This window comes from Arenibacter echinorum (assembly GCF_003259375.1).
Classification (GTDB): domain Bacteria; phylum Bacteroidota; class Bacteroidia; order Flavobacteriales; family Flavobacteriaceae; genus Arenibacter; species Arenibacter echinorum.
Window position 1 is genome coordinate 230,686 of the sequence record NZ_QLLN01000007.1, and the last position, 57,671, is coordinate 288,356.

Below are 57,671 nucleotides of genomic sequence, written 5' to 3' on the forward strand. Positions count from 1 at the left end.
TATCGGCATCCTTAAAGGCATAGTCTCCTATACCTCCATCTTCTGGACCCAATCCCAACTCATCGGCCAAAATAGCCAAATTGGTTCTTGCAATGGAGTCTTTTACCCATTCTACAAATTGACGATATTCACTATTCGTAATTTCGGTATCATCCATGTAGAAAGATCGAACAGTTACAGTCTTTGTCGGGGCGTTTAGTACCTTAGCCTGATCTTCCTCACTCTTACCCATGATGAATGCTCCTCTAGGAATCAATTCCATACCATAGGGTTTTTCAGGATACCACTTTTTTCCTTGAGCTCCGACCAGCTCTCCTTTTGTTTTGGACCCGCAACTTGAGAGTAAAAAAACAAATGCTATAGATGACAACAATAGCTTCTTCATACGTTAGGTTAAATTTCGATTATGATTATAAATGCAAACACAAGTATTATTCTCTAAAACTTATTTTTAAATAATTTATTGTATAAAAATTGTTTTTATACCCTAAATTTATTATTTCAATTAAACCCTTTTTTGTAGGCTTTAAACCACCGCTCAGGAATATTTTGATTACATGCATCCAGATAATCCAATTCAGTGCATGGTAATAACGCGGGTGAATTTGTTTTAGTATGTGAAGTTAAAATTGAAGGTACCTCTACCCACCATCTTTCGCTGAGATGGCTTTTATAAAAAACGAGGGACTCATCCTCGGTAGGTACGGTATACTTGGTGAAGTCGTTACTATTACTATTGGGAGTCTCTTGGATCCTAAAGTTTAGGCCCTCAATAAAATACCAAATTATTTGGGCAACAAGTTGAAAGGATTGATTGCTATTTTCGCATTCGTAAATTCCAAAAACGGATACATTGTCGCTAATTCCGGCATATCTTGCTATGGCACAGATTTCCCTTCCGTTAAAACCGTTGGGAGAAAAATTTCTGGAATACCCTATATCTGCCGCACGTATGGCCCGTGCATCCAAACTAACCACATGTGCATTCCGCAGCACTGGCTCTGCCAAGGTTATATTGGAAATTAATTCGCCCAACCTATAGGAATCAAAAAAAAGTCGCTCCATTAAATCCAATTCTTCTTGAGAATTGAAATAGCTTTGATAGCCAATATTGGAGAAATTAAATAGATTGTTGGGCTTTTCGGTAATTATTTTACTCATATAGGAATGGGAAGAAATAAGTTCTTCGTCCATCCCAAAGTCGAACCTACTGTCTATGGACACTAGATTAACCATATTTTTAAGACCGTCAAAAGCCCTATATGTAGGATAGGTAATGTCTTGGGTTGCACCAATAACAATAGGGATAATATTTTCTTCCAGCAGGCCGGCAACTATTTCCTTGACGACAAAATAGGTGTCCTCTACGGTCTCCCCTTCCTCAATATCGCCTAAATCTATGATGGAGGAATTCCAGTTTCCCATCATTAAATTATACAACTGTAGTCTAATTTCGGAAATATCCAGGCGCTCCGGTTTTTTCTCAAAAGCATTTCTAGATTCATTGACCCCTAGTATAGCAACACTTACATTTGCCAGCACCGGAAGACCATGCCGAGCAGTGTGCATATATATGTGTTTTCCCAATGCTTGGGCCGGAAGTAATTCGCAATGGGCCAATACCCTATCACTTACGGGTACTAAAAAATCGAATGCCATATTATTTTTTAGCCTTAGGTTTTGCTTTTGTTTTTTTCTTAGGTGTCTTTTTTTCTATTAATTCCTGGGCCTCCTTAAGGGAAATCTTGGTGGCATCCACATCTTTGGAAACCTCTACCTTAACCTTGCCCTTAATAATGGTATGCCTTCCCCATCTCGCTTTTTCTATTCTAATACCTTCTTCTGGCCACTCTTGGACCAATTTATCGATCTCTTTTTGTTTTTTGGCTTCTATAATCTCTTCAATATCCTGTTTTGAAAGGCTATCAAAATCATATTTCTTACTAACATTGATAAACATTCCGCCCCATTTAATAAATGGACCAAATCTTCCGACCCCTTTGGTAACCTCCTTATTCTCATAAGTTGCAATAGGGGCATCTGCCTTTTGTTTTTCCTTGATTAGTTCTACTGCCCTATCCATGTCTATCTCCATGGCATTTTCATCCTTGCCCAACGAAACAAACTTTTTACCAAACCTTATATAAGGACCAAAGCGGCCTACATTGGCCTCTACATCTTCACCTTCATAAACCCCCAGCTTTCTTGGCAATTTAAACAGGTCCATAGCTTCTTCGTAGCTGATGGTATTTAAGGACTGGTCCGGTAACAGACTGGCAAACGACGGTTTTTCCTCGTCATCTACGGTTCCTACCTGTACCATAGGCCCAAAACGGCCCAATCTAACCGAAACCTGTTTTCCCGTCTTGGGATCTGTTCCCAAAACACGTTCACCACTGGCCCTATCCGCATTTTCCTCCACATCCAAGACCTTGGGATGAAAATCCCCATAAAAATCCTTCAATACTTTTTGCCAATCCTCATCACCCGATGCAATCTCATCAAAATCCTCTTCCACTTTAGCGGTAAAATTATAATCCAAAATTGTTTCAAAATGTCCTACCAAAAAGTCGGTTACTATTATTCCTATATCCGTAGGCACCATTTTCCCTTTATCAGAACCCACATTTTCCTTTAAATCCTTAGTGGTCAATTTATCGGATTTCAACAGTAGTTGTACATAATTTCTTTCGGTGCCCTCAATAGTACCCTTTTCTACATAACCTCTATTCTGAATAGTGGAAATTGTAGGTGCATAGGTAGAAGGTCTTCCAATTCCAAGCTCTTCCAGTTTTTTAACCAAAGAGGCTTCAGTATATCTATAGGGTGCCCTGGAAAAACGTTCTGTTGCCGTTATATAATTATTTAGGAGTTTTTCACCTTCCTTCATAGCCGGAAGCATTCCCTCCTGCTCTTCATTTATATCCTCCTCATCGGTTCCTTCCAAATAGACCTTCAGGAAACCATCAAATTTAATTACCTCCCCGTTGGCCGTAAATTCTTCCTTGTGGGTATTGGCTTTTATTTTAACATTGGTACGCTCCAATTCCGCATCACTCATTTGTGAGGCCAGGGTACGTTTCCATATAAGCTCGTATAATTTGGATTGATCCCTTTCCAAGGAGGGAGACTGATTGGTCATTTCCGTAGGGCGGATAGCCTCATGTGCTTCCTGTGCTCCTTTGGATTTTCCTGTAAAATTCCGGACCTTACTGTATTCCTTGCCGTAATTACTTATAATAGCATCCTTTGCAGCATCTATAGCATCTTGGGAAAGGTTTACGCTATCCGTTCTCATATATGTTATTAACCCCGCCTCGTATAGGCGTTGTGCCACCTGCATAGTCCTTGAAACCGAAAAATACAATTTTCTGGAGGCTTCCTGTTGCAGTGTTGAAGTTGTAAATGGTGCTGCGGGCGATTTTTTGGCCGGTTTCTTATCCAGATTGGCGACCGAAAAATTTGCTCCAATATTTTCCTTTAAGAACGCTTCCGCCTCTTTCTGGCTGGAATAGGTCTTATTTAACTTGGCCGTAAAAATACTTCCCTCATTGGTTTTAAACTCGGCAGATATCCTAAAAGCCGCTTCTGGATTAAAAGCCTCTATTTCCCGTTCTCTTTCTACAATTAATCTCACCGCAACGGATTGAACCCTACCGGCAGATAATCCCGGTTTAATTTTTTTCCACAAGACGGGAGAAAGTTCGTAACCCACCAATCTATCCAAAATTCGTCTTGCCTGTTGGGCGTTCACCAAATCGTAATTAATTTCCCTAGGATTTTCAATGGCTTTTTGAATGGCAGATTTGGTAATGGAGTTAAAAACTATCCGCTTCGTTTTATTCTTGTCCAATTTCAACTCCTCTGCCAAATGCCAAGAAATTGCCTCCCCTTCACGGTCTTCATCACTCGCAAGCCATATGGTATCCGCTTTGTCCGCCAAATCCTTAAGCTTTTTCACAAGGGCCTTTTTGTCCTTGTCTACAATATATTTTGGGGCGAAATTATTATCCACATCCACTCCCAATTCTTTGGAAGGTAAATCGGCAATATGTCCAAAACTGGACTCTACCTTATAATCCTTTCCTAAAAATTTTTCAATTGTTTTTGCTTTAGCCGGGGACTCTACGATTACTAAATTCTTTGCCATTAACTAGTTTTTGGTGACACAAAAGTATATCAATTTTTTTATTTAATGGATTTTCATTTGTGCCACCATAAAAAAACACCCCTATTTTAAGGGGTGTTTTAATATATTTCGAAGAAATTAATTAAGCTTAAATGTGCTGATCAGCTTAATTTTATTCTCCAGATATTCATATTGATATAGAACTTTCTCCCCGATCATCAATAAATTATCCTCCATGGGAATAACATCAAAAGTATCTATATCCTTAAAATGGTTAAGCTGTACCAAATCCTGAACATTGGTCTTATCATAGACCTTAAGTCCTGAAGCCCCGTCGCACACAAATAGCTTTTCATCCTTAACTCCCAGGCCATAAGGACCGTCCATGGGATAGGTCTTAACCAATTCAGGATTGGTGATATCCGAAATGTCCACAATAAAAAGTCCACTCTCCGTAGCACCGCACATATTTCCGCCCCTTAGAGTTACAAAAGCATAATCTCCATCAACCACAACTGGGTCACAGGCTGTACCGTGTTCAAATTCAGAAATCAAGCTAGGGGTAGCCGGAGAAGAAATATCATAAATATACATCCCCCTCATACTGCCTAAAAATAATTGGTCTCCCCTGTTAAAAATAGTTTCAATATCGAATCCGGCATATACGTCATCCAGATCCTTGGGGTTTTCCAGATCTTCAATGTTGAATACATTTATATTATGACTGTCCACAGCGTATAAATAATCATTTACGATCTTAAAGCGTGCCAAGGAACCACCCTGCCCTATTGGAGCGGAATTCTGGGCGGCATTCGAAAGCATTACATCAAACTCACGTGAAAAATCCACCTGCACTTCTTCTATCAACCTTCTCTCCTTTACGGTTTCCCATCCGATCACAATATCATTTTCATAATCTATATCCTGCCACTCATAAATATCTACCTCAAAAGGGAAAATTACATTGTCCCTCAGAACATTTTCCAAGCGGTTTACCGTTTTAATCTTATTGATATCCGATATATCCAATACTATCAAATCCGTAATACTATCAGCATATAGGTAATTTCCCTTTACAGAAACATCTACGTTGCCCGGTATTTTAATAAAGGCTATTTTTTTGGGAGTTGTGGGGTCAGAATTATCAATGACATGAACCCCTTTATATTTCTCATTGACGAATATAAAATCGCCATAGACATATATTTTTCCGGATTCATCCATAGGGATAGGGGCTATGACATCTATCGCCATTTTAAAATCGGCCTTGCTCATCTTTAAAGGTTTCGCTACCAAATACTCCGCATATTTACCGTCATCCTCATCATTACAGGAAACAAACCCAAGGGCAGTCAACACAAACAAAAGTAGAATTGTCCTTCTCATACTAATATAATTTTACGGGGTCACCTTTAGAAAGATGCCCCTTAACCCAAAAAGTTGCGTTGATTTTTGATAAATATTTAACTGTCAATATGTCATATTTAGCCATATAATACTATCTTTGCACACTCTTAAAGATGAGGTTGAATGCATAATAAAATGGAGAAGATTATAGATGAATCTGTTCAAGGAACTGCCATTACCCTTGCGGTAAAAGAAAACGGTACTAGAAAACTATACATAGAAAGCTATGGCTGTGCCATGAATTTTTCGGATAGTGAAATTGTCGCATCCATACTGTCCAACGAAGGCTTTAGTACTACTCCGAATTTGGAAGATGCCGACTTGGTGTTGGTCAACACCTGTTCTATTCGGGAAAAAGCAGAACTTACCATTCGCAAGAGATTGGAAAAATTTAATGCAGTAAAAAGGCACAGACCACATATGAAGGTGGGGGTTCTTGGATGCATGGCCGAGAGGCTAAAAACCAAATTATTGGAAGAGGAGAAAATTGTGGATATGGTAGTAGGCCCGGACGCCTACAAGGACTTGCCCAATCTTATCCAAGAGGTGGACGATGGCAGAAATGCAGTAAACGTAATCCTATCCAAAGAAGAAACCTATGGAGATATATCGCCGGTACGACTCAATACCAACGGCGTTACCGCCTTTGTATCCATTACCCGAGGTTGTGACAATATGTGTACCTTTTGCGTAGTGCCCTTTACACGGGGACGGGAACGAAGCAGGGATCCACAATCCATACTGGAAGAAGTAAACGACCTTGCCGATAAAGGATTTAAGGAAATTACCCTCTTAGGGCAAAATGTGGACAGTTACCTGTGGTATGGGGGCGGATTAAAAAAAGGATTCGACAAAGCGTCGGAAATGCAAAAAGCCACAGCTGTAAGTTTCTCGAATCTATTGGAGATGGTGGCTTTGGCTCAACCCAAAATACGTATCCGGTTTTCCACTTCCAATCCGCAGGATATGACATTGGATGCGGTTAGGGTCGTAGCAAAATATTCAAACATCTGTAATTATATTCATTTACCAGTGCAAAGTGGCAGCAACAGGATCCTAAAGGAAATGAACAGATTGCACACCAGGGAAGAATACCTGGAACTAGTAAAGAATATAAAAGAAATAATCCCAGATTGCACCGTCTCACAGGACATGATCACAGGATTTCCAACCGAAACAGAAGAAGATCATCAGGATACCCTTTCCTTAATGGAAGAGATTAAGTATGATTATGGATATATGTATGCCTATTCCGAAAGGCCCGGGACGGCTGCAGCCAGAAACATGGTGGATGACGTAGCGCAAGAGGTCAAAAACAGAAGACTTACGGAAATCATTGCCCTTCAAAGGGAACACAGCCATTTTAGGAGCAAGCAACAGCTTGGAAAAACTGTCGAAGTTCTCATCGAGGGATCCTCCAAAAAATCCGATTTGGATTGGATGGGAAGGAACTCCCAAAGTTTTGTAGTGGTATTCCCAAAGGAAAATTATAAAATAGGCGATTTTGTGAATGTCGAAATTACCGATTGCACCTCCGGTACCCTAATAGGAATGCCGTTGGGGCTATCCAACAACAATTAAATAATGGAATCGATTCAATCAATAAAACAGCGCTTTGAAATCATTGGCAATGATGTAAAACTTAATCGTGCCATTGAAAAGGCCATTCAGGTGGCACCTACGGACATCTCTGTATTGGTTACGGGGGAAAGCGGCGTTGGTAAAGAGGCCATTCCAAAAATTATACATTCCCTTTCCCATAGAAAACATGCCAAGTACATTGCAGTCAACTGTGGTGCCATACCGGAAGGCACCATCGATAGTGAACTATTTGGTCACGAAAAAGGGGCTTTTACGGGAGCAACAGCTACCAGGAGTGGGTATTTTGAGGTAGCCGATGGCGGTACCATTTTTTTGGATGAGGTTGGGGAACTTCCCCTTACCACCCAAGTACGTCTTTTGAGGGTTTTGGAAAATGGGGAATTTTTAAAAGTAGGATCTTCCCAGGTCCAAAAAACAGATGTCAGAATAGTGGCCGCTACCAATGTTAACATGTTCGAGGCCATAAAAAAGGAAAAATTCAGGGAAGACCTGTATTATCGCCTAAGCACTGTAGAAATCAACATTCCCCCATTAAGGGAACGTAAAGAGGACATCCATCTATTATTTCGGAAATTTGCATCGGATTTTGGGCAGAAATATAAAATGCCTACGATTCGCTTGGATGACGATGCCGTGCAACTACTTTTAAAGTACAGATGGCCGGGAAACATTCGTCAGTTGAGGAATATTGCGGAACAGGTTTCAGTATTGGAGGAAAGTAGGCTTATTACCTTGGCCACCTTAAATGGTTACCTCCCAAATTCAAGTAATAGCAACCTGCCCGCCATAGTGGGAAAAGAAAAAAAAGAGGGGGACTTTAGTACGGAAAGGGAGATATTGTACAAGGTGCTTTTTGATATGAAAGGCGACCTGAACGATTTAAAGAAATTAACATTGGAGTTGCTTAAACACAACGACAGTGAGAAAGTACAGGAAGAAAACGAAAATCTTATCCGTAAGATCTATGGGGATGACGAGGAGGAATATACGGAACAAGAGGAAAGTCCCAGTAAAATTCTACAACTTCCCGAGCCGTATTCAGAAAAACCGATTGTTAAAACTCCCCCAGTAGATAAGTATGATTTTGCAGAGGAAATACAAGAGGAAGAAACCCTATCTTTACAGGATAAGGAAATAGAGCTCATAAAAAAATCCTTGGAACGAAATAAGGGCAAAAGAAAAGCAGCCTCAGCAGAATTGGGCATCTCGGAACGCACCCTTTATCGTAAAATAAAACAGTACGACCTTTAACAGTAAGCAGTAAGCAGTAAGCAGTAAGCAGTAAGCAGTAAGCAGTAAGCAAAAAAAAATAAAAAAAGAGAATACAGAAAAAAACGAATGAATGTTTAAAGCAAAAAATCTTATAATTCTACTGGTATTAACAACCTGCATTTATGGTTGTGGTATTTACAACTTTACCGGGGGCGATGTGGGAACGGCAAAAACCTTTCAGGTCAATTATTTTCAGAACTACGCTTCCCAGAATCCCGGATCTACCTTTGAACCGGGAATGGATAGGGATTTTACACTGTCCCTACAGGACCTGATATTGAACCAGACCAGTTTGGATCTTGTTAAATCCAACGGGGATTTATTGTATGAAGGCGAGATTGTGGAATACCGAATATCCCCAATGTCGGCCACCTCGCAGCAGAACGCAGCACAAAACAGACTGAGCATTGGCGTTAACGTAAGGTTCTTTAACAACACCAAAGAGGATGTGGACTTTGAACAGCGATTTTCCTTCTTCTATGATTATCCGGCCAATTCCCAATTGGCAAGTGTTAAGGATGAGGCCCATCAGGTTATATTTGAACGTATTACCCAGGACATTTTTAATAAATCATTGGCAGATTGGTAATTTATGAACGTACAGGACTTTACATATTTATTACAAAACCCGGATGAAGTAGTTTCCCCTGTGCAGACCAATCAACTGGAAGATGTACTGGCCGAGTACCCATATTTCCAGGCAGCCAGGGCCATGCACCTAAAAGGCCTTAAAAACCTCAACAGTTTTAAATACAACAATGCCCTTAAATTAACCGCGGCATACACGGCGGACAGGGATATTCTTTTCGATTTTATCACCTCCATAGATTTTTTACAAAATACTATCGCCGATTCTATTTTAGGGAAATCCACCACTTTAAATGATACGCCAACAATTTCAGAGGAGATCGTTTCCGAATTTAAAAAAGAAAGTGCCCTGATCGAAGAATCGGAAGACGAACCCTTGCCCAGGACGGTAAAGGATGCCGATGACATTTTGGACCCCTCACTTTTTTCCTCGAAAGACCCGAAAATAGACAAATCTATTTCGGAGAATAAAAAAAAAGCTGAAGAGACACTGGAAATCGGGAAACCATTGAATTTTACCAAAAAAGAGAAGTATTCATTCGGGGAATGGCTCCAATTAACTTCTAAAAAGACCCACAAACCGAAGTCAGAATCTGAAACTACGAAGAAGATAGTACATAATAAGCAGCCGAAATCAACCCCAAAAGAAGACAGGCTAAAAAAGAAAAAATTTGATCAGATCGACAAATTTATTGAAACAAACCCCAAAATTGTACCCAAAGAAAACACGGTAAAAGTAACCATCAAGGACTCCCTGACTTTTGATAAAAATGAATTGATGACGGCCACTTTGGCCAAAGTATATTTGGAACAAAAGAAGTATAAAAAGGCTATACAGGCCTACAAAATTTTAAGTTTGAAATATCCAGAAAAAAGTAGTTTCTTTGCAGACCGAATTAAAGCGGTAGAAAAGATACAACAAGAAAATAATTAAATAATGAATACAACGTTTACAATATTCTTGGTACTGATCATCCTAGTTTGCATCCTATTGATGCTCGTAATTATGGTGCAAAACCCTAAAGGTGGCGGATTGTCTTCTTCCTTTGGCGGAAGCGGCAACCAAGTTGTAGGAGGTGTAAAGAAAACAGGGGACTTTTTGGATAAGAGCACCTGGACATTGGCAACTATATTGGTTGTCCTAATTTTGCTTTCCAATGTAGCATTAAAGGGAAGTTTCAGTGATTCCGATTCAAAATTGCTTAACGGCGACCCTATTGAAACAACTGCACCGGATGCTTTGCCCGAAACACCTATCTCTACACCTGCCACTAACGGTACAAATAGTGCCGACAGTGTTCAATAACAGCAGAAAACACATTTAAAATATTAAAAATGCCAGCTTAAGTGACAAGCTGGCATTTTTATTTAACAAAGTGTCAGTTTTAAGGCAATGGCATAATTTCTGCCTATTAAAATCAAACTTAAAAACATAAAATCTAAATAATATGGCTAAAGTTAGCATTAAACCATTAGCAGATAGAGTTCTAATAGAACCTATGGCTGCCGAAACAAAGACTGCATCTGGTCTTTACATCCCTGATACCGCAAAGGAAAAACCACAAAAAGGCAAGGTAGTTGCCGTTGGCCCTGGTACAAAAGATGAAAAAGTGACCGTTAAAGTTGGAGATACGGTGCTATACGGCAAGTATGCTGGTACTGAGTTGAAGCTTGAAGGTACCGAATATCTTATGATGCGCGAAAGCGACATTTTGGCAATTATATAATATTGCTATTTTCCCACAATACAGGGAAAATTCCAAACAACAAACTAAAGAGTATAACTAATTTCATTCCGTTTTATCTGGAATGATAAATTAAATAAAAAAATGGCAAAAGATATAAAATTTGATATCGATGCAAGGGACGGCCTAAAAAGAGGTGTCGATGCATTGGCAAACGCAGTAAAAGTAACTTTAGGACCTAAAGGTAGAAACGTAATCATCAGTAAATCATTTGGTGCTCCAACTATTACCAAAGATGGTGTAACCGTAGCCAAAGAAATTGAATTAGCGGACGCTCTTGAGAATATGGGTGCCCAAATGGTAAAGGAAGTTGCTTCCAAAACCAATGATTTGGCAGGTGATGGTACCACTACTGCTACCGTTCTTGCTCAAGCTATCGTAAAAGAAGGCTTAAAGAACGTTGCTGCAGGCGCCAATCCAATGGATCTTAAAAGAGGTATTGACAAAGCTGTAACAGCGATTGTTGCGGAATTGGCCAAACAAACCAAAAAAGTAGGCGATTCTTCTGAAAAAATCAAACAAGTTGCCGCTATTTCATCCAATAACGACGAAACTATAGGTGAACTTATAGCCCAGGCTTTTGGAAAAGTAGGTAAAGAAGGCGTTATCACTGTAGAAGAAGCCAAAGGGACAGAAACTTACGTTGATGTTGTAGAAGGTATGCAATTCGACAGAGGATATCTTTCTCCGTATTTCGTTACCGATTCAGAAAAAATGACCGCCGATCTAGAAAATCCTTACATATTATTATATGATAAGAAGATTTCTTCTATGAAGGATTTGTTACCTGTATTGGAGCCAGTAGCACAATCAGGAAAGCCTCTTTTGATCATTGCAGAAGATGTTGACGGTGAAGCTTTGGCTACGTTAGTAGTAAACAAACTAAGGGGATCTTTAAAAATTGCTGCTGTTAAAGCTCCAGGATTTGGAGACAGAAGAAAGGCAATGTTGGAAGATATTGCAATCCTAACTGGTGGTACCGTAATAGCTGAAGAAAGAGGCTTTACTATGGAAAATGCTACTTTGGATATGCTTGGTACTTGTGAGAAAATCACGATTGACAAGGATAATACAACCATTGTAAACGGTTCAGGTGCACCAAAAACTATTAAGACAAGGGTAAACCAAATTAAATCCCAAATAGAATCTACCACTTCGGATTACGACAAGGAAAAATTACAGGAACGTTTGGCTAAATTAGCCGGTGGTGTTGCTGTTCTATACATTGGTGCTGCTTCCGAAGTAGAAATGAAAGAGAAAAAAGATAGAGTTGATGATGCCCTTCATGCTACAAGAGCAGCTGTTGAAGAAGGTATTGTTGCCGGTGGAGGTGTTGCTTTGTTAAGAGCAAAATCTGTTCTTGCGAAAGTAAAGGCTGAAAACGCTGATGAAGAAACAGGGGTTCAAATCGTTGCCAGAGCTGTAGAATCTCCATTGAGAACTATTGTTGAAAATGCTGGTGGAGAAGGATCTGTAGTAGTTGCCAAAGTATTGGACGGTAAGGGAGATTTTGGTTATGATGCTAAATCAGAAACCTATGTTGATATGATTAAAGCCGGAATTATTGATCCTACGAAAGTGACCAGAATTGCATTGGAAAATGCAGCTTCTGTAGCCGGAATGATCTTGACTACTGAATGTGCCTTGACCGACATTAAAGAGGAAGCTCCTGCTGGCGGCGGACATGGCCACGGTGGCGGTATGCCAGGAATGATGTAAGTTTTAAAATTTACAACAATAAAAAAACCGCATTTGGAATTCCAAATGCGGTTTTTTGTTTTTAATAGGGTCTTAAAAAACTGTTTTTTTAATGATGCTGCCCATCATCGGTATTATCCTCTCGATACTTGCAGCAAGGGTGCACACTTTGATAATCCTCTTCCGTAGCCTTTAATTCCTTAGTGTCATGACCCACCCCTACTATGGCGGTTTTTATTTCCATCGAATTTGTTTTCCGTTCATCAATGATCAACGATAATTGATGGGACGGAATATCCCATAATGCATATTTAACCCCTTTTACAGCTAATGCCGCCTCCTCTATTCTCTCTTTGCACATGGCACATTTGCCATTGACCTCGAAACTCATTTTCTTATTTTTCTCTTGGCCGTAGCCAACTGCCGTTAAAAAGACAAACACGGCTCCTAAAACTAAATTTTTCATTGCTATACTCTTTAAGTTGAATAATTGTTTTTATATAAAACTATAATTTATATCTAAATCCTGCATAAAACATCCTGCCCATTATAGGCGCATACACCATGGTGGTATCAAAATTGGTACCAAAAGGGTCTTCGGCACCTACCACAGGGTTATCCTGCATAAAATTAGTCAAATTTTCCCCTCCCACATATATTTCAAAATTATTGTTGAACACTTTGGTGAGCTGTGCGTTCATTAAACTGTAGGATGGCGAATGCTCCCCGGAACTATTGGCGGTATATGGCAAACGCTGTCTTCCCAAGGTATGCACCGTATAATCCATGCGCCATTGGGACCCGTATTCCTTAGGAACAGTAGTATATCCCAGATTGGCAAAAAATCGATGTTGGGCCTGCAACGGTTTTTGAAGGGTGCCGCTTAAGTAATCGGTTTCTACATCATAAAATTTGTAAGCCGTCCTTAACTCAAAATTCTTTAAAGCATTATAATTTATTTCAAATTGAAAGCTTTTGGCCAAACTCTTTCCCTCCAGGTTATAAAATGACACTTCCAAAGGGTTCTCCCAATCCACCACCACTTGATTTTTAAAATTGGTAACGTAATAATCCAATGTTATGTTACCCGTTTTACCGAACAAATTAAATCCCTGTATATAACTTGCACCATAATTCCAGGCATCTTCGGGATTCAACCCGTAAATACTGCTATTATCCCCTAGAACCCTTATCTGTCTAGAGGAGGCAAATAATTGTTGGTTTTCTGCAAAGATGTTGGCGGCCCGTTTTCCACGGCCAAAAGACCCCCTGAAACTCCCTCTTTCCCATGGCATATAGCGCACATGCAATCTGGGTGTAACAAAAGTCCCCAAATTATTGTGGCTGTCCACTCTTATGCCAGCAGTTAAACTCCATTCCTTTAAATTGTCATAACTATACTCAAAAAAAGCTCCAATGGATTTGTCTACCCTAGAAAAATCCTGGGTATTCACCATTTCCCCATAACCATCATAGGCAAAGGTAATGCCTGTTTTAAATTTGCTCTTGGTATCCCCAATTATTGAATTGAACAGCAGGTTGGAATAAATACTTTCGTGATCAATATTATATTCATTAAAGCCAAAATAAGAATCCTGTTTGTGGATATTGTAGGCCGTTTGAAAACCAAGACTCTGAAAAGGTAGCTCCGGAAATACATAACCCAATTTTAAAGAAGTATCAAACCTTCTGGTATTTATTTCGCCCCCCCATGAATTAGTAGTGAATTTATCGGTAATAGGATCAAAATTTGTCTGCCCCACCTGTTTTTCATCATTTAGAAAACGAAGGTTGATAAAACTTACCCAACCCGTAATTGGGTTTTGGTATTGCCACCTGTTCAAAACGTTTATTTGATTGCCCAAGGGAGCATCCAGAAACCCGTCCCCATTACCATCTTCCTTGGCATCCCTACGGTTGGTATGGAGATAAAGCCCTGTACTCCATTTATCCGTCAACTTCTTATTCAAATGGGTATTTAACTCCAACCTGCCATTCAAATTGGCATACCCATTAACAAATAGGGCCTTATCCGTTAGAGGTTTTACCAATTCCGTATTTATCTGACCTGAAATACTTTCGTAGCCATTTACCACACTACCCGCACCTTTTGTAATCTGTATACTTTCCACCCAAGTTCCAGGGGTGAAGGTAAGTCCATAGGCCTGGGAGGCACCCCGTACCATAGGGATGTTCTCTTGGGTTATCAATAGATAAGGACTGGTGAGTCCCAACATCTGTATTTGCTTTGTACCGGTCAAGGCATCCGAAAAGTTGACATCTATGGCAGGATTGGTTTCAAAGCTCTCAGAGAGATTACAACAGGCCGCTTTTAGTAATTCGGCACTATTTATGGTGACCACGTTCTGTGGGCTAAAATAGGATTTCTGTACGGCATCCCGCTTCTTTTGAACCACTACCTCGTTCAACGCATTAGAGGGTTTTAACCAGTGACTTACAGTTCTAGGGGTATCAATTAACAAGGTGTCCGACTCAAACCCCACATAACTGATGACAAGTTGGTTATACTCCTTTTTAAAAGGAATTACAAAGCTTCCGTCCGTCTTGGTAATGGTCCCCGTTTGGGAATTTAACCAATATACATTGGCTCCAGCAAGCCCTAAATGTTTATTTTCAGGGTTACTTTCCATAACCATTCCCTCAATATTGTTTTGGGCAAAGGTGGTAAGTGGCATCCATAATAAGATACAAATAATAAAATTCTTCACTTGATATTTCTTTAATATTAGTATAATGATCAAATCAAAAAACCATCGGACTCTCCAATTTCATAAAATGGAAAACCGAGGCTATTACCAATAAAAAAATCAAATGAGAAAAACTTGGTCCAAGATATGGATATCTTTGACCAGTATGGGAGGTGGATAATCGGCATGGGGAACATAGCGCTGCTCCCTTGGCTGAAATAAATTTAAATAATAAGAAGTAAAGGCCACCAGAAAATGCTGCTGTCCAAAACTAAGGTCATCATAGGAAATACTTAATTGGTCCTGTCCCTGAACCGAAATAATTTCATCACTGCAGCAACTATTGAAATCCTTAATCAGGTCTGTAGTATCATTTAACAAAGGTATTTCCATACCACAGGTTTCCGCTTCATGAAAGAAAGCAATATCGATCACGGAGCCAAAGCAAAAATGCTTCTCCACGGTCCAGGAAACTGTAGAGACCAGCATAAAAAATGCCATCAACAGGGCCAGTATTTTATTGATCATTACTTTCATCAAGGCAAAAATAATCAAAAGTTATAACTCTATATTTTCCTTCTACAACATTAACTAAAATTTAGGGCAAAAATTGTCCAAATCAATAACAGATTGGAAGTTTAAAGAGCTGAAGGTCCAAAGGATTTGGAAATAGCCCTATTTTTGCAAAAAATTATTACATGCTTAGCACATTAAGACCAAAAGTTTCGGCAATTACAAACAATCCCGAAAAAAGTAAGATCGAAAAAATGCAGGCCATTTGCGAATTGCTAAAAGAGAATGTCCCCCATTACGATTGGGTAGGTTTCTATTTCAGAAACGGGGATAAAGAAGAGCTTAAATTGGGTCCGTATGCCGGAGCACCTACAGACCACACCATAATTCCTTTTGGCAAAGGAATTTGTGGGCAGGTAGCGGTCTCCAACCAAAACTTCGTAGTTCCCGATGTAATGGCCCAGGACAACTATATAGCATGCAGTATAACCGTTAAGGCAGAAATAGTAATCCCGCTATTTTTAAATGGCGTAAATATTGGTCAAATCGACATAGATTCCAACACTCCGGACCCATTTTCCAAAGAGGATGAGTACTTTTTGGAATACGTAAACCAGGAGGTGTCCAAAATTCTTTAAAACTTTAGGGCGATTGTTAATAAACGTGCTGATTTTTAAGCACAAAAAAATTACTTTTGTGTCCTTATAATCCATAACAACAATCACAACAAAATGAGTACCACTAAAAAAGCTTCCTCAGCCTTAATATCTGTTTTTCATAAAGATGGCCTAGAGCCATTGGTAAAAAAGTTTAATGAATTGGGAATTACCATCTATTCTACAGGCGGGACCGAAACATTCATTAAGGATTTAGGAATTGATGTAGTACCTGTGGAGGACGTTACCAGTTATCCGTCCATATTGGGTGGTAGGGTTAAAACATTGCACCCTAAGGTATTTGGTGGTATTTTGAACCGTCAGGACAATAAAAGTGATCAGGAACAATTGAAGGAATTTGAAATTCCCCAATTGGATATTGTAATTGTAGACCTTTATCCTTTTGAAAAGACTGTTGCCAGTGGAGCTTCGGAACAGGATATTATTGAGAAAATAGACATAGGCGGTATCTCCTTAATACGTGCGGCCGCCAAGAATTACAAGGATACGCTTTGTGTTTCCTCTATGAACGATTATGATGAAGTTCTGGAAATGATTACCACAGGAAATGGCAGCACTACTTTGGAAGACCGTAGACGTTTTGCTACAAAATCTTTCAATGTATCATCCCATTACGATTCTGCCATCTTTAACTATTTCAACAAGAATCATGAAGAGGCTTCGTTTAAATTAAGCGAAACCAACGGACAAGTGTTGCGCTATGGTGAAAATCCCCATCAAAAAGGATTTTTCTTTGGTGATTTCGATGCGATGTTCAACAAACTTCACGGAAAGGAACTTTCCTATAACAATTTGTTGGATGTGGATGCCGCGGTTAACCTTATACAAGAATTTAAGGACGATGCCCCCACCTTCGCCATATTAAAACATAATAATGCCTGTGGTCTTGCAACCAGGCCTACAATTCATCAGGCCTATGTTGATGCCTTGGCAGGGGATCCTGTTTCTGCTTTTGGCGGAATATTGATCAGCAATGTTGAAATAGACAAACCTACGGCCGAAGAAATACACAATCTATTTTGCGAAGTGGTAATTGCCCCTAGCTACACCCCAGTGGCCCTGGACATCTTAAAAGGCAAGAAAAATAGAATCATTCTGGTACAGAATGAAGTTGACCTTCCGAAAACGACGGTCAGAACTTGTTTAAACGGAGTTTTAGTTCAGGAAAAAGATGAAAAGACCGATAAAATTTCCGACCTTACCAATGCTACCAATAAAAAACCTACAGATAGGGAACTGGAAGATTTGATCTTTGCTTCAAAATTGTGTAAACACACCAAAAGTAACACCATTGTTCTTGCTAAAAACAAACAGTTGTGCGCCAGTGGAACAGGCCAAACTTCTCGTGTAGATGCCCTAAACCAAGCTATCCACAAAGCACAGTCCTTCAATTTTGATCTAAATGGAGCTGTATTGGCCAGTGATGCCTTCTTTCCATTTCCAGATTGTGTAGAAATTGCGCATAAAAGTGGAGTAACCAGCGTTATACAGCCTGGAGGTTCCATCAAGGATCAACTTAGCATCGATTATTGTAATGAAAATGGAATTGCAATGGTAATGACCGGCACACGTCATTTTAAACATTAATTTTATTACTTTTAACGATCAAACTGACATTTAAACCGAAATATAACAACATATAATGGGATTCTTTGATTTCTTAACCGAGGAGATTGCAATAGACTTAGGTACTGCCAACACCCTCATCATTCACAACGACAAAGTGGTGGTAGACAGTCCATCTATTGTAGCTAGGGACAGAATAAGTGGAAAAATAATTGCCGTTGGCAAGGAAGCCAATATGATGCAAGGAAAGACCCATGAAAATATAAAGACCATACGTCCATTGAAGGACGGGGTTATTGCAGATTTTGATGCCTCTGAAAAGATGATCAATATGTTCATCAAGAACATACCTGCGTTAAAGAAAAAGTGGTTTCCACCGGCATTGAGAATGGTGATCTGTATCCCTTCGGGAATTACAGAGGTTGAAATGCGTGCCGTTAAGGAGTCCGCTGAGCGTGTTAACGGAAAAGAGGTCTATCTTATTCATGAGCCAATGGCAGCTGCTATTGGTATCGGCTTGGATATAATGCAACCCAAAGGGAACATGATCGTTGATATAGGGGGTGGTACAACCGAAATTGCAGTAATTGCCTTGGGCGGAATTGTTTGCGACAAATCGGTCAAGATTGCAGGAGACGTTTTCACAAACGACATTATTTATTACATGCGTACGCAACACAACCTTTATGTTGGGGAGAGTACCGCAGAGAATATAAAGATTACCATTGGATCCGCTACAGAAGATTTACAGACCCCTCCGGACGAAATGTCCGTTCAAGGTAGAGATCTACTAACGGGTAAACCAAAACAAGTATCCATTTCCTACCGAGAAATAGCCAAGGCCTTGGATAAATCCATTCTAAGGGTAGAGGATGCCGTTATGGAAACCCTTTCACAAACACCTCCCGAACTGGCAGCGGATATCTATAATACAGGTATTTATTTAGCTGGTGGTGGATCCATGTTAAGGGGACTTGACAGACGTTTGTCCCAAAAAACAGATTTGCCGGTATATATAGCGGAAGATCCACTAAGGGCAGTTGTAAGGGGTACCGGTATTGCTTTAAAAAACTTGGAGCGATATAAGAGTATTTTAATTAAATAGTTTATTTAATACTCTACGACAATCGGCAATACCGTTTTAATAGGTTTCAAATAGCTAACAGGCCTTAATTCCTTACTGGGTATTTGCCCAATTAAGGTTTTACAAAACAATTTAAGTGAATGCGGCAGATTATCAACTTTATATTAAGATATAAAAATTTCTTGCTCTATCTTTTCCTGTTGATTATATCTTTGGCGCTTACCGTACAATCCCATTCCTATCACCGTTCCAAATACTTTAATTCCTCGAACTGGCTAACAGGAAATATCTATGAGACCACGAGCAATATAACCACCTATTTTGGTCTAGGTGAGGAAAATAAAAAATTAGTAGAGGAAAATAAACGATTGCGGAACCTTCTTTTTAACCAAAAAAAGGAAGATTCCATGCAATTGGACACGACCAATATTACTTACAGGGTATTAGCTTCCCAAGTAATCAAGAACAGTTATAGCCTGCCTAGAAACTATATTACGATCAAGAAAGGAAGTGCAGATGGTATAAAACCCGATATGGGAGTTATAACTGCCAATGGGATCCTTGGAATAGTAGAAAATACATCCAAAAATTTTGCAACGGTACAGAGTATTCTGAATACCAAATCCAGGATCAACGCAAAAATCAAGAACACCAACCATTACGGTTCATTGGTTTGGGACACAAAGGACTATAACACCGTACAACTGGCCGACGTTGAAAGATTGGTACCTATAAAAATTGGTGACACCATAGTTACGGGTGCCAGTTCCAGCATCTTTCCTGAAAATATTCCTATAGGGATCATCAAGAATTTTGATCTGAACAATTCCCAAAGCTCATATAGTATAGACATTAAGCTCTTTAACAACATGGCCGCAGTTAGGAGCATTTACATCATAGAAAACGTACAACGGGAGGAAATAATAGAATTAGAAGCCAAGACCAATAATGATTCGCAATAGCTACTTTATTAACATAATTAGATTTGTACTATTAATTTTGGTGCAGGTATTGGTTTTTAATAAGCTCAATTTTTTTGGATATATAAATCCAATGGTGTATATTTTATTTCTCTATTGGTATCCCATTAAGGAAAAAAGACAATTGTTTCTACTGTTAAGTTTTCTCCTTGGTTTCTTAATAGATTTATTTTCGGACACCGTTGCCATTCATGCAGCAGCCACCGTTACCATTGCCTATTTAAGACCAACCATAATGCGCTTTTGCTTTGGGGTGAATTATGAATTTCAAAATTTTAAACTAACCAACACCACTAGGGCACAACAAATTACATTTTTAACGTTATTAATTATAATACACCATTTAGTTTTCTTTACCCTAGAAATTTTCAGTTTTGAAAATACACTGTTAATTTTGCAGAAAGTTTTAACTATCAGTATAGCCACCTTAATACTGTGCTTATTATTAAGTTCCCTTTTTAGTGTAAAAAAAGAATGAGAAAAATCCTATTATCCTCCATTATATTATTGGTCGGAATAACATTTATCGGCAGATTGTCCTATCTACAGATATTTAGTTTTTCCCCGAATCAAATATTGGAAGATCCGGCTATAAAAGCAGTTTATGATTATCCGGAAAGGGGTTATATATATGATAGAAATGGGGAACTTCTGGTAGCAAACCAACCTGCCTATGACGTTATGGTTATTCCAAGGGAGGTAAAACCATTGGACACCCTTGAATTTTGCAACCTATTGGGAATTGACAAAGAAAGGTTTGTGTCCCAACTAAAGAAAGCCAGGGTCTATTCCCCTAGACTTCCCTCTGTTTTGGTACCTCAGCTATCCAAAGAGGACTACGGAAGGCTTCAGGAAAAAATGCGCAGATTTGAAGGTTTCTATATTCAAAAAAGATCACTCCGATACTACGATACCAACAGTGGCGCCAACGTTTTGGGATACATCAGCGAAGTTAACGAATGGGATCTAGAAAGAAACCCATCCTACGCTGCGGGAGAATTAAAGGGAACTACCGGTATTGAAAAAGAATACGAGACCATTCTAAGAGGTCGAAAAGGCGTAAAACATATCCAAAAAGACCGATTTAACAGGGATATTGGCCCATATAAGTCTGGATCCTTGGACACTCTTCCAGAACAGGGGAAACAAATAACCGTCACCATAGATAAAATTCTTCAGGAATACGGGGAAAAGTTGATGACTGGAAAACATGGGGGAATAGTAGCTTTAGAACCGGCCTCCGGTGAGATATTGGCCTTAATTTCCGGTCCAACCTATGACCCAGCCCTATTAGTGGGTAGGGAAAGATCAAGGAATTACAGCAAATTACATTATGATACCATTTCAAAGCCCACCTTTGACCGTTCCATCTTGGCCTCTCAATCCCCTGGATCGCCATTTAAGACCATAAACGCCCTTGTTGCACTTCAAGAAGGTGCCATTACGCCCGAAACTACTTTTCATTGCTACAACGGTTTCTATGTTGGCAAAAGGAAAAGAGGCTGCCATTGCGGAGGAGGGACACGAAATTTAAATTCTGGTATATACCTATCCTGCAATGCCTATTTTGCTGGGGTTTTTCGCAAAATATATGACCAATTTCCAACTTCTGCAGAAGGTATGGATGCATGGGAAAAACATGTAAAAAGTTTTGGTCTAGGAACTTTTTTGGGATATGACCTACCCACTGGAAGACCGGGACGAATACCCAACAAGGAATATTACAACCGAATTTATGGGGAAAACAGATGGTCCTCATCTACCATAATATCCAATTCCATAGGCCAGGGAGAAGTAGAGGTTACCCCTATTCAACTGGCCAACATGACCGCTGCCATTGCCAACAGAGGACATTACTTTACACCACATGTACTTAAAAAAATTGGAGCTGATGATATCAGTATCCCGGAATTCACTGAAGCCAAACATACCACTATTGATAAAAAATATTTTGAACCGGTTGTACAGGGAATGGCCGAAGTATACAAAAAAGGTACGGCTGCAAGGCTTCAAATAGAGGGAATTGAAATTGCCGGTAAAACAGGAACGGTAGAAAACTTCACAAGAATCAATGGGGAACGTACCCAACTCACGGACAACTCTGTTTTTGTTGCCTTTGCACCCGTGGACAATCCAAAAATAGCCATTGCCGTGTACATTGAGAACGGATACTTTGGATCACGTTTTGCCGGTCACATTGCCTCCCTAATGATTGAAAAATATTTAAAAGGCGAAATAACCCGGGTCGACTTGGAAAAAAGAATGCTAGAAAAAACATTGGAAGCAGAATATGCCAAGCCTTATAGCGGAGAACCCTTTAAAATAAATGAGCGTGTCTGGTAAAAGTGTCCTTAAGCGCCTGGATTGGTTTAGCGTTCTAATTTACATTTCCCTAGTTTTTATCGGTTGGATAAATATTTATTCCAGCACCTTTACAGACGACAACCCGTCCATATTCAATTTTTCCTCATTACATGGAAAACAATTATTTTTTATAGGAACAAGTGCCGTATCCATTATTATTATCCTGGCTCTGGAAGCCAATTTCTACGAACGATTTTCCAGTCTGTTTTACATTATATCCATAGTATTGCTCTTGGGTCTTTTTATATTTGGCAAGACCATTGCTGGGGCGACCTCTTGGTACGACCTCGGTTTTTTTAACCTACAACCCTCAGAATTTGCCAAAGTTGCCACCGCACTTGCCCTGGCAAAATATTTAAGTGATATACAGACAGATATAAAGCGGCAGAAGGACCAAATGATTGCCATTTTAATTATATTGATTCCCGCATTCCTGATCATTCCCCAGCCAGATCCAGGAAGTGCCCTAGTCTTCTTTGCCTTAATCTTTGTAATTTTTAGGGAAGGTCTTCCCCTATACTATCTTGGAATAGGGTTTATGGTAATTCTAATATTTATTTTAACCTTGATGTTCGGTACTATTTGGGTAGGCATAATCCTTGGGCTATTATTGGCCTTGTTCCTCTTGTTAAAAAAGCCTTCTTTCAAGGTACCTATAATACCGGTTATCCTGATTTATGTGGCTATTGTTCTATTCTCCCTTTCGGTCAATTTTGTTTTTAATTCCGTTTTTGAACAAAGGCATAGGGATCGTTTCAGTCTTTGGCTTCGATTGGAAAAGGACCCCAAGAAATTGGAAGAGATCCGTAAGGACATAGGCTACAATACCTATCAATCTGAAAAAGCCATTGAATCGGGCGGATTATCCGGTAAAGGATTTTTGGAAGGAACACGCACCAAAGGCGATTTTGTCCCCGAACAACATACAGATTACATATTTAGCACCGTTGGCGAGGAATGGGGATTTATGGGTACCGCTACAGTTGTCATTCTTTTTACCACCTTGCTATTACGGCTGGTCTACTTATCCGAGCGCCAAAAAAACGACTTTAGCCGTATGTACGGTTATGGGGTCATCTCCATATTGTTTGTACATTATTTCATAAATATAGGTATGGTTACAGGAGTTCTGCCCACCATTGGAATACCACTGCCCTTTTTTAGTTATGGAGGTTCAGGTTTATTGTTTTTTACGGCATTATTGTTCATTTTCCTTAAATTGGATGCCAATAGACTAAATGAACTGACTTAAAATTTCCAACCGCCAGTACTTATGTTGGCTTCCAAAAAATCTTCTTGATTATCTGGCAAATTAGGAAAGAAATCGATTCCCGTCATTTTTTCAAGGGAATCCACAGGGACCACGAATTGATTTAATTTTCTGGTATCTTCCTTGTTGGGAAAAAGAAATCCTATAATCTTTAGATTATCCCCCTGCCCTTTAGCCACGATTTTATAAAAGTATTTTGGAACGGCCACATCCTCCTCGCCTATACTAGGCAAGCCTCCTTCCAAAACTCCCGCAGTGACAACAAATAATGGTCCGTCCTTTCTGGCCCAATATCTAATCTGTTGCTCCAACCTATTCCAGACTCCTGCGTTAAAAACCCTATCCTGTGGAGTAATATTGCTTGTATAAAAAGTTTCATTATAGGCGTTTTTAGAGAATCTACGATCCCCTGCCGGACACAAATGGCCCCTATCATATCCAGAACCTTTATAGTTCCTCCAATCTGCCGATTTACTGCTCACCATAGGATCCTCAATAAAAAGTGGTCTTTTCCTATCATCATTGGTTAAATGGGATTTCTCCAAAACATAGGCCACCCACTCTGCCTGTTCATAAGCTTCGTTATAGGATAGGGCAAAATGGGCGTGCTGCACTATTTCACCAGTGGTGGAACTAGGCCATAACCATTGAGGAATTTCTGTCCTTCGCCCCTCCCCTTCAGGTAAGGAATAAGAGGCAGGAGTATAAAAATTCTCGAATATCCAAAATAGGACCACACAAACCAACAACAGGGTAGTATAAATTATCCTATTTTTCCTATATTTATTCATAGTGTAAATATAGATTAAAACTACCATTTGGGAATTTCCTTAGGTGTAAGTATTGGTCTTTTTGTACGACCAATTTCTAGTACAAAAATGTTGATGGCAAAATCTTTTTTAACACTCCCTATGCCGCCAAAGACATATATTTTATACAATACCGATTACTACATAAATAATAAAAAAGAAAGGAAAATATACATGCTGACTTGGAAAGATATTATTAATTACAGTGTTAAGGGAAACCCACTACCCGATAAAAGAGTGGAAAAAACAGAAGAGGAATGGCGAGAACTACTAACTCCCGAACAATTTAGGATTACAAGAAACAAGGGTACCGAAGCACCACATAGCGGTGCGCTATGTAGTAGCCATGAGGCGGGGAAATACAGTTGTATATGTTGCGAAACCCCCTTATTCGATTCGACCATAAAATTTAATTCGGGCACCGGCTGGCCAAGTTTTACACAGCCCATAAATGAAAACGCCATTAAGTACCACAAGGACACTTCTTTTGGTATGGTAAGGGTAGAAGTAATGTGCAATACCTGTGATGCCCATTTGGGACATGTGTTTCCGGACGGACCAGAACCCAGTGGCTTGCGTTATTGTATTAATTCAGAATCTATGAAAATAGTTAAAGAAAGGGTATCAGATGAGCAGTAAAAAAATAGAAACAGCTACCGTAGGAGGTGGATGCTTTTGGTGTGTAGAAGCCATTTTCCAAGAAGTCAATGGTGTACAAAAGGTAATTTCAGGATATACTGGTGGAAATGCTCCGGGCAAGCCAACTTATAGGGAGGTTTGTTCCGGTCTAACAGGACATGCGGAAGTGGTACAAATAACATATGACGCCAATATCATCTCCTATGAGGACATTTTGGTCATTTTTATGACCACCCATGACCCTACCACCTTAAATAGACAGGGAGCAGATGTAGGTACACAATATCGATCTGTAGTATACTATCACAATGACACCCAAAAAGAAATTGCCGGGTTGGTCCTTAAGGAAGTTGCACCATATTACGAGCAAGCCATTGTTACGGAAATAAGTCCTTTGGAAACCTTTTATGAAGCAGAGGAATATCACCAGGATTATTATAGAAACAATCAGTCTCAAGGCTACTGCAGCGCCGTTATTTCCCCAAAACTAAGCAAGCTGAGGAAAATGCATGCAGATAAAATTAAAAAAACAAAAGTTTAGGAAAACCTAACTCTTGTAATTGGCTGGTTTGGGAATAATTACAAGGGCATCCTACAAAGCAGATAACTTAAGGCTTATATTTAATTTTGGCATATTCCGTATTTATCCGAAACAAGTGGTAATAAAAACCAATTCCGACTTATTTGGAAATATAGCCCATCAAACTTTACAGGGAGTAAATAATTCGCAACAACATAAATACATTTAATTTGACAGTACAGCACGAAAAAGATAACAGTAGATTTACCATGGCTATTAATGGCGAAATTGCCATAGTGGAATACCAGTTGAGGGATGATAAAATGTATTTGACCTATTCGGAGGTACCTATAAAACTTAGGGGAAAAGGATATGGTAAGGAACTAGTGGAAGGCACCTTTGAACAATTGACAAAAGAGGGGTATAAGGCGGTTGCCGTGTGCTCCTACATAAAGGCTGTTGCCAGGAGAAGTGAAAAATGGAACTCGATAATTGAATAAACACCCTATGAACCTCAATATTAAGGACACCTTTAATACTGAACTCCCCGCCGACCCTGTCCATGAAAATACCAGAAGACAGGTCATGCAGGCGTGTTTCTCTTTTGTTGCACCAAAATCAACCTCAAAACCGAGCATAATCCATACCTCGAATGAATTGGCCAAGGATCTGGGGCTAACTGAAGACGATCTCAAGTCCGAGGAGTTCAAAAATATTTTTAGTGGAAACTCGGTACTACCGGGCACCAATCCCTATGCCATGTGCTACGGAGGTCACCAATTTGGTAACTGGGCAGGACAACTGGGAGATGGCCGTGCCATTAATTTATTTGAAGTTACCCACAATAATAAAAAATGGGCGCTACAACTTAAGGGTGCCGGGGAAACTCCCTATTCCAGAACTGCCGATGGACTGGCGGTATTGCGTTCCTCTATCAGGGAATACTTGTGCAGTGAAGCCATGTACCACTTGAGAGTGCCTACTACCAGAGCTCTTTCCCTAGCGCTCACAGGAGACCAGGTACTAAGGGATGTGCTGTACAATGGCAACCCTGAATACGAAAAGGGAGCCGTGGTGTGCAGGGTGGCACCCACTTTTTTACGCTTTGGAAATTTTGAAATTTTTTCTGCAAGACAGGATAAAAAAAATTTAAAAACACTCTCGGATTATACTATAAAGCATTTCTTTCCCCATATAAAAGAAGGTACAAAGGAAGCTTATCTACAATTTTTCAGGGAGGTCACAAACAATACCCTTGATATGATCATACACTGGCAACGGGTAGGCTTTGTACACGGGGTAATGAATACCGATAATATGTCCATTCTTGGTCTCACTATAGATTACGGCCCCTATGGATGGCTTGAGGGTTACGAAGAAGGTTGGACCCCCAATACCACAGACCGACAGTATAAACGCTATAGATATGGGAATCAAATAAACATTGGCCTTTGGAATCTTTATCAATTGGCAAATGCCCTCTTCCCTTTAATAGAAGATACCAAAGCGCTTGAAGACATATTAATGGAATACCGTAATAATTATTCCACAAAATATCTCTCGATGATGAAATCTAAAATTGGTCTTTTCAAATCCGACGAAAATGACTCAGAGCTTTTGGGCAGATTGGAAGACAACTTACAATTGACCGAAACGGACATGACCATATTTTTTAGAAATATAAGCCGCATTCCCAAGGATAGTCCTACAAATGAAGACTTTTTGGATCCAGTAATGGATGCATTTTACGCAGGAGAAGAAGTGAAGGGAGATATCCTGGAAAAATGGAAGTTATGGTTTACCGATTATAAAAATAGATTGCAAAAAGAAAGTATAAGCGACAGGCAGAGAGCGGAAAAAATGAACGATGTAAACCCAAAATATGTTCTGAGAAATTACATGGCACAATTGGCCATAGATGATGCAGATAAAGGGGGTTACTCCTTATTGGATGAATTTTTTCAATTATTAAAAAATCCGTATCAAGAACAAACGCAGGCTGAAAAATGGTTTGCGAAGAGACCGGAATGGGCCAGGCACAAAGTAGGTTGTTCCATGCTCTCCTGTAGTTCATAGACCAGGAGCACCATTAACTCAAAGGCAAATGCTATTAGAAAAAATAAAAGGAATCCCATTGGGTTACTCTAGCGCGCTATTCCTTGGCAAAAAATATGCCCTTACCCGAACCGATTTTAATGAAGGAAGGAGCACCAAAGTATATGCAGAGGAACTGGGCGGCAAGGATTTCATCAGTTTTAACTTTTATATTTCGAAAAAGGGGGAGAAATTAAAACCTTGTGAAATGCCGGCCGAAAAAGTGATCGATTTTTTATACAATTACCACTTATTGCAATCAGAATAACAATAGGGTAATTCATAAAAAAACCTGCTCATAGAGCAGGTTTTAATTTATTATGATTATATACCATTAACCTTTTACACTGGCCAATTTAGAATTCTTTATGTTACTCAATTTAAGATCCTGCAATACATTAACAGCTTCCTCAACATAAACATCCTTGGCCAAATCCTTATGCCAACGGTTACGCTTTTCCCTTAATACGGAATCTTGGACAAACAACTCTTTTTCATATTGTAAAGATTCAAAGGTTAGGTGCGAATCGTAATCCGAAATGGTTTTAAAATACTTGGCCTTTTCCTTATCCAATTCCAATCCCTTCTTATATTCATCATATTTCAAAGAAACAACAGTTTCATCCTGCGCTTTTTTGATCCATTGCGCATTTTCCTCAATCAACTTTATTTGATTGTTCTGGTCCATTCTTTTAGTGCTGTTGGCAATAGTGGACTCATAGTCAATATAACCATCCCAAGGAGTGTACTCCGCAGGGGAAATCTTATCCCAGGTCAAAGGATTTTCCTGATCCCTTTCCCCTAGATCTATATAACTATAGCGATCTGGAACAACAACATCGCTCTTAACCCCTTCCAATTGGGTAGATCCCCCGTTTATTCTGTAGAATTTTTGGGTAGTAAGTTTTATAGCTCCAAGATCTCCGTGCTCATTACCTCTTACAATATTCTCCAAGGGGATTACATTTTGAACCGTTCCCTTACCGAAGGTTTGTTTGCTACCGATAACCACTCCTCTTTTATAATCTTGAATGGCCGCTGCCAAAATTTCGGATGCAGAAGCCGATAATTCATTTACCAAAATCACCAAAGGTCCATCCCATTGAATACGTTCGTCCTTATCATTATACACTTCCGGTTTTTTATCGGTTGACCTTACCTGTACAATTGGCCCGTCCTTAATAAATAACCCAGCCATTTCAACAACTGTTTTAAGGGATCCGCCACCATTATCACGTAGGTCCAGGATTAGTCCCTCGGCTCCGGCCTGTTTTAATCTTTCCACTTCTTGGGCCACGTCCGTTGCGGCGTTTCTTTCATTATAATCCTCAAAATCCACATAAAACTTGGGTAGATTGATAAGTCCATATTTTTGGTTGCCCTTTATTATGGCCGCAGATTTGGCATAGGACTCTTCCAATTCCACCACATCACGGGTAAGGGAGATTACCACTAGGGAACCGTCCACTTTTCTAACCGTCAAATCCACGATAGTACCTTTGGGGCCTTTTATAAACTTAATGGCATCATCCAAACGCATGCCCACAATATCCACCGGTGCTTCCCCATTTTGACCAACTTTTAGTATCTCATCACCAACTTCCAATTGCTGATCTCTCCATACAGGTCCGCCAGATATAATTTCGACTATTTTGGTCTGATCTTTTTTCTTTTGAAGTCGGGCACCAATACCTTCAAATTTACCAGACATACTAGTATCAAATTTTTCTTTGTCGTCCGGAGCAAAATAGAAGGTGTGTGGGTCAAATACTTCAACTATGGTATTTAGATATTGTACAAACCAATCCTTGCGCTCCAAGTCATCCACAAAATCGAAATAATCATCCAAGGTATTTTTGGTAGATTCCCTTGCAGCCTTTTCAGCCTGGGCTGGAGTTAATGGTCCGTCAGCACTGTTTTCCTCTTCAAAAACCACAGGCTCATCCCCGTCAGTTCCCGCCTTGGCAGTTTCCTTGTTCAAATTCAATTTGGAATCGTAAGTACCCAAAGTGGCATATTTTAACTGCTTTCTCCAACGCTCTTTCAAATCTTTGCGAGAGTCCACATATCCTTGGCCATCGTAATTAATTTCAATGTTTTCGTCTACCGAGTAATCAAAAGGTTCATCCAAAACCTCTTTATAAATTTCTTTGGCGTCCCCCATTCGTTTCAATAGGCGCTCGTAAACCATGTCGAAAAAAGTTATATCGGTATTCTTTATCTGATCATCCAACTGAAACTTAAATTTTTCAAATTCCTGAATGTCGCTTTCCAAGAAATATCTTTTAGTGGGATCCAAAATATCCAAAAAGCCTTCAAAAACATTAACGGAAAAATCATCATCAATATCTTTTGGCTGGTAATGGCCGCGTTCCAATACATAGGTAATAAGGTCCAACAACAATTTGTCCTTGTCATCTGTTTCAAATGATTTGTTGGTAAAACTGCATGAAGCTACCGCAACAAGCATTACAATCAATGCGTAGGCTAAATTTCTTTTCATCTAATTTTTTTTATTGTTTTCCACATTTGGAGCAATTTTGCAAACAGAAACAACCCCTCCATTTTCTAATTTTACAATCATCTAAAATTAATCAAACCACGTCTGCAATCCAAGTTTTGCCTTTTAAAAGTGGTTCAATATGCCAATTACTCTAAGATAACGAAAAAATCGTGCCATATTATACCGATATGCCATTAATCTTTTGTTAATATCTCAAATGCCTAGGACACTGACAAAGGTTGGAAGTATATTGTCTTTTCCATAAATTCAATGTAAAATTTCAGTACATACCCTTCTTAATACAAAAAGCGATAATAGATTAAAAACGTATTTTTGCAGCATAAATTATATACCATGGCGAAACCTTTGATCCTTGTCACCAATGACGACGGAATTACAGCTCCCGGCCTAAGGGCGTTGATTCGATTTATGATGGAATTGGGGGAGGTAGTCGTAGTGGCTCCAGACAGCCCACAATCTGGAATGGGGCACGCCATAACCATAGACAACACCCTATATATAAAAAAGATTAAAGTAGATTTGGAAAACGGTGCAAATGAAGAATACAGTTGTAGCGGAACTCCGGCCGACTGTGTTAAACTTGGCCTACAGGAACTTTTGGGTAGAAAACCCGATCTATGTGTAAGCGGTATAAACCATGGATCAAATTCCTCTATCAATGTTATTTACTCCGGTACTATGAGTGCCGCTATTGAAGCTGGCATTGAAGGTATACCGGCCATTGGTTTTTCCCTGTGTGATTATTCCTGGAACGCCAACTTTGAGGCCAGCAAGGAGGCCATTCAAAAAATAGTCCGGGAGGCCTTAAGAAATGGTATTCCCAATGGAGTTGTGCTCAACGTTAATATTCCCAAAACCGACAATAAGGCACCCAAGGGTATAAAAATTTGCAGGCAGGCCCGAGCCAACTGGAAAGAGAAATTTGACAAAAGAACCAACCCTAGTGGAAAGGAATATTACTGGCTTACCGGCGAGTTTGAACTATTGGACAAGGGAGAGGATACGGACGAATACGCTCTATCCCAAGATTATGTATCAGTTGTCCCCACGCAATTTGACCTAACGGCACACCATGCCATTCAACATATTAACAATTGGAAACTAAATGATTAAAAAAGAAATATTAATAGGATTAATAGTTGGTCTTATTGCCAATACCATTGGAACTTTATTGTATATATTGATCTTCTCGGACTTCGGCATTGTGGAAACCTACCAGGCCGCAGTTCAACAGGAACATATAGGCAGTTTATTGGCGCTAGGGGCCATTTTAAACTTGGTTGCCTTTTTTGGTTTTTTAAAAATTCGTAGGGACTATAGGGCAAGGGGTGTTATGATCGCCACCCTTTTGACCGCTATGCTAATATTGTATTATAAAGTTTTTTAGCATCGGGCTTGGGGCTATTTATCTCAGTACTAATGAACCACAGAAACTAAACGGATGAAATACTATATCATCGCTGGCGAGGCATCGGGCGACCTACATGGGTCCAACCTCATAAAAGCCCTTAAAAAACAGGATTCGGATGCTGACATTCGTTGTTGGGGCGGCGATTTAATGAAAGCCGCAGGAGGCGACTTGGTAAAGCATTACAAGGAAATGGCCTTTATGGGCTTCCTAGAGGTGATATCAAATATCAATCAAATTTTCAAAAATATCGCCTTCTGTAAGGAGGATATCAGCGATTTTAATCCTGATGTAATTGTCTTTATAGATTATTCCGGCTTTAATCTTAGAATTGCCTCTTGGGCAAAAAAGAACAAATTTAGGACCAATTATTATATTTCTCCGCAAATATGGGCCTCTCGGGAGGGCAGAATACATAAGATAAAAAGGGATATTGATGCCATGCACGTAATTCTTCCTTTTGAAAAGGAATTTTATGAAAAAAAACACCACTATCCCGTTAATTTTGTTGGCCATCCCCTTATAGACGCTATTGGGGACATTCCCAGGACCAGCGATAAAAAATTTAGGGTAGAGAACAATTTGGATTTACAAAAACCCATTATTGCCCTTTTACCGGGAAGCAGAAAACAGGAGGTTCAAAAAATGCTCACCCTTATGTTATCGGTTACAAAATCTTTCCCCAAATTTCAATTTGTAATTGCAGGGGCACCTAGTTTGGACCTGGAGTTTTACCAGCCCTTTCTAAAATCGTCCCAAGTAAGTCTTATTTCCAACAAGACCTATGATTTATTAAGCCTATCCTATGCCGCCCTAGTGACCAGCGGGACCGCCACCTTGGAAACGGCCCTTTTTAAGATACCCCAAGTGGTCTGTTACCGTGCCAATTGGATATCCTATCAAATTGCTAAACGGATTGTTACCCTTAAGTTTATTTCCCTAGTGAATCTTATAATGGATAAAGAGGTAGTAAAAGAACTTATCCAAGGTGACTTGAATACCAAAAACCTAACCAAAGAGCTCGATAAAATTTTGAACGGGCCCGAAAGAAAGAAGCAGTTTGAAGCATATTACGAATTGGAAAAAAAACTAGGAGGCAAGGGTGCTAGTGAAAAGGCAGCATCCCTAATCGTGGAAAGCGCCAAAACTGCTCAATAAAAATTTCATGAATCCCAATTTTGGCGCTTATTGCTTAACTTTAGTACATAATTCTAAGCGGAAATCCATTGTTTGAATCACTTTTAGGTTCTCGTTTGAACAATAACTACTGCACAAATACGTTGTTGAAACAAAGACACTATTGGCGATTTATCCTGAAAAATTGATAAGGGTTTTCCCAAAAAAATGACGGATTTTAAATTAATTATTTAAATTTGATATCCAAGAGCACTAACTTTTACTTGGATGATTCAAAGATTTCTTTCTTTATTTCTAATTATTTTACTAGTTGGCTGCGGTGCGGCCAAGAAAAAAACTGTCTCTCGCGAAGAAAGAAAAATAACCGTAGAAGCTTCCGAAAAACCAACTGAAATAAAAGGTGAAACTCCTTTAGGCGGGGAATCCATAAACAAACCAGCGACCAAGATAACCGAACAAATCATTAATACCGCCCTAACTTTTTCAGGCACCCGCTATAAGTTTGGAGGCACTACCAACAAAGGTATGGATTGCTCCGGATTGTTGTTTGTTGCCTTTGGAGAGCATGATATTCAATTGCCACGAGCCTCTTATCAAATGGCGGAGGAAGCGCAAAAAATAAATATAAAGGAGGTTAGCAAGGGCGATCTACTTTTTTTTGGGACCTCCAGAAGAAAAAACAACATAAACCATGTAGGCCTGGTAGTCCAGGTAGACGGGAATGAAATAAAATTCATTCATTCCACCTCATCCCGAGGTGTTATAGTTTCCTCTTTGCAGGAGGGTTATTGGAACTATGCCTTTATAAAGGCTGCCCGGATCCTGTAGGATGCGTTTGCTACAGTTTACAGCCGTTAAGCTTACTTTATGCCTAATCGGTGGAATTTTAATTGGATATTACCTGCATCCGTCCCTTCCACTATCTTTTTCCATAACGATAGCTTCATTACTCCTATTGGGAGTTGTATTTGTCTATTACCGTAAACTTCCCACATTCCTTTTTGCACTTTTCACGGGACTTTTGACCATAGCCATTGGTATATTCAGCATAGTCCTAAGTGAGTCGCACAATCTTGGTCGGCATTATAGCCAACAGAATCTTGACATAAATAGGGGCTATACCTTAAAAATTCGCGAAGTATTAAAGGCCAATGGCTTTTCGGATAGGTACGTGGCCCACGTTAAGAGTATGGACAGCTTAAAGGTTAGCGGTAAAATACTATTGAATATGTCTACGGATTCTTCGATTAGATCCCTAAAGGTCGATGACGAAATATTGGCCTTCACCACCCTCTACCCTATTACACCCCCTTTAAACCCACATCAATTCAATTACAAAAAATACCTTTCCAATATTGGAATAAGGCATCAGGTAAAACTTGCAGGAAACGACTATTACTTAATGCCCCAGGCCTCCGAAACCATCTTTGGAATAGCGCATAAAATAAGGGACTATATCATTCAAAATTTAAAAAAAGAAGATTTTGGCGCTGAAGAATTGGGTGTTATCCAGGCCCTTCTCCTTGGGCAGCGAAATGAAATTACCGCGGAAATCGACACCGACTATAAGGATGCAGGAGCCTATCACATTTTGGCCTTGTCCGGTTTACATATTGGAATTCTTTTGGGATTGCTCCATTTTTTATTGAGCCCGTTGGAAATCCTACAAAAAGGGAGAACCATAAAACTGGTTGTTATTGTCTTGCTATTATGGGCATTCGCCCTCTTGGCCGGACTTTCTGCCTCCATTCTAAGAGCAACAACCATGTTTACTTTTGTAGCCTACGCCCTGTACTTGAACAGGCCTACAAGTCATTTTAATATCCTGGCATTGTCACTGTTCTTTATTTTATTGCTTTTGGATCCCCTATTATTATTTCAGGTAGGATTTCAATTAAGTTATGCAGCTGTTTTTGCTATTGTCTGGATATACCCCTTATTGCAAAAACTCTGGAATCCACAATATTGGATTATAAAAAAGAGTTGGGAGTTAGTTTCCGTAAGTATTGCTGCTCAACTGGGAGTATTCCCTATAAGTCTGTTTTACTTTCATCATTTCCCGGGACTGTTTTTAATTTCAAGCCTATTGATCCTTCCTTTTTTGACCTTTATTTTAGGGTTTGGAATATTGGTAATAGCACTGTCCCTCACCAACAGTTTACCGCCTGTTGTAGTTGCCATCTACGACACTGTAATACGTTGGATGAATTCGATTATTGGACTGGTTGCCCAGCAGGAAAATTTTCTTTTTAAAAATATTTCTTTTGATGCCATTCAATTAATTCTCAGTTATGGCATTATAATAACAATGGTAACCGTCTTTATTAAAGCCTCCTACAAAAGGGTAGTCGTCTTCCTAGTGTTTGTCCTTTGCTTCCAATCCTATATCCTGGGCATTAGACACCTTGCAGAAAACAAGGAATCCCTGGTGATAGGACATATTGTCCGTAATAGTGTCCTAATCCATCAAACAGGCCAAAAACTTACGGTCTTTTCCACCAACCCCAAAGCTACTGCAAGAATGGCCAACGATTATGCCATTGCCCAAAACATTATAGATTTGCAACATCGACCTATAAAAAACAGCTATCTAATTGGAGGGAAGAGAATGGTTATTCTGGATAGTTCCAATATGGGCCTTCCAATAAATTATGAGGTATCTACCTTAGTATTGACCCAATCCCCTAAAATTAATTTAGAGAGGCTTTTGGACTCAATTGCGCCCGATATTGTTATTGCAGATGGCAGCAATTATAAAAGTTATATATCTCGATGGAAAGCAACATGCCATAAAAAAAAGCTGCCATTTCACGATACGGGTGAAAAAGGTGCATTTCTCTATACTTGGCAGTAGTTATCTTATTCCGTGCATTAATTTTTTTAAGAGTGGATTTAGAACGATTGAAACAAGTCCAACACCTACCGGAACTAAGGTGAAAATCAAAAAGAAGGTGCCCATGGAATATTGTTCGGAAATCCTATCGATCATCCCACCCATAGTTCCTGCAGCCTTTTGCCCGATAGCAATGGCCAAATACCAGATCCCGAACATAAAACCGATCATACGTGCCGGTACAAGTTTGCTTAAATAGGAAAGTCCTACCGGGGAGATGCACAGTTCACCCATAGTATGTAACAAATACGCCAGAATTAAAAATATCATGCTGACAGATGCGGTCTGCGCCCCAGAAGGTATCCCCGATGCACCAAAGGACAGTACCGCAAAGCCCAATCCCAACAAAATAAGACCTATTCCGTATTTCATAGCAGCACTGGGATTATATTTACTTTCCCACCATCTGGAAAAAAATGGTGCCAGGGTAATAATAAAAAATGAATTTAGAATGCCGAACCAAGTGGCATCTACTTGATTACCTTCTTGGGAAAATTTATCCATAAGTCTATAGATCACTAATATCCAAAGCCCAATAAAGGCGATGGCCAATACAATATTGGAAAATCCTATTCGGGTAAAGGTCTTTTTGGCCAATAATACCAATACCCAACTTATTATTACCAGGGGGATTGTTGTCAACAAGGCATCTACCACCTTAAAGATCATGGCCGACTGACCAACGAGTTCCCTATTGGTATAATCCCTGGCAAAAATGGTCATGGACCCCAAGGATTGTTCAAAAAAAGCAAAAAAGAAGACCGTAAAAAATCCAAAAATCGATACTGCAATAATTCGATCCCTTACCACAGGCAGGTATCTGGCAATTCTGGTAACCAACAAAATTAAAAACAAGACCAAGGAACATAGGATAACAACATTGGTACCACTAAGGCTACCTAAGCTAAATGGCGCCAAACTGGTACCTTGTATTTTTTCAAAGGGGTCATTGAACAAATAGAGCAGCCCTCCAATGGAGGATAATACGATCAACACCTTGTCAAAAAGACTGAAAGGGTTCAATTTGGTTTCAACCTCATTATTCCCATGATCCTCCTCTATATTCTCTCCTTCAAGTGCGGATAACTCAGTTTTCTCTTTTTTAAGGGGCTTAGCACCAATATTTCCAAACAAATCCTTGGCCAGCCAAAATTGCAGCATCCCGAGCATCATAAAAATTCCCGCTAGCCCGAAGCCCCAGGACCAACCGTAATTTTCTGCCAAATACCCACAAAGCATCATTCCAAAAAAGGCACCTGCGTTGACGCCCATGTAAAATATAGTATAGGCACCATCCTTTTTAGATTCCTTACCATGATACATTTCGGAAATAATAGAAGTAATATTAGGCTTGAAGAACCCCGTACCGATAATCAATAGCGCAAGGCCTAGATAGAATGCGGCCGTAGTTTCAATGGCCATAGCGGCATGGCCCAAGGTCATTATTAAACACCCAATGACAACTGCCACCCTATAACCGGTTATTTTATCCGCTATCCACCCGCCAATAATAGGGGTTAAATACAAGAGGGAAGCATAGGTCCCTATTAAGGCCAAAGCGTGTTCCCTTGGCCATTCCCATCCAGGATTGTCACTGATAATGGGTGCTGTTAAGAACAACACCAATAAAATACGCATCCCGTAAAACGAGAAACGTTCCCACATTTCGGTAAAAAACAATACAAATAGGCCGGCTGGATGCCCAAGAACCTTGTCCTTAAATAGATTTTCAATATCGGTATTCATAAACGATAGGATTAAATATTATTTAATTTTGGATTATCCAGTACTTCCAGGAGAATTGAATAATCTATCAGTTTCGTCGACACATTATTTAAATCCAAAGGACCAAAATACAAATTTCTTACCCAAGTAATTAATGAGCAATTCTCTTCTCGTTGTCTTCGGCACCATGCGTTAATGCCTTTAATTTTTTCAAGAAGACTCTAATAAGCAATCCAAAAAGAATACAGAAAATGGCAATTCCTGTAAATACCGTATACTCTCCTAGATGTGAAGCGGATTCTCCCAATAATCCGGCCAGTTTATTTCCAAAACCTGTAGTTGCAAAATATAATCCCATCATTAAGGAGGCGTATTTGGCTGGAGCCAATTTGGTTACAAACGATAGCGATACTGGAGACAGGCTCAACTCGCCCACCGTATGGAACATATACGCCAGCACCAACCAATACATGGCAGAGGATCCAGAGCTTTCAAACTGGGCAGTTGCGGCAGTCATAAACAAAAATCCAGTGCCCATAATCATCAGTCCTACGATCATTTTAAAAAGGGAAGAGGCTTCTTTTCCCTTCAATTTACGACCAGCCCAGAAATTGGCCACCAAGGCTCCCAGGGCAATAATAAAAAAGGCGTTAAGCGATTGGAACCAAGACGCAGGAACTTCCCAGCCCATCAACATCCTATTGGTTTTTTCGGAAGCGTAGATATTCATTAATCCACCGGCTTGCTCAAAGGCCCCGAAGAAAACAATAACCATGAGGAAAGAGAGAATTAGAACAATTACCCTATCCTTTTCAATTTTATTAAGAGGTCTTTTCAAAGCTTCCTGATCTTCCACATTCGCAGATTTCCCCAGAAAGTCGCCCACACCCACCAGATACTTCTGGCCAAGAATAAACTGTAAAAGGCCCAAAAGCATACAGATACCTGCCAATCCGAATCCATAATGCCAGCCATAGACTTCACCTACATAACCTACAATTAAACTAGAAAGGAAAGCACCTATATTTATACCAATATAAAATATTGTAAATCCCTTATCCCTTCTAATATCGTCTTTAGGATAAAGCCCACCGACCATTGTGGAAATATTTGGCTTTAACATACCCACACCGGATATAATAAAACCAAGTCCTGTATAAAAGGCCCACATCTGTTCAATTGCCAATATACTATGACCTATAACCAAAAGCACCGCGCCTACAATTACGGCCTTCTTTTGTCCTAGTAGCCTATCTGCTATAATCCCCCCGGGAATAGAGGCCACATAGACCAACATAGTATACCAACCATAAAGTGCCAAAGCTTCTATATTTGTCCAACCCAAACCGGGGTTCCTATCCGTAGTCTCTGTAATTAAATATAATACCAAAATAGCCCGCATCCCATAATAGGAAAACCGCTCCCACATTTCAGTAAAGAATAAGATGTAAAGTCCAACCGGATGGCCGAATAATTCCTTTTGATGCACTTGTTTTACAGTTGTTTGCATAAGTATGATTTACGAATTATAGATTTTCTTTTATAAAATTGGTCATTTTGGTGTATAGATGCAGGCGGGTGTTTCCCCCTTTGATACTGTGATTTTTATCGGGGTAAATAGCCCAGTCGAATTGCTTGTTGGCCTGTACCAAAGCCTCTACCATCCGCATTGTATTTTGCAGGTGTACATTGTCATCTGCTGAACCATGGACCAATAAATAGTTTCCCTTTAAAAGTTCTGGATAATTAAAAGGGGAGTTTTCATCATAACCACTTGGATTTTCCTGAGGTGTACGCATAAAACGCTCGGTATAAATGGAATCATAGAATCTCCACGAGGTAACCGGTGCCACCGCAATTGCCATTTCAAAGGTATCATTCCCTTTTAGCAAACAATTGGTAGACATAAACCCTCCGTAACTCCAGCCCCAGATCCCTGTCCTTGATTCGTCTATATAAGGCAGTTCACTTAACTTTTTGGCTGCAGCTATTTGATCTTCCACCTCATATTTTCCCAATTCTTTATAGGTTACCTTTTTAAATTCGGCTCCTTTATATCCCGTACCCCTTCCGTCGACACATACCACAATATACCCTTCATTGGCCAACATTTGAAACCAATAATCGTTGGTGTCCAACCAGCTATTCGATACCTTTTGCGAACCAGGCCCGCTATATTGGGTCATAAATAAGGGGAATTTTTTGGTTGCATCAAAATTCTTAGGCTTTATCATCCACATATTCAAATCATTACCATTTATAGCGATAGTGGAAAATTCTTTTGGATTTATCCTATAATTGTCCAATTTAGATATTAGCGCCCGATTATATAAAATATCCTTTATTTTTTTTCCGCTCAAAGAATTATGAAGTGTATATTCCGGGGGATTGGTTGCACTGGCATAGGTATTGATAAAATAGGTGAAATCGGCACTAAAATCGGCCGCATTATGCCCTGCTTTGGTAGTCAAACGCCTTCTATTCTCTCCATTGCTCCCCACACTGTAGACATCCCGGTTTATAGATCCATTTTCCGTGGATTGATAATAAAATAAATCTTCATTTTGGTCATAACCATAAAATTTGCTTACCTCCCAAGGACCTTTAGTAAGCTGATTCATTAACTTACCCTCCACATTATACAGATAAATATGCTTAAACCCATCCTTCTCACTGGTCCAGATAAAGCTATCATCGGCCAAAAAAGTAAGATCGTCGGCAACGCTAACATAGGCCTCATCCGTTTCTTCCAATAATATATTGCTTTTATTATTAATTGCATTCACAGCATATAACCTTAGATTGTTCTGGTGTCGGTTCAGGGTCTGGACACTTAGAAAATGGGGATCGTTCATCCATTTTATTCTAGGGATATAATATGGATCATCCAAATCAACCTGGGAAATATGGTAAGTATCCATATCCACTATATGGAGTGAAACTTCGGAATTGACCTCTCCTGCCTTAGGATATTTGAAGATGGTTTGGGTCTGGTAAAGATTGCTGCCGTAAACATCCACGGAAAATTCCGGAACATCGGTTTCATCGAATCGTATGAATACCAGTTTAGACCCATCGGAATTCCACTCAAATGCCTTTACAAAGGCAAACTCTTCCTCGTAGACCCAGTCCGTTATCCCATTGATTATCTTATTTTTTACCCCATCCAAGGTAAGTTGCTTGGTATAATTGGTGGCTATATCCCAGACAAAAATATTGTTGTTCTGTACATAGGCCACTTTGCTTCCATCCGGAGAAAGGGAAGGTTCCTGAATTTTAGAATTTGAAACAGCGGAGATTTTTTTTGATTTCAGGTCGTATACATAAAAATATCCCAAGGTAGATCGCCTAAAGATAGGCTCAACTGATGTGGCCAACAATAATTTGGATTCGTCCTCACTAAACTCATAGGAAGTAAAATAGGGTACCGAACTTGACGAAGAAACTATTGTTTCCAGTTTATTTTGGGTCTTGTAATCATATTTTTGGATAGATGAAGTAGCCGTTGCCTTATCCACACTTAGAATTGTGTATTGTTTTCCATTTTTTAAGGACCGCAATTTATCCAAACCCTCAACGCTAAAAGTACCATCATAAATTTCTTCCAGGGAAAGTTGTTTATTTTGGGCCAATAGAAAGGAAAAATGACACAAAAGAAATACTATTGGCAATAGCAAGGGGGATTTTCTCACAAAAACAAAGTTTTATTGGGTTTAATTTTACTGAAATACATCTAAAGGAATTTCAGTATTTTCAAAAATTTATTCAAATCTCCAAGTTTACTAAAAAATCCACAAAGAAAAAGACTTGACAGTAAAAAAATAACATTTTATAACCTTTTTAAACCCATTTTAAGATGTATCGTGATTTGGCACCATATTACTATCTTTACACAAAGAAATCGAAAACCTAATGACCACACCTATAGAAGGATTTTCCAAATTGTCCAAAGCCGACAAAATTAACTGGATTGCCCAACAGTATACCCAACACCCCAAGGAAACTATTGCCATTTTAAAACAGTATTGGAACGCTGATGAAAAATTGCAGAATTTACATGATGAATTCATTGAAAATACCATCACCAACTTTTATTTACCCCTAGGGATTGCACCCAATTTTCTCATTAACAACAAACTTTACGCCATTCCAATGGCCATTGAAGAAAGTTCTGTGGTTGCAGCAGCCAGTAAGGCTGCAAAATTTTGGCAGACCCGTGGCGGCTTTAAGACTACCATTCTGGGAACTGAAAAAGTAGGTCAGGTACATTTCATGTATCACGGCGATAGCGAAAAACTTACTAAATTTTTCAAGCTTGTGAAGCCGAGATTGATCAACAGTGTAGCTCCCATTGTCAAAAACATGGAAAAAAGAGGCGGTGGAATAAAAAATATTGAATTAAGGGATAAAACATCTGATTTGGATGACTATTTCCAACTGCATTGCACATTTGAAACCCTGGATGCCATGGGAGCCAATTTCATAAACTCCTGTTTGGAAGGGTTTGCCCAAAGCCTAAAGGAAGAAGCCCTGGGTTATGAAAAATTTACGGATAGGGAGAAAGATATTGAAATAGTCATGAGTATTCTTTCCAATTACATCCCGAACTGCGTGGTAAAGGCAGAAGTAAGCTGTCCCGTTTCCGAGTTGAAGGCCCACCATGGCATTACTGCCGAGGATTTTGCCAAAAAAATTGTGCGAGCCGTAAATATTGCAAAAGTGGAACCCTACAGGGCAGTTACACATAACAAAGGGATCATGAATGGTATTGATGCCGTAGTTTTGGCTACGGGAAACGATTTTAGGGCCATAGAAGCAGGGGCTCACGCCTATGCATCAAAAGATGGACGCTATACCAGTCTTACACACGCCAGTATAGAAAACGGAATATTTAAATTCTGGATAGAGATTCCCTTGGCCCTGGGAACGGTAGGTGGCCTAACCACATTACATCCACTGGTAAAACTTGCCTTGGAAATATTACAAAATCCTACCGCAAAAGAGCTAATGCAAATTGTAGCCGTAGCCGGACTCGCTCAAAACTTTGGCGCCGTTCGTTCTTTGGTAACCACAGGTATCCAACAAGGACATATGAAAATGCATTTATTGAATATATTGAACCAATTGGGCGCTACGGAAGAAGAAAAAATAAGCTTGGTGGACTATTTTAAAAAGCACACAGCCTCCCACAGCGCAGTAGTATTAGCTTTTGAAGAATTGAGAAATAAAAAATGATAGAACAATATTACAGTAACGGAAAACTATTGATTACCGGGGAATATCTAGTTTTGGATGGCGCCAAAAGTTTAGCAATACCCACCCTATACGGCCAATCATTATCCGTAAAAGAGAATCAGGACGGGTTGCTGACATGGAAAAGTTTGGATGAAAAAGGAAAGTCCTGGTTTGAATGCACTTATGAATTACATGATTTTAGTCCCGTTTCCAGTAACAAGTTTTCCGAGGAGACATTGATTGTATCAGACACCCTACGAAAGATTCTTTTGGAAGCGCGAAATTTGAACCCTAGCTTTTTAAATACTTCACAAGGCTACGAAATTACCACGGCACTGAACTTTCCGAGGGATTGGGGTTTGGGATCTTCATCTACCTTGATCAACAACATTGCCCAATGGGCCCAGATAAATGCCTATGCGCTACTATGGAACGCCTTCACAGGTAGTGGGTACGATATTGCCTGTGCGCAAAATAATTCTCCGATTACCTACCAATTAAAGAACAACAGACCAATTGTACAACCGGCATCCTTCAACCCTACATTTAAAAACGACCTATACTTTGTATATCTAAATCAAAAACAGAACAGTAGGGAAGGCATTGCCCAATATCGCAAAACAGAATTCAACACCTTTTCCGCAATATCCCAAATTAACAGTATAACCGAACGCATATTGACCTGCTCCCGGCTGTCGCAATTTGATAAGCTCATTAAAAAACATGAATTAATTCTAAGCGAGATCCTAGGAATCCCCACGGTCAAAGAACGGTTGTTCCCGGATTTCAAAGGGGCTATTAAAAGTTTAGGGGCCTGGGGAGGGGATTTTATATTGGCCACCGGTAACAAAACCACTCCAGATTACTTTAGGGAAAAGGGGTTTACCACAGTTATTCCTTATTCAAAAATGGCAAAATAACCTGATTAATTTCATTCGAAAGTAGCCAAAAGACCATAAACAATAAAGCCTCCCAATTGGGAGGCTTTATTGTTTATGCATAACTTAGGTTCTATTAATAAAATATTGCTCTTTTGTCCTCTATAGTAGAAGCTTCCTTTAAGGCATTGTAAACCGCGAAGTTTACTCTACCGGCAGCACTGGCCTGTAAATTATTGGCATAGGTACTGTAGTTATCCAATTTGGCAGCTTCTTCCTTTTTAGTGACCGTTAACATATATACACCACTATCTCCCTTAATTAAACCAGAGGTAGCCCCTTGCTCCATGGCAAAAGCAGTTCCAACTACAAAAGCCTCCGACCCAGCACCCGGAATGATAGGGGATTTCATGGTCAAAGCAGAAGCCGTAGAAGCAATAACATTGTTATCCTTGGCGAAACTTTCCATAGTTTTTCCTTTATTGGCTTCTATAATTTGTGCCGCCTTTTTTTCCTTTCTCAATTTTGGAAGTACCAAAGCTGATGCGTCTTCTACGCTCATAAGGCCTTCAGCATACTTCGCAGTCAATCTCACAACGGCATATCCATTGTTTATATTGAACCTTTTAACCTCGCCCAATTTGGTGTCATCGTTAAACGCCCATTGAACAATAGCACGTTGGGCCGAAAGCCCTGGCAGGTTTTCATCCATTGCCTTAATCTTATTTACCGGCCTAACCACGAAATTATTTTCTTTGGCAGCTACGGCAAAATCTTTATCCGAGGTAGTTTCCATTTCAAATTTGGTAGCCTCGGTGAACAAAGTATTGATAGTTTCTTCGGAAGGCTCTATTTCCCTTGCCAAAGTAGCAATTCTAACAATATCCTGTTTGTCATCTATCTTAACGATGTGGAATCCAAAATCCGTCTCTACCAAACCTATGGCTCCAACAGGATTGCTAAATGTAAAGTCGTTAAATGGTGCTACCATAACCCCTTCCTGATTATATCCAAGGTCACCACCTTGGGGTGCAGAAGGTCCGTCAGAATTATCTCTGGCCAATTCGGCAAAAACAGTCCCAGAACGCTTTGCCTCAGTTAACAATTCCTTAGCTTTTGCCTCAGCTTCCTCTTTAGTACGGGTAACCTCTGGATTAGCACGTTGAGCGCCTGCATAAGAAATTAGGATATGACTGGATTTTACAGTACCATTTGCCTTTCTATCCATCATTTTGGAAACCTTAAAGTAATCCCCGTCACGATAAGTACCGAACATACTTCCTTTTTCCAAGGCCATTAGCGTATCCGCAAATTTAGCGGGCAAATCTTTCTTTGCCTTATAAATGGTATCGTATTTTATATCCGAATTTCTATCCAAGAAGGCAATCATATCAGTTGTATTCTTGAAGCCTTTAATTGAATCGTTTGCGTCTTTTTGAGCATTGTACTCAACCCGATCCTCCATAAGTTTGTTAATTTCTTCCTTTACTGCATTCTCGTCTTCCAAAGAAGGCTTTTCCTCAAAATATACAAACTCCACATCCCTGGATCTATCTTGTTTATAATCTTTCTTATGATCATTGACATAGGCCTCGATTTCTTTCTTGGTAACCGCTATTGAAGAATCAGGAATAGAAGTAAAAGGCACACGCACATACTTAATATCCACTTTATCATTGGCCAATTTATAATCCAATTCTCCTTCTTTCAGGGTTGAACCAACACCTGCTTTTATAAGGTTAAAATAGGTCTGCTCCTTTGCATTCTGAATTATGGCCTGTTCATCCTGTAACCATAAAGCGTAACGACCTGGGTTGTTTGCTTTCCAATCGGCCACAGCTTCCCTAAATTTATTTTCATCGAAAACACCGCTGGCGTTGTGAAATTCAGGATTTTGAACATAGGAAGGAATAGTTTTAATGTAGTTTATTATCTGATCCTGTTCTATATTGATACCCAACTCCTCAAATTGCTGATCAAGAATGGTATTCCTAACTTGCCTATCCCAGACCTGATTGACCAATTGCATTGAAGAAGCAGTAGGACCGGCCATTCTAGAATACGCCTCCACATCCCTTCTAAATTGATCTATGGAAATTTCGTCCCCATTGATCTCTGCTACGGAAGAACCAACCTTTCCACCACCCAATTCATTGCTGCTGAACACTCCTGAAATTACGAATGCGAACAAAGCCAAACCAATGATTAAAATTAAAACGGTAGTTCGTTTCCTTATATTCTCTAAAATTGCCATTATGTAAACTGTTTAAATTTATCCCGTTACTATCGGGAGGCGAAATTACTACTTTCTTTTGAAATAATAAAAACTAAAAAAACCAAAAAAAATTCCTCAAATACCTACTCATCGTCCAGCACTACCAAGGACACCATATCTATTTTATTACTTGAAACTTCCAACACCACAAAAAGGAAATTGCCGATCTTAATCTCGGAATCCTTTTCTGGAATCTCTCCGGTTTCATTAATGATCAAACCTCCCAATGTTTCGTACTCATCACTTTCCGGAAGCTCCAATTTATATTTTTCATTAATATAATCTACTTCCAGTCTACCAGAAAACTTATAGGAGTTTTCATTTATCTGCTCTTCAAACAAGTCGGTAGTATCATGTTCATCCTCTATGTCACCAAAAAGTACCTCCACAATATCCTCAACCGTCATTACCCCGGAAGTGCCGCCATACTCGTCCAGAACTACCGCGATACTCTTTCTTTTTTTGGTCAAAATATTAAGAATATCATTGATCAACATTGTTTCCGGAACAAACTCTACGGGCAATAGGATACTTTTTATGGTTTTAGGTTTTTTGAAAAGCTCATAGGAATGCACGTAACCAATAATGTTGTCTATGGTATCCTTGAATACCAATATTTTAGAATAGCCCGTTTCTGTAAAAAGCTTTGCCAAGTTTTTAGGGGTCTCATGAAGTTCCACCGCCGCAATCTCCGTTCTTGGCACCATTACCTCCCTGGCCTTTACCCCTGAGAACTCCAAGGCATTTTGAAAAATTTGTATTTCGGAATCCACCTCATCTTCCTTTTCTACAGCTTCCATTTGTTCGGTGATATAATCACCCAATTCTATTTTGCTAAAGGCCAATTGCACCTCATCCCCATCTGTCTTAAAGAGCACCTTTAGAATTATATCGGAAATCCAAATAACGAAATCCGATATTACAGAAAATAATACATAGAAAATATAGGCAGGTATTGCCAACAACCTTAGCATAGTGTTGCTGTATATCTGAAACAATACCTTGGGCAAAAACTCTGCGGTCAATAAAATAATCAAGGTAGAGATAACGGTTTGGGTCAGCAAGCTGAAATCGGTAAGCATTAAACTTAAAAAGCCACCTGGGGCCGACTCAATTCCCGAAAATAGGCTCATAAGAAGATCCCCCATAAAAAGTCCATATACCACTAAGGCAATATTGTTGCCAATAAGCATGGTAGCAATGAACTTAGAAGGTTTTTTGGTAAGGCGGGTCAGCACTTTGGGCAGAAACCCATCTTGCTTTTTTTCTATTTCTATGTGAATTTTATTCGCAGAAATAAAGGCTATTTCCATTCCTGAGAAAAAAGCCGAAAACAGCAATGAAATAACAATGATAATAACAATATATGCCTCCAAGATTATTGTTTATTGTTTTTTTGGCGTTCTTCAAACCTTTTTCTATAGGTTTTCTTAAAAATGAACATCCCTATGGAAACAATTCCAAAGAAAACAAATAAATAGGCCCGTTGCCTATCTATGTTCCACTGTTCGTAAATCTCAAAAATGGATACTACGGCCACAGCCAAATAAAGGTATTCCGTATATCTTAAAATCTTAATCATTCTTCTTTTCTTTTATACTCATATAACCATAGGTCTTATTGGCATTAAAAAAACTAAAATCCCTATTAAAGTCCATTCCCTCACCATCCATTATGGTTCCTTCCTCCGGATTGGTATATTTGAATTTCTGTTGGGTAAAAATCCAATCATTGGTTCTATCCCAATATAATTGTGGTGACTCCAACTTTTTTCCATCGCTGGACTCAATAACCACATTGCCCTGCAAATCTATTAAATTAGTACTGGAATACATAATTCCATAATCTGCGGTAACCGTACTCTTTTCTCCTTTTTCATCAAAAAACTCCAATTTGAGTCCATCGGGAAAAGTTCTATATGGAAAAAAAAGGTTGTCAAAATCATTACTGAGAGGACTCGTTAACACAGCAATTACATGCGCAGAAACCACCCCTTCATTTTTTTCCAGTTCATCGGTCTCCGTATAAGTTAAGGTGAAATCCTCAGCAACGGCACTGGGAAATATCTTTTTTATTGCCTCATCACCAACTCTCTTATAATTGTCTGCACAGGAATAAAAAAGCATTGCCATAGAAAATACTATGGCAATGCTCCTTAAATTATATAAATCTTCTTTTTTCATCTTATAGGCTGGGCACTTTTACACTACCACCAACCCAACAAGAGAAACTTACTGTTTTACCGGCCATACCGGAATTAAATATATCCGTTTTGGAAGGTGCCTTGGCTGAGTAACTAGCAGCTGCCTGACCTGCCCTACCACTTAAAGCTGGATCCACACGACCTGCTTGACGGGCCATTTCAGCAGCTTTCCAATAGATAGCTCTTTTTTCGAAAGGAGTACTTCCACATTCATTGGCGCTACTGGCATATAAACTGGCAATCAACAAATAGGCCTTACCATTGGAAGAATTGGCATCAATTGCCTTTTGGGCATAACTCCTAGCAGTAGATTTACTTTTCTTCACGTAGCTATGGGCAATCTTGTAGGCGATATTGGATTTTTTTCTGGAATCGGTTTCCAAATCCAAAGCTTTGTTGAAATCCGCAAGGGCGCCATTGGTATCCCCGGCATTATTCTTAAGGGCACCAGCATACATATATGCGCTGGCGGAAGGCTCCATGGCCAATTGTACTTCAAATAGTTTCTTGAACATTGGATCTTCAGTACACTCTTTACTGTACATTCTTCCAACAGCTCTCTTGATCCAAGTTAAATCACTCTTTTTTGATTCAAAATTCTTTTGATACAAAGGAATTAAGTTTTCACAGTTCGCCAAAGCACCTAATTTACTGTCGATACTTTCAGCTATTTTACCATAGTTTTCAGAATAACTATTGTAAGAACTCAATTGCTTTTTCTCTTTTGAAGTCAAAGTTCCGGCATCTTCCTTAGGAAGAAGTTTGGTTATAACCTCTGTAAGCTTGTCATTTTCCTCATCTATCTTTTCGGTGATGTTGTCGTATTTCTCAAATACTTCCTCCAAATCCTTTTTGCCTGCACTGTTTAAATCTACCAAGCTGGAGAAATATAAATATAAGGCCTTAGGGTTTTTAAAATTTGCCTTATCCTCTGTAAATGCTTTGTCTAGCTGAGAATAAATTTCCTCATCGGTGATCATTTTCTCATCATACTTCAACAATACCTTATCTATAATGGTCTCCGCAACGTCTGTCTTGGCAGGAAAGTACTTTGCCCTGTTATCATATAGTTCCATTAAGGCATTGATATTGGCAGTTTTGTCCGCTCCTGTAGATTTCTCAAGCCTATCCTTTAGAATCCGCTCACCATATAATATATTGGCCCAATTTAAGGTAGGACAATTATCATATACCATTTTCCATGGTGTATAAGCAGCCTCATAATTCTTAACTTTCACATGTTCTGTGTAAATGGAAAGATTGGTCATACACTCCGGGTTTTGGGCTTGGGAATGCCCTAGACCCACAAATCCCATGGCGACTATCGCTGTGATGTAGAGTTTCTTTTTCATCTGTCTGTTTATTTTAAGGTGGTTAAAGTAATAATTTTTAATTAATTTTTCTCGGTATGAACCATTTATCGTTTAAAGATAAGCCTACATTAACTTTGAAATAACTTTCTTCTACTAAATCCCCATATTTGGTTCCTCTTTTTCCAAGTTCAAAGCCGACGTTAATATTTGAAAGACTACGACTCATACTACTCAGTGGTAAACCTATTCCAAAAGTTATGCCAAAATCATTAATCTCCTTATTATCTACCACAATTCCCGATTTGGAGACCTTTGCTCCTGCCCTATAGGTCACTCTTTTCAAATAACTGGTAAAAGAGGTGTAGTCCGGGATATAAAACCCTCCAAGCCTATAGGTCTGTGCATTTTGATATTCCAAATTATTGTCAGGGGTAAGCTCGTTCTCAAAAGTGCTTAATTCCTGAAAACTGTATTCCGCCCCTAAAAACCATTTTTTATCCTGACCATAACCCAACCCTAATGTAGCGGTTGTTGGAATCTGCACTCCGGTACGTGCCAGACCCTGAGCTTCCAAATCCACTTCAGTTACTTCAATATCCCTTCCGCTAACGGTGGAGAATGAACCTATGGTCCTAGTATTTTCAGAAACCAAATTGGCCTGGGTATTTACTAAAATGCTGGCAAAAAGAGTATGTTTTTCGGTGATGGCCGGTGTAAAACTGGCTCCAAAATTAAAATCGAAGCCTTTAATTCTAGATTCTATCTTATTGAAAGAACCAAACTGCACGTCTTCAATAGTCTGATAACTATTGGTATTCTGGTTTCCAAAATTAAAATTACTGGTAACCCCTAAACTTAAGTTTTTTAAAAGTTCATAGCCAACAGAGATATAAACCCTGTTCAACCCTCCTTCTCCATTAAACGATTCGGTTACTAATCCTTGGCCAGTTGTTCTTTCGGATAGAAAATTGTACCCCACGGAAGAATACGGCATAATACCAAAACCAAGACCGAAGCCTTTGCCCAAATTAAACCCTAAAGACAGGTAGTCCAAATTTGAAATGGAGGCATTTTCCTTGGAATCATTACTTTCAAACCTGTACTCCTTACGCGACAGTCCCGCTGTGTAGGTGGTTAACCCCAATTTACTGTATGCTGCGGGATTATTTAGATTGATGTGAATACTATCCGTGTAAACACTCAACCCACCCATCATTTGATTCTCCACTGTGCCGGTAGCCCTTAAATCCCCAACACCAAAATAAGAATAGGGGGAAGCAGTACTATTCTGAGCATATATGCCTACCGAAGTTACGCATAAAATTGCAATAATAAAATTTTTGATCATCTAGCGCTTGTTGTATTCTAACAAATGGTATAACCCCAACAGGAGAAATTTAGAATGCGCAAATATGGTATTTTTTAATCGTTTTGACAAAAATTGAGCATCACCTCCTGTTAAAATAACTGTTAAATTGATAAATCTACTTCTATATTGGTCAATTATCCCATCAATTTCATTACAAATGCCATTGACCACACCACTATGCATACTAGTTTCAGTAGTGTTCCCTATAAAATCCATAATAGGTTTTTTTTTCAACAAAGGCAATTTGGAAGTTTGTTCGTGCATAGCCTTGTACCTCATTGCTATTCCTGGCGAAATGGCCCCGCCCAAATATTCTCCATAGTCGTTAATGGCATCATAGGTAACGCAGGTGCCTGCATCTATGACCAAGGTATTTCCTTTAGGGTTATGATAAAAAGCTGCTGTTGCCAGGGCAATGCGATCCACTCCTAGGGTCTGGGGGGTAGCATAGGAATTTTTAAAAGGGGTTTTGGAAGCGTAGCTCAGTACATGAACCTTACAAAACACACATAACATGGCTATTTCCTCATGGCCAATCGCACCCACGTTGGAAACAATGGCATTTTGAATGAGAACGTACTCGGCAAAAATGGATTTCACACTTTTTACAAAATCCGCATTGGGAATTTTTCGATAGGAAATAATTTTATCACTATCGAAAACCGCCATTTTTACTAGGGTATTACCCACATCTACGATCAAGTTCATACTGTAAAGATCAAAAAACTTTAAAAAACAAAAACCTTTTTTTTCATTTTTGTTTGTATATCCTAAATTTGAATTTATATTTGCACCCGCTTACAGCGTTTGGTGCCTTAGCTCAGTTGGTAGAGCAATGGACTGAAAATCCATGTGTCCCTGGTTCGATTCCTGGAGGCACCACCTCAAAAGCCCTTGATTTTCAAGGGCTTTTTTTTATTTTGCACCTTCTGTTGCCTCCCTATAAGGGCCGGCTGCCTCAATTACTGAACACTAAATTAATTAGAACTAAATATTTGTCCAAGTAGACTGTTTCACTTACCCAATAGTTCCTTTATGCTAAATGTCTCCCAAATTATCCCTTCATAAGCACTTTCTCGTCCCCCTTCGTATAAGATACCAAAACTTTTCCCATCAATAAGGGATAAATCGGAATAAGCCGAAGGACCTGAAAAAATTTGTTTTTCTATGGGCCAAGATTTCCCGTCGTCTTTACTTAGCCTAAGTGTCATATTTACCCTTTTTTTAATATCGGCCGGATTGGCGAAAAGGACATATACCTTATCCTCCACTTGAAAGCGCAGGGTACTGGCCTGACAAATAGGTTCAACCAATGATTCATGATGATGCATATCTTTCCAAGATTCACCCCCATCATCGCTGTAGGCCAATTGCCTACTTACCATATTTCTATCGTAATTGCGCATATTCAACATTAGACTATGATCTGAAAGTTCCACCACTTCACATTCATTAACCTGATCCTGAGGGGTACTTCCTCCCAACTTCCATGTGCTCCCATGATCATCGGAAAAAATGGTATGGGAGTAATACTTTTTGGTCGCAGCCTCGATATGGTCGCATGCAATCACTAGCCTACCCTTGTACTTGCCTCCAAGAATTTGGATGCCAGACCCAGGGCCTGTGGCGTACCATGTCCAGTTGGGCAATTTTACGTCTGAGGTGATTTCCTTTGGTTTACCCCAACCTTTACCATCATTGGTAGATTTCAAAATAAAAACCCTTCTAGTATCCTCACTCTTTTGGGCAATAATATCCGACTCGTGATCGGTACCAAGATTCCAGGTGGACAATAAGAAAATATTCCCAGTATCGCTATCAACTACAGGGGAAGGATTTCCACAGGTATTTCCCTCATCGTGCCAAAGTACTTCCAATTGGCCCCAGGTTTTTCCACCATCCGTTGACCGTTTCATTACCAGATCAATATCTCCGGTGTCACTACAGCCATTTTTCCTACCCTCGGCAAAAGCCAATAAAGCACCTTTTTTTGTTGTAACTACAGCTGGAATGCGAAAACATTTATAACCTTCATTACCTCCTTCAAAAATATAATTCAATGGTCTTGAGCTCTCCAACTTTTCTTTTGGCGATTGGGAAAATAAGGGAGATGTCCAAGAAATAAACAAGAGAAGAAATAAACATCGCTTCATTAATGTGTTGGAATTAATCATTTGGTTCCTTCTTTAGGGTTCAAAAAAAAATCAATTACAATATTGTATCATAAATAAATACAGGGCCTAATCCTTTTCCAAAATCTGCCCCTTGGCCAACAAGACCTCCCTTAATTTATCATAGTCCACTTCCTGTACCACCGCATTTTCATCGATTGCCAGCACTGCTGCAGCGGCGGCCGATTGCCCCAAGATCATGAACACGGGCTCCATACGGATAGAACCAAAGGCAATATGACTGGAAGATAAACAAACAGGGACCAATAGGTTCCTGCACTCTTCCTTCTTAGGCACTAAAGTTTCATAGGATATAGAATAGGGCCCATTGGTACTTACTCCTATATCCCCTTCGTTCTGCACAAAACCATCGGGCTTAATATATCGCTGAACATTATGTGAATCCATTGTATATGAACCCATACCTATTGGTTTAGGGGTTGGCCTTTTTTTCAAAAGCTCATTTTCGGTCATCACGAACTCCCCAATCATCCTCCGGGCCTCCCTTACATAGATTTGGTGTGGCCAATTGCCGTTATCAGTAAATTCATCCTTTGCCAAGCCCCATTTCTGCATTTCTGTCTGTATATCCTTAGGGACCCTAGGGTCGTTGGCCACAAACCAAAGAAGGCCTTTTTGGTAATTTTCATGCTCCTTAATGATTTCCTCTCTTCTTTCGTAGCTTGCCTCTGGGTAATCATAATTCATACCCATATTATCGCTACTAAGCGGTCCGTGGTTGTTCGTATCCGTTTTATGGTTGGGGACCGCATCAAATTTCTCGAACCAATCCTTTCTTCCTGTTTCGAATACCCTGGCCAAGAGTTCATAATCTAAGGGATCATAATCGTCTGGTTTTGGAAAAGGAATCCTATTTTCAGGATGATTGCTCATGCACATACGGAAACAATAAGCCTGAATTTTATCGTCTCCACTATACTTTTCACCCGGGTCCTCTCCCGATACCCTAGGAAGGAGGCCGCTGCTTGGATCGCCCGGCACTACATAAGGGGATATATCTGACGCAAACCAGTGTTTATGGTGCAAGACCCCTGTTTGAACCCCGTTCCACTCCTCACCATATACTTCTTTACCTTCACGACCAACGTGATAACTTACCCCTGCCGCTGCCATGAGGTCTCCCTCATAAGTAGCATCCATAAATATTTTACCGGAATACGTCTTTCCAGATAAGGTCGTAATTGAAACTATATTTCCATCCTGCATCTCTACCCCGTTTTCCCTAACGAGCCATTCGTCACGGTCTACCTGTATCTGTTCCTCCCTTACCCAATCCTCAAAGACTTTTTCCGCCACATGGGGCTCAAAGATCCACATGGTCCGGTTCTCACCATCCATGGCAGGGGTACCCTGCCCTTTGTTCCCATATTCTTCCTTTTTCTGCCAGTTCCATGCTTCATTGGTGTTGTAATGTTGCCAGATCCTATGGTAAAATTCCCTTGCCAGACCCCCTATAACACTTTTATCCCCTGTATCGGTAAATCCAAGCCCGCCAGAAGAAAGTCCACCCAAATGTAAATCCGGGGACACCACAATGACCGATTTTCCGGAACGCTTTGCTTCCACTGCCGCCGAAATGGCAGCGGAAGTACCTCCGTAAATAATGATATCGGCAGTAGCTATAGAATTACTTTTTTCTTCGGATTGTTTACAGCCCGTGAGGGTCAAAAACCCTGTTAATAAAAGGATAAGAACTAAATTAATGGACTTTCTTTTCTGGTTCATTTTGTTTGGTGGTTGAAATTGATCTCTAAGAAAATTATAATTTATTTTAGCCTTTGACTATCTTTTAGAAGTTGCTCCCTTAAATTGGGGTAAGGCACATCCTGAACATTGGTATTGGCGTCTATGGCCAGTGATGCTGCCGTGGCCGCAGATTGTCCAAGGACCATAAATACGGGCTCCATGCGGATAGATCCAAAGGCAATGTGCGTAGAACTTACACAGATAGGGACAATAAGATTGTTGCATTCCTCCTTTTTGGGCACCAATGCCCCATAACTAATAGGATAGGGCTTAAAGCCATGGGCCTCCACATTGCCCTCATTCTGCACATACCCATTGGCATCCACATATCGCTGCACATTATGGGAATCCATACCGTAAGCGGCCAAACCAATGGCATCCTCCGCCACAGTTAATGCCTCACAGTTTTTCTGGGTCATAACATAATCGCTGACCATCCTCCTGGCCTCACGGATATAAAGCTGTTGTTGCCAACCATCGGCCCTTTCAAATTCATCCTTGCTAGTACCCCATCTGGAAGCTTCCTCCCGTACCTCGGCAGGAATCCTTGGGTGATTGGCCAGGGTCCACATAAGCCCCATCTGGTAGTTTCTATGGTCCTCGATAATCTTTTCCCTTTCCGAATAAGATGCCTCGGGGTAATCATAATTCTTGCCAATATAGTCGGTAGAGAAGCCGAACTTGTTGTTCGTATCCGTTTTTCTATTGGGCATACTGGAATTGATCCAGGGCAGCAACGTATTGCTATAGCTGTACATCTCCCTTATGGGGCCTTTTCTGGCCTCGTAATTACGAAAAAGAAGTTCATAATTCACCTCGTCATAATTTGCCGGTTTTTGGAAAGGTATACGGTTTTCCGGGTGATCAGTAAGGCACATTCTAAAACAATAGGCCTGTATTTTTTTATCGCCTTCACCCTCCAGGCCCGGTTTTTCATTGACATTCGGCAATAGGCCGGATGATGGATCGCCCTTTTTAACATAGGGATCTACCCCTGGGATAAAATTATGGTTGAACGCATTTTTGGAAACAAATCCTGTCAAGGCCCTATTTATGCTATTGGCTTGTACCCCGTTCAAGGTTTCCCCATATTCCGCGTTACTTTCTCTGCCCACGGCATAGGCAACTCCGGCAGAGGCCATTAGATCGCCCTCATAAGTGGCGTCCAAATAAACCTTTCCCTTGTAGGTCTTGCCACTTTCCATGGTAATCGACTCTATTCTGCCATTTACTTTTTTTACCCCCGACTCCCTGTTCAGCCTTTCGTTATAGACCATTTTAATTTTTTCCTTGTCCATCATGAACTTATATACAGCCAGGGCGGCGGAGGGCTCAAAGGTCCACATGGTAGCCTCACCTTCCTCTGTGCGGGTTTGTCCACCATCAACATATTCCGACCTTTTCTCCCATTTCCAATTTTCGGGATCATCGTAATATTTTTTGATGTTTTCGTAGAACTCCCTCGAAATCCCCCCAATGGCCTGCTTGTTGCCAATATCGGTCTGTCCAAGGCCTCCTGTGGTCAACCCCCCTATTCTATTTGTGGGTTCTATGAGCACAACGGACTTGCCCATTCTACTACTTTGCAAGGCAGCCGCAACACCAGCGGAAGTTCCACCGTATATAACAATATCGTATTTTTTGGATTGACCGTATGCTCCAAAGGTCATTAAGCCTAACGACAAACACCCGATCAATTTTATAAAATAACTTTTCACATTACCTAAACAATCCTCTCTAAATATTTTCAATTTTTAACTTTTATAGATTATACAATTATAATTTTTTTTATTACTCGATTACCTAAAAAATCAGGGATTTGTCCTTGGGCTCCAAGGGCAAAAAATCAACGTCCAAATAACCCCCACTGGCATTATCATCGGTTACTATTTGTGGTTTTCCCTTTATCGATTCTATTGAAAAACGATGAATATGTCCTGAAAATATTCCCATGAGATTTGGCGCAGAAAACACTGCCTTATGAAAATTGAAGGTAGTTTCCGAATGCCCCGCTTCTGGCCATTTTAATCGTCTTTCCAACTCAAAATTCTGATCGGAAGAAGCACCCCAATAAGGATTGCCACATCCAAAACCAATAGATTTCCCTGGAGCGTACATGGGTATGTGCACCAAAAGTACTAGAGGAATTTCGCTGGAAACCTGTTCTTTAAAAAAGTCCAACTGCTCCTTATTTATCTGATAGGTGGAATTGTCGATCGCCAAGAATCGAATTCCTTTTAAATCGTATGCCGCCATTAACGGATGATTACCTTGATACAAGGGAAGCAATCTTTCCTTGATCCAATTGTCCCTCAAATCTTCCAGTGTTCCCTCCATGCCTTCATAATGCCAATCATGATTCCCGGCCACATAAATATATGGGATATCCACTTCTTTTAATTTAGCCACTACCCATTCGATAGCCGCTTCTGACGGAAAACTAAAAATATCGCCGATTAAGGTGATCAAATCCGCCTTGGATTCTTTAGCGAAATCCAAAGCTGCACCGAGTGCCAGTTCCGGGTTGGTCGATTCCCCAGTTTTAAAATGTTTGGTCTGATTGTAGGCTTTGGCCATACGTCCACTATACATCGTGTACGGATCTCCGCGCTCATCGTCCATAAAGAGATGAGTGTCGGCTATATGAACAATCTTTATAGGCTCCTTAATAGTTTCGGAAAAAAATTGAAGTTTGTTTTCGGATACAGTAACACAAAACTGGATGCCATTTTCGAAGGGCCGTGCTGGCTTATCCTTTGATGAATACTTGGTAAGCCCCAACCCTATTGATGCTGTAGCTGCATTCTTAAAAAATAATCGACGTTTCATCTATTCGCAATTGTTATTTTATACCATCCAGGAAAGGTTACAACACTAGTCCCAACCTGTATTTAATGGTTAAAATAACATAAATAACAATACCCACGAATTTCAGAAGATCATAAAACTAAATTCCCGGCAAGCTGCTTTAAGATAATTTCGGACAACTTTGCTTGAAATTTGGCATTGCTATATCTCACCTTTGCGTTGATATAATTTAATTGTGCTGTCCTAAATTCGATGGTAGGGATGATACCTATTCTGTATTTTTCAACAGTAATCTCCATA

Annotated in this window: 50 protein-coding genes and 1 tRNA gene (2 of these 51 only partly in view); 27 read left to right on the forward strand and 24 right to left on the reverse strand. The window is 39.8% G+C overall.

Translation table 11 applies throughout. The features are described from left to right. The 4 genes from porK to LV92_RS18085 form a co-directional block, all read right to left on the reverse strand. Positions 1-385 carry the 5' portion of a T9SS ring complex lipoprotein PorK/GldK gene (porK, locus tag LV92_RS18070; protein ID WP_111625004.1) on the reverse strand. The gene continues 971 nt to the left of window position 1, outside the view, so 385 of the gene's 1,356 nt are visible here — the first part of the coding sequence; its start codon is at positions 383-385; the stop codon falls past the left edge of the window. Between the two features lie 116 nt (positions 386-501). Next, on the reverse strand, positions 502-1,659 hold the full coding sequence (locus LV92_RS18075; RefSeq protein WP_111625005.1) for a formimidoylglutamase: 1,158 nt from the start codon (positions 1,657-1,659) through the stop codon (positions 502-504). A gap of 1 nt (position 1,660) precedes the next feature. Further along, positions 1,661-4,150: a type I DNA topoisomerase gene (topA, locus tag LV92_RS18080; RefSeq protein ID WP_111625006.1), complete on the reverse strand. Its 2,490-nt coding sequence runs from the start codon at positions 4,148-4,150 to the stop codon at positions 1,661-1,663. 117 nt (positions 4,151-4,267) lie between these two features. After that, positions 4,268-5,515: an LVIVD repeat-containing protein gene (locus LV92_RS18085; RefSeq protein WP_111625007.1), complete on the reverse strand. Its 1,248-nt coding sequence runs from the start codon at positions 5,513-5,515 to the stop codon at positions 4,268-4,270. A 156-nt stretch (positions 5,516-5,671) separates the two neighbouring features. Between LV92_RS18085 and miaB the strand changes: the two genes are divergently transcribed. The 7 genes from miaB (at position 5,672) to groL (ending at position 12,462) form a co-directional block, all read left to right on the forward strand. Then, positions 5,672-7,117, forward strand: a complete 1,446-nt coding sequence (gene miaB, locus LV92_RS18090) for a tRNA (N6-isopentenyl adenosine(37)-C2)-methylthiotransferase MiaB (protein ID WP_111625086.1) — start codon at positions 5,672-5,674, stop codon at positions 7,115-7,117. Positions 7,118-7,120: 3 nt separating this feature from the next. Next, on the forward strand, positions 7,121-8,389 hold the full coding sequence (locus tag LV92_RS18095) for a sigma-54 interaction domain-containing protein (RefSeq protein ID WP_111625008.1): 1,269 nt from the start codon (positions 7,121-7,123) through the stop codon (positions 8,387-8,389). Between the two features lie 91 nt (positions 8,390-8,480). Continuing rightward, positions 8,481-8,999 carry an LptE family protein gene (locus LV92_RS18100; protein WP_111625009.1) on the forward strand — a complete coding sequence of 173 codons (519 nt, stop codon included), beginning with the start codon at positions 8,481-8,483 and terminating at the stop codon, positions 8,997-8,999. A gap of 3 nt (positions 9,000-9,002) precedes the next feature. Beyond that, the gene (locus tag LV92_RS18105) at positions 9,003-9,932 is read left to right on the forward strand and encodes a hypothetical protein (protein ID WP_111625010.1); all 930 of its coding nucleotides are present in this window, start codon (positions 9,003-9,005) and stop codon (positions 9,930-9,932) included. A gap of 3 nt (positions 9,933-9,935) precedes the next feature. Then, positions 9,936-10,304 (forward strand): preprotein translocase subunit SecG, encoded by a 369-nt coding sequence (secG, locus tag LV92_RS18110; protein ID WP_111625011.1) that lies wholly within the window; start codon positions 9,936-9,938, stop codon positions 10,302-10,304. Between the two features lie 142 nt (positions 10,305-10,446). Continuing rightward, positions 10,447-10,725 (forward strand): co-chaperone GroES, encoded by a 279-nt coding sequence (locus LV92_RS18115; protein WP_072860635.1) that lies wholly within the window; start codon positions 10,447-10,449, stop codon positions 10,723-10,725. A 102-nt stretch (positions 10,726-10,827) separates the two neighbouring features. Further along, a complete protein-coding gene (groL, locus tag LV92_RS18120; protein WP_111625012.1) occupies positions 10,828-12,462 on the forward strand; it encodes a chaperonin GroEL in 1,635 nt (544 codons plus the stop codon). Positions 12,463-12,550: 88 nt separating this feature from the next. Here groL and LV92_RS18125 read toward each other — a convergent pair whose 3' ends face one another. From LV92_RS18125 to LV92_RS18135, 3 genes are all read right to left on the reverse strand, one after another. Next, the gene (locus tag LV92_RS18125) at positions 12,551-12,907 is read right to left on the reverse strand and encodes a heavy-metal-associated domain-containing protein (protein ID WP_111625013.1); all 357 of its coding nucleotides are present in this window, start codon (positions 12,905-12,907) and stop codon (positions 12,551-12,553) included. A 40-nt stretch (positions 12,908-12,947) separates the two neighbouring features. Continuing rightward, positions 12,948-15,137 carry a TonB-dependent receptor gene (locus tag LV92_RS18130; protein WP_111625014.1) on the reverse strand — a complete coding sequence of 730 codons (2,190 nt, stop codon included), beginning with the start codon at positions 15,135-15,137 and terminating at the stop codon, positions 12,948-12,950. A 132-nt stretch (positions 15,138-15,269) separates the two neighbouring features. After that, a complete protein-coding gene (locus LV92_RS18135; protein ID WP_111625015.1) occupies positions 15,270-15,686 on the reverse strand; it encodes an HYC_CC_PP family protein in 417 nt (138 codons plus the stop codon). 161 nt (positions 15,687-15,847) lie between these two features. On the opposite strand from LV92_RS18135, the gene LV92_RS18140 reads away from it, so the two are divergent. From LV92_RS18140 to rodA, 7 genes are all read left to right on the forward strand, one after another. Continuing rightward, positions 15,848-16,300, forward strand: a complete 453-nt coding sequence (locus LV92_RS18140; RefSeq protein WP_111625016.1) for a GAF domain-containing protein — start codon at positions 15,848-15,850, stop codon at positions 16,298-16,300. Between the two features lie 93 nt (positions 16,301-16,393). Beyond that, on the forward strand, positions 16,394-17,926 hold the full coding sequence (gene purH, locus LV92_RS18145; RefSeq protein WP_111625017.1) for a bifunctional phosphoribosylaminoimidazolecarboxamide formyltransferase/IMP cyclohydrolase: 1,533 nt from the start codon (positions 16,394-16,396) through the stop codon (positions 17,924-17,926). 55 nt (positions 17,927-17,981) lie between these two features. Continuing rightward, positions 17,982-19,010, forward strand: a complete 1,029-nt coding sequence (locus LV92_RS18150; protein ID WP_069858480.1) for a rod shape-determining protein — start codon at positions 17,982-17,984, stop codon at positions 19,008-19,010. 119 nt (positions 19,011-19,129) lie between these two features. Continuing rightward, positions 19,130-19,951: a rod shape-determining protein MreC gene (mreC, locus tag LV92_RS18155; protein WP_111625018.1), complete on the forward strand. Its 822-nt coding sequence runs from the start codon at positions 19,130-19,132 to the stop codon at positions 19,949-19,951. Then, positions 19,938-20,447: a rod shape-determining protein MreD gene (gene mreD, locus LV92_RS18160; RefSeq protein WP_111625019.1), complete on the forward strand. Its 510-nt coding sequence runs from the start codon at positions 19,938-19,940 to the stop codon at positions 20,445-20,447. Before mreC ends, mreD begins: the two co-directional genes overlap by 14 nt. Further along, complete coding sequence (locus LV92_RS18165; protein WP_111625020.1) at positions 20,444-22,312, forward strand: peptidoglycan D,D-transpeptidase FtsI family protein; 1,869 nt, start codon at positions 20,444-20,446, stop codon at positions 22,310-22,312. Before mreD ends, LV92_RS18165 begins: the two co-directional genes overlap by 4 nt. Continuing rightward, positions 22,302-23,585, forward strand: a complete 1,284-nt coding sequence (gene rodA / locus LV92_RS18170) for a rod shape-determining protein RodA (RefSeq protein ID WP_111625087.1) — start codon at positions 22,302-22,304, stop codon at positions 23,583-23,585. Before LV92_RS18165 ends, rodA begins: the two co-directional genes overlap by 11 nt. Here rodA and LV92_RS18175 read toward each other — a convergent pair. Next, positions 23,582-24,394 carry a DNA/RNA non-specific endonuclease gene (locus LV92_RS18175; protein ID WP_111625021.1) on the reverse strand — a complete coding sequence of 271 codons (813 nt, stop codon included), beginning with the start codon at positions 24,392-24,394 and terminating at the stop codon, positions 23,582-23,584. The two genes, rodA and LV92_RS18175, sit on opposite strands and share 4 nt — an antisense overlap. A gap of 192 nt (positions 24,395-24,586) precedes the next feature. Here LV92_RS18175 and msrB point away from each other — a divergent pair, with 192 nt between their 5' ends. The 5 genes from msrB (at position 24,587) to LV92_RS18205 (ending at position 27,933) form a co-directional block, all read left to right on the forward strand. After that, positions 24,587-25,051, forward strand: coding sequence for a peptide-methionine (R)-S-oxide reductase MsrB (gene msrB / locus LV92_RS18180; RefSeq protein ID WP_111625088.1), 465 nt, complete (start codon positions 24,587-24,589; stop codon positions 25,049-25,051). Further along, on the forward strand, positions 25,041-25,592 hold the full coding sequence (gene msrA / locus LV92_RS18185; RefSeq protein ID WP_111625022.1) for a peptide-methionine (S)-S-oxide reductase MsrA: 552 nt from the start codon (positions 25,041-25,043) through the stop codon (positions 25,590-25,592). The genes msrB and msrA overlap by 11 nt, the downstream gene beginning before the upstream one ends. Positions 25,593-25,801: 209 nt before the next feature. Further along, positions 25,802-26,071, forward strand: coding sequence for a GNAT family N-acetyltransferase (locus LV92_RS18195; protein WP_111625024.1), 270 nt, complete (start codon positions 25,802-25,804; stop codon positions 26,069-26,071). 7 nt (positions 26,072-26,078) lie between these two features. Then, on the forward strand, positions 26,079-27,647 hold the full coding sequence (locus LV92_RS18200; protein ID WP_111625025.1) for a protein adenylyltransferase SelO: 1,569 nt from the start codon (positions 26,079-26,081) through the stop codon (positions 27,645-27,647). A 28-nt stretch (positions 27,648-27,675) separates the two neighbouring features. Continuing rightward, on the forward strand, positions 27,676-27,933 hold the full coding sequence (locus LV92_RS18205; RefSeq protein WP_111625026.1) for a peptide methionine sulfoxide reductase: 258 nt from the start codon (positions 27,676-27,678) through the stop codon (positions 27,931-27,933). 66 nt (positions 27,934-27,999) lie between these two features. On the opposite strand, the gene LV92_RS18210 is transcribed toward LV92_RS18205, so the two are convergent. Beyond that, positions 28,000-30,168, reverse strand: coding sequence for a carboxy terminal-processing peptidase (locus LV92_RS18210; protein ID WP_111625027.1), 2,169 nt, complete (start codon positions 30,166-30,168; stop codon positions 28,000-28,002). Positions 30,169-30,522: 354 nt separating this feature from the next. Here LV92_RS18210 and surE point away from each other — a divergent pair, with 354 nt between their 5' ends. From surE to LV92_RS18235, 5 genes are all read left to right on the forward strand, one after another. Next, positions 30,523-31,302, forward strand: coding sequence for a 5'/3'-nucleotidase SurE (gene surE / locus LV92_RS18215; RefSeq protein ID WP_111625028.1), 780 nt, complete (start codon positions 30,523-30,525; stop codon positions 31,300-31,302). Further along, on the forward strand, positions 31,295-31,576 hold the full coding sequence (locus LV92_RS18220; protein WP_111625029.1) for a hypothetical protein: 282 nt from the start codon (positions 31,295-31,297) through the stop codon (positions 31,574-31,576). The genes surE and LV92_RS18220 overlap by 8 nt, the downstream gene beginning before the upstream one ends. Positions 31,577-31,630: 54 nt before the next feature. Continuing rightward, entirely contained in the window at positions 31,631-32,755 is a 1,125-nt protein-coding gene (gene lpxB, locus LV92_RS18225) for a lipid-A-disaccharide synthase (protein ID WP_111625030.1), read from the forward strand. A gap of 246 nt (positions 32,756-33,001) precedes the next feature. Beyond that, the gene (locus LV92_RS18230; RefSeq protein WP_111625031.1) at positions 33,002-33,562 is read left to right on the forward strand and encodes a C40 family peptidase; all 561 of its coding nucleotides are present in this window, start codon (positions 33,002-33,004) and stop codon (positions 33,560-33,562) included. A gap of 1 nt (position 33,563) precedes the next feature. Further along, complete coding sequence (locus LV92_RS18235; protein WP_111625032.1) at positions 33,564-35,588, forward strand: ComEC family competence protein; 2,025 nt, start codon at positions 33,564-33,566, stop codon at positions 35,586-35,588. Here LV92_RS18235 and LV92_RS18240 read toward each other — a convergent pair whose 3' ends face one another. The 3 genes from LV92_RS18240 to LV92_RS18250 all read right to left on the reverse strand — a co-directional run bounded on the left by LV92_RS18240 (position 35,589) and on the right by LV92_RS18250 (position 41,044). Next, positions 35,589-37,373, reverse strand: a complete 1,785-nt coding sequence (locus tag LV92_RS18240; protein WP_111625033.1) for a peptide MFS transporter — start codon at positions 37,371-37,373, stop codon at positions 35,589-35,591. 130 nt (positions 37,374-37,503) lie between these two features. Beyond that, positions 37,504-38,862, reverse strand: coding sequence for a peptide MFS transporter (locus LV92_RS18245; protein WP_111625034.1), 1,359 nt, complete (start codon positions 38,860-38,862; stop codon positions 37,504-37,506). 16 nt (positions 38,863-38,878) lie between these two features. Continuing rightward, entirely contained in the window at positions 38,879-41,044 is a 2,166-nt protein-coding gene (locus LV92_RS18250; RefSeq protein ID WP_111625035.1) for a S9 family peptidase, read from the reverse strand. Between the two features lie 208 nt (positions 41,045-41,252). On the opposite strand from LV92_RS18250, the gene LV92_RS18255 reads away from it, so the two are divergent. Further along, positions 41,253-42,587 carry a hydroxymethylglutaryl-CoA reductase, degradative gene (locus LV92_RS18255; protein ID WP_262511306.1) on the forward strand — a complete coding sequence of 445 codons (1,335 nt, stop codon included), beginning with the start codon at positions 41,253-41,255 and terminating at the stop codon, positions 42,585-42,587. After that, positions 42,584-43,507: a GYDIA family GHMP kinase gene (locus tag LV92_RS18260; RefSeq protein WP_111625037.1), complete on the forward strand. Its 924-nt coding sequence runs from the start codon at positions 42,584-42,586 to the stop codon at positions 43,505-43,507. The genes LV92_RS18255 and LV92_RS18260 overlap by 4 nt, the downstream gene beginning before the upstream one ends. A gap of 94 nt (positions 43,508-43,601) precedes the next feature. On the opposite strand, the gene LV92_RS18265 is transcribed toward LV92_RS18260, so the two are convergent. The 7 genes from LV92_RS18265 to LV92_RS18295 all read right to left on the reverse strand — a co-directional run bounded on the left by LV92_RS18265 (position 43,602) and on the right by LV92_RS18295 (position 51,333). Then, the gene (locus LV92_RS18265; RefSeq protein WP_111625038.1) at positions 43,602-45,719 is read right to left on the reverse strand and encodes a peptidylprolyl isomerase; all 2,118 of its coding nucleotides are present in this window, start codon (positions 45,717-45,719) and stop codon (positions 43,602-43,604) included. Positions 45,720-45,823: 104 nt separating this feature from the next. Next, positions 45,824-47,119, reverse strand: coding sequence for a hemolysin family protein (locus tag LV92_RS18270; RefSeq protein ID WP_111625039.1), 1,296 nt, complete (start codon positions 47,117-47,119; stop codon positions 45,824-45,826). After that, complete coding sequence (locus LV92_RS18275) at positions 47,119-47,322, reverse strand: hypothetical protein (RefSeq protein ID WP_111625040.1); 204 nt, start codon at positions 47,320-47,322, stop codon at positions 47,119-47,121. Before LV92_RS18275 ends, LV92_RS18270 begins: the two co-directional genes overlap by 1 nt. Beyond that, positions 47,315-47,923 (reverse strand): LPS export ABC transporter periplasmic protein LptC, encoded by a 609-nt coding sequence (gene lptC, locus LV92_RS18280; RefSeq protein ID WP_111625041.1) that lies wholly within the window; start codon positions 47,921-47,923, stop codon positions 47,315-47,317. Before lptC ends, LV92_RS18275 begins: the two co-directional genes overlap by 8 nt. Position 47,924: 1 nt before the next feature. Then, the gene (locus LV92_RS18285) at positions 47,925-49,295 is read right to left on the reverse strand and encodes a tetratricopeptide repeat protein (RefSeq protein ID WP_111625042.1); all 1,371 of its coding nucleotides are present in this window, start codon (positions 49,293-49,295) and stop codon (positions 47,925-47,927) included. A gap of 37 nt (positions 49,296-49,332) precedes the next feature. After that, positions 49,333-50,604, reverse strand: a complete 1,272-nt coding sequence (locus LV92_RS18290) for a hypothetical protein (protein WP_111625043.1) — start codon at positions 50,602-50,604, stop codon at positions 49,333-49,335. Further along, positions 50,605-51,333, reverse strand: coding sequence for a type III pantothenate kinase (locus tag LV92_RS18295; RefSeq protein ID WP_111625044.1), 729 nt, complete (start codon positions 51,331-51,333; stop codon positions 50,605-50,607). 101 nt (positions 51,334-51,434) lie between these two features. Between LV92_RS18295 and LV92_RS18300 the strand changes: the two genes are divergently transcribed. After that, positions 51,435-51,507 (forward strand) — tRNA-Phe (locus tag LV92_RS18300). Between the two features lie 131 nt (positions 51,508-51,638). Here the strand turns inward: LV92_RS18300 and LV92_RS18305 are convergent. The 5 genes from LV92_RS18305 to LV92_RS18325 form a co-directional block, all read right to left on the reverse strand. Next, positions 51,639-52,778, reverse strand: coding sequence for a sialidase family protein (locus LV92_RS18305; RefSeq protein ID WP_170126358.1), 1,140 nt, complete (start codon positions 52,776-52,778; stop codon positions 51,639-51,641). An 87-nt stretch (positions 52,779-52,865) separates the two neighbouring features. Next, complete coding sequence (locus tag LV92_RS18310) at positions 52,866-54,542, reverse strand: FAD-dependent oxidoreductase (protein WP_111625046.1); 1,677 nt, start codon at positions 54,540-54,542, stop codon at positions 52,866-52,868. Between the two features lie 41 nt (positions 54,543-54,583). Then, positions 54,584-56,314, reverse strand: coding sequence for an FAD-dependent oxidoreductase (locus LV92_RS18315; protein WP_245946433.1), 1,731 nt, complete (start codon positions 56,312-56,314; stop codon positions 54,584-54,586). A 52-nt stretch (positions 56,315-56,366) separates the two neighbouring features. Further along, positions 56,367-57,392 (reverse strand): metallophosphoesterase family protein, encoded by a 1,026-nt coding sequence (locus LV92_RS18320; protein ID WP_111625048.1) that lies wholly within the window; start codon positions 57,390-57,392, stop codon positions 56,367-56,369. 110 nt (positions 57,393-57,502) lie between these two features. Continuing rightward, positions 57,503-57,671, reverse strand: partial view of a TolC family protein gene (locus LV92_RS18325; RefSeq protein ID WP_111625049.1) — the end only. The gene runs 1,142 nt beyond the window's last position; only the last 169 of its 1,311 coding nucleotides appear in the window; its start codon lies off the right edge, out of view; it ends in the stop codon at positions 57,503-57,505.

Bases quoted from the DNA above. Each gene is read 5' to 3' on its own strand.
- LV92_RS18075 (WP_111625005.1), bottom strand. From the start codon at position 1,659: ATGGCATTCGATTTTTTAGTACCCGTAAGTGATAGGGTATTGGCCCAT.
- topA (WP_111625006.1), bottom strand. From the start codon at position 4,150: ATGGCAAAGAATTTAGTAATCGTAGAGTCCCCGGCTAAAGCAAAAACA.
- LV92_RS18085 (WP_111625007.1), bottom strand. From the start codon at position 5,515: ATGAGAAGGACAATTCTACTTTTGTTTGTGTTGACTGCCCTTGGGTTT.
- miaB (WP_111625086.1), top strand. From the start codon at position 5,672: ATGGAGAAGATTATAGATGAATCTGTTCAAGGAACTGCCATTACCCTT.
- LV92_RS18095 (WP_111625008.1), top strand. From the start codon at position 7,121: ATGGAATCGATTCAATCAATAAAACAGCGCTTTGAAATCATTGGCAAT.
- LV92_RS18100 (WP_111625009.1), top strand. From the start codon at position 8,481: ATGTTTAAAGCAAAAAATCTTATAATTCTACTGGTATTAACAACCTGC.
- LV92_RS18105 (WP_111625010.1), top strand. From the start codon at position 9,003: ATGAACGTACAGGACTTTACATATTTATTACAAAACCCGGATGAAGTA.
- secG (WP_111625011.1), top strand. From the start codon at position 9,936: ATGAATACAACGTTTACAATATTCTTGGTACTGATCATCCTAGTTTGC.
- LV92_RS18115 (WP_072860635.1), top strand. From the start codon at position 10,447: ATGGCTAAAGTTAGCATTAAACCATTAGCAGATAGAGTTCTAATAGAA.
- groL (WP_111625012.1), top strand. From the start codon at position 10,828: ATGGCAAAAGATATAAAATTTGATATCGATGCAAGGGACGGCCTAAAA.
- LV92_RS18125 (WP_111625013.1), bottom strand. From the start codon at position 12,907: ATGAAAAATTTAGTTTTAGGAGCCGTGTTTGTCTTTTTAACGGCAGTT.
- LV92_RS18130 (WP_111625014.1), bottom strand. From the start codon at position 15,137: ATGCCACTTACCACCTTTGCCCAAAACAATATTGAGGGAATGGTTATG.
- LV92_RS18135 (WP_111625015.1), bottom strand. From the start codon at position 15,686: ATGAAAGTAATGATCAATAAAATACTGGCCCTGTTGATGGCATTTTTT.
- LV92_RS18140 (WP_111625016.1), top strand. From the start codon at position 15,848: ATGCTTAGCACATTAAGACCAAAAGTTTCGGCAATTACAAACAATCCC.
- purH (WP_111625017.1), top strand. From the start codon at position 16,394: ATGAGTACCACTAAAAAAGCTTCCTCAGCCTTAATATCTGTTTTTCAT.
- LV92_RS18150 (WP_069858480.1), top strand. From the start codon at position 17,982: ATGGGATTCTTTGATTTCTTAACCGAGGAGATTGCAATAGACTTAGGT.
- mreC (WP_111625018.1), top strand. From the start codon at position 19,130: ATGCGGCAGATTATCAACTTTATATTAAGATATAAAAATTTCTTGCTC.
- mreD (WP_111625019.1), top strand. From the start codon at position 19,938: ATGATTCGCAATAGCTACTTTATTAACATAATTAGATTTGTACTATTA.
- LV92_RS18165 (WP_111625020.1), top strand. From the start codon at position 20,444: ATGAGAAAAATCCTATTATCCTCCATTATATTATTGGTCGGAATAACA.
- LV92_RS18175 (WP_111625021.1), bottom strand. From the start codon at position 24,394: ATGAATAAATATAGGAAAAATAGGATAATTTATACTACCCTGTTGTTG.
- msrB (WP_111625088.1), top strand. From the start codon at position 24,587: ATGCTGACTTGGAAAGATATTATTAATTACAGTGTTAAGGGAAACCCA.
- msrA (WP_111625022.1), top strand. From the start codon at position 25,041: ATGAGCAGTAAAAAAATAGAAACAGCTACCGTAGGAGGTGGATGCTTT.
- LV92_RS18200 (WP_111625025.1), top strand. From the start codon at position 26,079: ATGAACCTCAATATTAAGGACACCTTTAATACTGAACTCCCCGCCGAC.
- LV92_RS18205 (WP_111625026.1), top strand. From the start codon at position 27,676: ATGCTATTAGAAAAAATAAAAGGAATCCCATTGGGTTACTCTAGCGCG.
- LV92_RS18210 (WP_111625027.1), bottom strand. From the start codon at position 30,168: ATGAAAAGAAATTTAGCCTACGCATTGATTGTAATGCTTGTTGCGGTA.
- surE (WP_111625028.1), top strand. From the start codon at position 30,523: ATGGCGAAACCTTTGATCCTTGTCACCAATGACGACGGAATTACAGCT.
- LV92_RS18220 (WP_111625029.1), top strand. From the start codon at position 31,295: ATGATTAAAAAAGAAATATTAATAGGATTAATAGTTGGTCTTATTGCC.
- lpxB (WP_111625030.1), top strand. From the start codon at position 31,631: ATGAAATACTATATCATCGCTGGCGAGGCATCGGGCGACCTACATGGG.
- LV92_RS18230 (WP_111625031.1), top strand. From the start codon at position 33,002: ATGATTCAAAGATTTCTTTCTTTATTTCTAATTATTTTACTAGTTGGC.
- LV92_RS18235 (WP_111625032.1), top strand. From the start codon at position 33,564: ATGCGTTTGCTACAGTTTACAGCCGTTAAGCTTACTTTATGCCTAATC.
- LV92_RS18240 (WP_111625033.1), bottom strand. From the start codon at position 37,373: ATGAATACCGATATTGAAAATCTATTTAAGGACAAGGTTCTTGGGCAT.
- LV92_RS18245 (WP_111625034.1), bottom strand. From the start codon at position 38,862: ATGCAAACAACTGTAAAACAAGTGCATCAAAAGGAATTATTCGGCCAT.
- LV92_RS18260 (WP_111625037.1), top strand. From the start codon at position 42,584: ATGATAGAACAATATTACAGTAACGGAAAACTATTGATTACCGGGGAA.
- LV92_RS18265 (WP_111625038.1), bottom strand. From the start codon at position 45,719: ATGGCAATTTTAGAGAATATAAGGAAACGAACTACCGTTTTAATTTTA.
- LV92_RS18275 (WP_111625040.1), bottom strand. From the start codon at position 47,322: ATGATTAAGATTTTAAGATATACGGAATACCTTTATTTGGCTGTGGCC.
- lptC (WP_111625041.1), bottom strand. From the start codon at position 47,923: ATGAAAAAAGAAGATTTATATAATTTAAGGAGCATTGCCATAGTATTT.
- LV92_RS18285 (WP_111625042.1), bottom strand. From the start codon at position 49,295: ATGAAAAAGAAACTCTACATCACAGCGATAGTCGCCATGGGATTTGTG.
- LV92_RS18290 (WP_111625043.1), bottom strand. From the start codon at position 50,604: ATGATCAAAAATTTTATTATTGCAATTTTATGCGTAACTTCGGTAGGC.
- LV92_RS18295 (WP_111625044.1), bottom strand. From the start codon at position 51,333: ATGAACTTGATCGTAGATGTGGGTAATACCCTAGTAAAAATGGCGGTT.
- LV92_RS18305 (WP_170126358.1), bottom strand. From the start codon at position 52,778: ATGAAGCGATGTTTATTTCTTCTCTTGTTTATTTCTTGGACATCTCCC.
- LV92_RS18310 (WP_111625046.1), bottom strand. From the start codon at position 54,542: ATGAACCAGAAAAGAAAGTCCATTAATTTAGTTCTTATCCTTTTATTA.
- LV92_RS18320 (WP_111625048.1), bottom strand. From the start codon at position 57,392: ATGAAACGTCGATTATTTTTTAAGAATGCAGCTACAGCATCAATAGGG.